Source organism: Amycolatopsis sp. NBC_00438 (assembly GCF_036026695.1).
In the GTDB taxonomy this organism is placed as follows: Bacteria; Actinomycetota; Actinomycetes; order Mycobacteriales; family Pseudonocardiaceae; genus Amycolatopsis.
Window position 1 is genome coordinate 1,414,442 of the sequence record NZ_CP107923.1, and the last position, 56,427, is coordinate 1,470,868.

Consider the following 56,427-nt stretch of genomic DNA (forward strand, 5'->3'; position numbering starts at 1 on the left):
GATGAGGAACTCGACCCGGTCGGTGGACGCCAGCGTGACGTTGATCAGGCTCTCGGCCATGGTGACGTAAGCGGGCCGGACCAGGAGGTGGTTCCCCGTCTCGATCTCGAACCCCATTCTCGTGTTCTTCTCCACCAAGCGGCCGCGCTGGTAGTGCGCACTGATCTCCGGGCCCAGGTCGTCCAGAAACGTCCGAACGGTGGCGAGGTCGTGCGCGGGCAGTTCATAGTCGCCGGACTGAAGCCATTTTCCGACTCTGGCGGCTTTCTCGCGCAGGGACGGTGCGATCAGCGGTATGTCCTTCTGAAATTTCGTTGCGTCGGCGTGCATCGCCCGGGCTCGCCTCAGTACGTCGTCGCGGACGGTGCCGTGAACGCTGTTGACACCTTCCGCGAGCTCGACGAGGTCAGCGCGGATAAAACGGCTGGGTATCATATTCGCCCGCGTGGGATCAAGGACATATCGCAGCGAGTTCCAGTGCCAGGACAAAGAGGCTGCCTCGGCCTCCTCCGGAAACGCGACGATGGTGTCCGTGACTACTTCTCTGAACGTCAGGCCGTTCCGGGTGTCGACCACGCTGTCGAGGTAGCTACGCAGCTGATGGAGATCGGCGTCGGGCGCCAGGACCGCCGCGGGAAGGGCGGCTGCGTCGATCTGTCGCTGAACCAGCAGTCCCTCCCCGCCGGCCGGCGCGTCGACGTGGCCGGCGAGCGGTGCGCCGTCGCCGGACAGCGCCTTTCGTGCCCCCGCCTCGGCCGCTCGTTCGGACCCGCCGGCGGGGTCGCCGATCCGCAGTCCGCGGGTGGTGCCGGCGGCCGGGAGCAGCCGCTGCTGCACGACGTGGACCAGCTCGTGCGCGAGCGTGTGCCGGTCGAGCGTCCCCGCACCCGCGACGATGTGGTCGCCGGCGGTGTAGGCCCGGGCCCCGAGCGCGGTGGCGGACCGGCGTGCGGCGGCGTCGGTGTGCAGCCGGACCGCGGAGAAGTCCGCTCCGAACCGGTCCGACATCTCGTCGCGCACCTCCGGCGCGAGCGGCACCCCCGCGCCGCGCACCACGTCCCGCACGAGTTCGCCGGGCTGGACACTCGCGGGCTGCGCGGGAAGGACACCGACCGGCCCGCGCCGCGGCGTCCCACCCCCGGCGGAGAGGGGAAGCCCGCCGATGGAGTACCGGGTCAGGGAACCGACCGGCGCACTGGCCTCCGCGAAGGCCTCCGGTTCCCGGTGATCGTGACCGGAGGCCCCGCCGGGGACGGACTTCTCCCGGACGTGACCACCCGGCTCGCCTTCGACATCCGGCATGAGCGCCCTTCCCACCCGTACGACAACCGGCCATCACCGACACCCGCGACGGTAAAGCAGCCTCGTCACTGCGAAGTCACCGCGCACCCCACCAGCCGACGCTCGTCGTGACTGCGTCGACGCCGCCGTTCGCGGATTTCGAGTTGAGTCTCCGTCCGGGGGAGGCTGCAGGCTGTGACTGTGGACGACTCCGACAAGGGGATCGTGCCGGCGACCTGTCACAGCCCGGCCGGCAGTGGCGAACTTCAGCGCGGGGTTATGGATCAGCTCAGGCGCGGACAACGTATTACCCCACGGATCGGTGTTCCGGCCAGTCGGGCAGCCACGTTGGTCGGCGACGTCCCGTGCGTGCGGGATCGCCGAACAACCGGGGCGGCCGAAGGGATTCCCGCGTACGCACCGCGGCGATCCGATACTCGCCGCAGGTCGTCATGACCGGAGTCGATGCCGGCCGTGCGGGTTCTTGCTGGGCGCGAGCGTGCAACGTTCGTCAGGATGACCACCGCGCATGGGCTGCGCGGTGAATCCCCACCGGGATTCTCTTGCCGATGACCACGATGAGGTGCAGTTCGCTGCGACCACTACCGAAAAATGGTCCTGCGGAAAGTCTCGGGCAGGTTTGCCTGAGTGCACGGGGTACGCCGATGCGCGGTTGTGGTGGACTTGAATCATGGCTAATTCTTTCGGATGGGTGACTCGGGTCACCGATCGTCCCAGCTCGGTGAACGAGGGTGAAAAGGCCTGGCCTACTCCGGGATCGTGCCCGCCCTGTACCTGCAGTCATGGGTTACGCCGGAGGAGACCGGTCATCCGATCGCGCCGCCGTCGAAGACGGTGCTGCTGCGGTTGGCGGCGGCGCTGAGAGCGGACTTCACCGCGGTCCAGCAGGCGTTCGCGGCCGCCTGGCGCACTCTCGAGGGTGGGTACTGGAACCATTTCACCCCGGGCGACCGGGTGCTGGTGTTCGGCGAGCCCGACCCGGTGAACGGCCGCCGCCGGGTGCGGCGTGGAACGGTGCTCGATCTGTCTTCGCCCGACGCCATCCGGATCGATTTCGGCGGCGAGGCCCGCGAGGAGTTTTCCCCGGCCGACCCGGTCCGGGTCAACCACGCCGCCGGTGCCTGCCAGTGCGTGGTGGCGATCTCGTAGCGTTGGCAGCTCAGGAGCGCAACGGCGTCGCCGGCTCCTTCGAGCCGGCGCTTGGGCGCTCGTCGATTCGTCCGGGACCGGCTCGGCGGATGCGCTGCCGGACCTTTTCCCGAAATCCGTGATCCCCGCATCCGCGACGCCGCCGGCCGACGTAGCACTGTTGGGCGGCGTCCGTCCGCCTCAGGACTGCCGGAAGCGCCGGGGGAGACGACGATGCTGATGACCGAGGGTGTCGGCTCGCCGTCGCCTGCGGCTAGGGTGTCGGCCGTGTCCGATGATGGCGCGACGAGCGACACCGCCGACGATCTCGCCGGGCTGTTCGCCGCCGGCGAGCCGCAGGTGTTGCGTGCGGTGTTCGATCGGTACGGGCCTGCGGTACAGCGGCTGGCCCGAGCCAGCCTGCGCGACTCGGCCGACGTCGACGACGTCGTACAGGCCACCTTCGTGTCCGCGTGGAACGGTCGGCACACCTACGATCCGGAGAAGGCCGGGTTGCTCGCCTGGCTGCTGGGAATCACCCGGCGGCGCGTGGTCGACCTGCTGCGCGCGCGAGGTCGCCACCAGCGCGACAACGACGCGGCGGCCGCTGCCGCACCCGCGGAAGAGGCCGCAGTCGAATCACCGGACCGCGTGCTGGACCGGCTGGTCGTCGCCGACGGGCTGACGCGGCTGCCGGAAACGCAGAGCGAGGTCCTGCGCCTGGCCTTCTATGATGATCTGACCCACACGCAGATAGCCGAGCGAACCGGGTTGCCGCTGGGCACGGTGAAGAGTCATCTCCGCCGGGGGATGCAGAACCTGCGTTCCCAGCTGGACCGCGTGCCGGAGGAGGTGAACGATGTCGCATCCGGATCCTGATCGCCTCGTGCTGCTCGCCCTTGACGACGCAACGCCCGGTCCGGCGGACACCGCCCACCTCAGCACCTGCGCCGACTGCCGTGAACAACTCGAATCGTTGCGCACGATCGCCGGTCTCGGCCGCGAGACGAACGCGGAAACCGTACTGCCGCCGGTCCCGGAACGCGTGTGGGACCGGATCGCGGCTGAAACGGGCCAAGCGACTCGCACGTCGCCGGCCGGCGATGGCGGTCAGGTGCTCTCCCTGCAGCGCCGGAGCGGTGAGCAGACGGGCAGGCGGCGGCTTTCCCGCGGGGTCCGGTACACGATCATCGCGACCGCCGCCGCGGCGGCCGGAGTGGCCGGCACCCTGGTGGCGGTCAACGCCGGTGGCGAGCATGGCCGGGTCGTCGCGGAAGCCCAGTTGAACCGTCAGGCGTCCGCACCCGCCGGTGCGGCCGGGACCGCCCGGATCGTCGACACGGGCGCGGGCTCACGGCGGCTCAAGGTCCAGCTGACGGGCATGCCCGACCCCGCGGGCCTGTACGAGATCTGGCTCTACGACGGTGGCAAGACCATGATCCCGCTGGGCGTGACCGCCGGCACCGCGGCCGATGTGCTCATCCCTCCCACCATCGCCGTCGACAGCTATCCCGTCGTCGACGTCTCGGCGCAGCACCTCGGGCAGCAAGAGCACGGCGTGAGCATGCTTCAGGGCACCTTCGGCAGCTGACCGTCAGGGTCTGCCGTGGACGGCGTCCGTCCGGCCGGTCCGGAACTGCCGCCGGTTCTCTTGCGTGTGCTGCATCCGTTCGATCTCCTGCCTGCGTATTCCCCGTGTCCAGGAAGCAACGAGAACGGAGTCATCTCATGCGCCTTCGCATGCTCGGGGTGTCCATCGCCGCCGCTGCGGCCCTGGCCGGGGCCACCGCCGCACCGGCCCAGGCGGCCCAGCCCGTGAGCGCCGCGGCCCACACCGTCTCGCACCACCACTGGTATCACTTCGGCAAAGGTCGCACCGACCTGACGCTCGATGCCGCGGCCGCCGGTGCGCTCACGTCGCTGGGTGTGAAGGTGGTGCCGGTGCTGGCCAAGGTCGGCCACCCCGCGGGCAAGACCGTGTTCGGGTTCACGATCGTCGGCAACCCGAACGACGGGACGATCGAACACGTCGGCGGCCTGCTGCTCCGCGCCGGCGGCAAATGCCTGTACCTGACCAGCTACACGATCGACCTCGAGCGCGGTGTCCTCAGTGGCCGGATCAACTTCGGGGCCCGGGCTGATCTGTTCACCATCGGCGCGGCCACACCCGATGGCGTCACCCTGGCGCTCACCGCGCCGGCGGCGGCCCTGCTGAACAAGACCTTCGGGGTCACGGCGTTCACCCAGGGATTGGTGATCGGCTACGGGAACCCGATGATCCGCAAGTAGCCGGTCAGTCGTTCGCCGGGGTGGCCGGCGCGCCACCGGCCACCCCGGCGAGCCTGCGGCGCGAACGCGCGCGGCGGGCAGCGCAAGCGTTCCGCCGACTACTTGCCTATCCGGAAAGAAGTGAGTACTTTCCAAGTAGGCAAGTAGTCGACGGAGGAGTAGTCATGGACGAGCAGCGAGCAGCGGAAGCCCTGGGCACGGTTCGGGCGCACCAGGACCGGACCCGACGGGCGGCACGCCTGCCGTGGTGGGTCTACGCCGCGGTCTTCGTGCTGGCCGCCGGGGGGATGGCGCTCAACGACGTCATCAGTCTCAGCGGCGCGAAACTCGTCGCCGCTCTGGTGCTGGTGGTGCTGGCCGTGGTGTTCGTGACCAGTCGCGTGAACGGTCCGGCACCGCTGGGTAGGGTGCGCGGTGTGCAGCGCCGTCAGTCGTTCGTCCCGTGGGTCTTCGGCGTCGTGGCGTTCCTCGCGGGTCTCGGCGCGTGGCTGATCTCCCGCTACGGCAGTGAGGTCACCCACGATCTCGCCAACGCCGTGGGACTGCCCGGGTACCCCAACACTGTCGGCGGGGTGCTCTACGGCGCCGCGTTCACCGGGCTGTTCGCTCTGTCGCAGCTGCTGCTCGCGGTGGCCCAGCGGCGGCAGAACGTATGACGGCTCCACCACCGTCCGGGCTGGACCGGCTGCTGTCGGACCCGACGCGGCTGGCGATCATGTCGGTGCTGTGCGCGGCACAGTGGTGCGATTTCGCGTTTCTGCGGGACGCGGTGTCCCTGTCGGACTCCGCGCTGTCCAAACAGCTGGCCACGCTGAAGAAGGACGGATACGTCGAGCAGCAGCGGGTGTACGCCGGGCGGGTGCCGAAGACTTCGGTGCAGGCCACGGGGGAGGGGCGGCAGCGATTCCTCGGGCATGTCGAGGCGCTGCGGATGATCGTGGAGCGGACCCGCAGCCCGCAGTCCGGATAGCTGTTGGCGGTTCGCGGGCCACCGTGGAGGTGGTCAGGCGCTGCTGCCGAAGGTGCCGACGCGGCTGGCCGGCTTCAGTCTTCAGCGGAAGCCCCGCTGAGGTCAGTGCGCTTCGAAGTCGACCTCGGCGCTGACGGGACTCTGTCGCCGCATCGGTTCCAAACCGAGTGACCCCACCGGCCGATCAGGGCCGACGGGGTCCACCGGTTGCGGTTGTGCGCCGACGCGTGGTCAGCCGGTGCAGTTGGGGACCGCCGGGACGCTGCCCACGCAGTTGTTCGGGGTGTTGGCGGTGATGGGCGAGGTGGTGGTGGTCATGGTGCCGCCTCGGCGGTAGACGCCGCCGGCGGAACCCAGGAGCAGCAGGGCGTGGTTGTTCGTCACCGCGGTCTGGGTGAGGGTGGTCGCGGTGGAGCCGACCGCGGAGATGCCGCCGCCCCGGCCCGCGCTGTTGCCGGTGATGAACAGGGGACTGCCGGAAACGCCGGTGACCGTCAGCGTCCCGCGCAAGCCGTTGTAGATGGCCCCGCCGTCGCCGAGCAGGGTTCCGTTGCCCGAGAGCGGGCTGTTGGTGAACGTCGCGGCGGGCGCGGTGCCGGACGGCGTGTCGGCGTTGGCGAGGCCACCGCCGTTGCCCGAGGCGGTGTTGCCGGTCAGCGTGCTTCCGGTGAGGGTGACCGCGCCGCGGTTGAGGATGCCGCCCCCGTCGCCGAGTACGTTGCCCCGGGTGAAGGCGACCCCGGTGGTGAGGGTCAGGTTGCCGGTCGGGCCGACCTCGGCGATCCGGAAGATCCCCAAGCCCAGCAGCGAGGAGTTGGTGACCGTCGCGGGGCCGATCATCTCGATCGGGGTGGTGATCACCGGAAGCGCGTTCGCCGCGCCGCCGTGTGCGGTGGTCATGCCGTAGGTGCAGCCACCCGCCAGGACGAGGGTGTCCGCGGTGGGGGTCGAGTTGGCCAGGTTGACTGCCGCGACCAAGGCGTTTTCGCTGCAGGCCACCGGAATGGTGATGGCCTGCGCGGCCGGCGCGAGTGCGATCAGGCCGCCGGTCGCGACGGTGACCCCGAACAGGACCCGGACAATGGTACGGATGCGTCGCATCACGATTTCTTTTCCTGGAACAGCTAGGGAAATGGTCCGCCGGCGCGGTGCGACGGCGATGAGGAAACGTGCAGACGACGATGCGTGATTACCGCGGAGATAGTGGGAGCACATTCCCCACAAGAAGACCCCGGGCAGGCGGTCCGTAGCTGCGATCGCGGACTTGCCATGGCACCGAGGTCCAGGGTTGCAACCGTCAACGTACCCTCTCGCTCTGGTGACCGATACCCCAAGCCCTCGGATGGGGGTATTCGGCTGCGGCGAATACTTTCCGAACGCGGCAGCATTGCGGACATCTCGCGCTCGACATCCGACATGGACGCGAAATCGTCGAACGGGAGTGAAACCGACCGGTTGATCGCGAGGGCTTCCAGTCGTGACCCCGTTTCGGGCACGGGCTCCAGGGCCGGTGATGGCACGACGGCCGACGACCACTCCTCGCGGGATGTCCGTCGAGTCAGGCGACGAGACGGACGCGACCGAGCCGTACATGCCGCAGCGGCGTCACCCAGAAGACCATGCCTGAACGTGAGCGCAAACCACGACGGGATGCCGGTCGACCGGATCGAACAAGTCCTGCCGTTCACCTCCCGGATCCTGCCGCGTGGTGAGGCTGGCTCCGGTAAGACGACCGTGCTGCCGTGGCCGGCCGTGCAATGCGCGAGCCGGCAGCTGACCAATGCCGCCGGCTGGGCTGACCTTGGGCTGTTCCTGCTGCGGTTGCGTCGGGTCGCCTTTTTCTTGCTGGTCAAGGGCGCCGAGTTGCCGTGCGTGGGTGGTGAGGCTCGTAGCGAGGTCGGGCAGGTAGGTGTCGGGTGCTGTTAGGCCAGTTGGCGGTGGGTCGAGCGCGGCCGGCAGCGCAGGAGGTCGATCACCGCCGAGCAGTGCTGTAACAGCGGACATGGTCATCACGACGCCCGGGCAGACGTACCACCAACAAAGTTCATCCGAGCCGCACACACGAGCAGCCGAGCCGCCTCGCGTCGGGGGAAGCCGTTGCTTCCAAGCAGATTCGTAGGTCGTGGAGCATGATGGAGATCGTCAACACGCTGTACCAGATCGGGCTGCCCACATTCGCCGGTATCTTCATCTTCCTGGCCTACCTCAGGCCTACGATCCGGCTGCTCAACCGCACGATCCACCGCAGGTTCAAGATCACCCGGATTGTTCGGGCGACCTGGATGGTGTTGACATTCCTCAGCTATGGCCAATCGCGTAAGGAGCTCTACCGAGCGGCTTGCATGCGAGTCGAGGCCGAGTTGCTGCACCCTCGCCCGGAACGACCCGACCGCTGGGAGTACCGGCACCGCTCCGATTTCCGCTCCGACCTGCGAGAATATCGGAAATCGCTACGGCATTGGCATGAAAACATCGGCTTGATGACCGACAACCTCATGAAGAAGTCTGACAAGAACAAGATGGTAGTGGCTACCTGCTTCGCAATCTCGGAGGTGCAGGAGGAAATTCTGAGGTACTTTCGGGTCAGGCTCGCGGAAAACGCGAAGGTCGACGCGAACCCGGAAGTCTTCATGTCGGAGGTCCACGTGCAGGAGGCCTTCGTGGCCCCCTTGCAGTTGCTATCCGGACTGCTGGGTAAATATGACGAAGATTGGCCCCAGCTCATCGAGGGTCACCGCGCCACGGTCGAGGAGCTGGACGACAGTCTCGGAGACATCCGCAGCTTCCAGGCGTTCTTGTTCACGTGCTGGCTGACTTGGGGTCCGAGCATCCCGTTCGGCACGTGCAAGCGTTGGGGAGGGCACAATGTCATGCAACTCGGTTACGGAGATGAGAGCAATTCGATCGCGCTCGCCGTTCGAAGCGCCGACGAACCTCCGCCGCCTCGGACGGCCCGCGGGGGACACGTGGTCCTCGCCGAAGGCTTGCAGGTGACCGGCGTGATCAAGACGGCGGCCGCGGTCGATCATCTGCACCTGTGCAGCGCGCAGACCGAGGTGCTGCGTGCCGGGCAGAACCAGCTCGTGTTGGAGACGAGCGCGCCGATCACCGCGCCGAGCGAGGCGGAGAGCATCTACTACTCCGCCTACATCTGGGTGATCGTTGTTCTCTGCGGCACCAATGGACGACCGAAGCACGGCGAACCGTGGAAGAACATGTTGACGTTCTTCGAGCACGGCAACGTGGCCGACGACTCCACGTACCTGATGCTCAAGCGGCAGCTGGCTGCCAAAGTGCGCACCTCCCTGGAGTCGATCTTGCACGAGCACCCCGATCTGATCCTGAGTTTTGCCTGCGCGATCGACGAATGCGGCTGTGGCCAGCCGATCAGGTACCCGGCCCCGCCGGGTGAGTCCATGCGCGAGCTGTTGTTCGCCGAGTCCTGGCTGGCCCGGCTGGACGCCAAGGGCTGGCGGGACCGGATGCGCACGGCCCTCCCCGGTAAGGCCCGCGTCGCGCATGCGGCCTGCAAGCTGCCGAACACCGTGTCCGCCTACCAGAGGGACCAGCTGCGCAGGACGAAGTCCACCCCGATCGACCGGCAACTCCCGGAGGTGCTGGTCGGTTGATCCACTTCCGCGACCTCGCCACCACCGACGCCGACATCGCGGCGCTGACCGCCTTCTACGAGGACCACTACGCCGACGAGTTCCCCGACCCCGACGAGCGGGAATCGCTGGCCAACATGATCGGGTACCTGCGGCTGCGCGAGCAGGGCTGGTACGGGTGCAACAACTACCACATCATTCTCGCGTCGATGAACGGTGCCACGGTGGGCTGCTCGGTCATCGATTACTTCGCCGGAACCAATGCGGGAATGATCGAGTTCCTGATGGTCGTCCCCGCGGTCCGCAACACCGGCGTGGGACGGGCCATTCTCGCCGAGACCGAACGTGTCCTCAATTCGGATGCCACGGCCGAAACGGGCACACCGCTTGCTCACCTGTTCGCCGAGATCAACGACCCTTTCGTCCCGACCGGGACGCCGGATAACCTCGACCCCGCCGATCGCGCGGTGATCTGGGACCGGTGGGGCTTCCGCGGCCTGGACGTGCCCTACGCCCAGCCGGCCTTGTCCGAAACCCAGAAACCGGTCACCAACCTGCTGCTCATCTGTAAGACGTTCGGCAGGCCGTGCACGCCGCGGACCGTGCGCTCGGCCGTAGCCGACTACCTCCGCTGGGCCATGCGCGTGGAGGACCCGCAGCGCTGCCCCGAGTTCCGGACGCTCGCAGCTCACCTGGCCACACTCGCGTCCGTCGGAACGTTCTCCCTGTCACGCTACGTAGGACATCCGATCCCGCACGCGCGGCCACTGACCGCGCCGACGGATCCCGACTGGGCCGCCACAATGGAGCTCTACCGCACCACCTTCGGTATTACCGAGTACGGCATCCCCGAGTCGGAGTTCATCCGGGAGTACCCGGTACCCCTGCATTTCTGGACACTGCGCCGCACACCCGCTTCCGCAGTCGCCGGCCTGGTCACCTTCTTCACCCTGTCCACCGCCGGATTCGGCGGCTACGGCCTGTTCACCGGCGACCTGCGCGGCGTCGGCGCCCTGCGGCCGATGATCGCCCAGGTCGAGCTTCAGATGCTCGCCGACCGCCCCAGCACCCGAGGCTGGTACATCGAAGTGACACCGAAGACCGACCAGGCCCCGCTCCGGGCCGTCGGCTTCATCGAGCTTCCCGTCCGATACAGCGTCCCGTCCCCAAACGGGGACGAACTGCCCGCCACCCTCATGTACAAGTCGATCGGCCGACACTATTCACCGACGCTCCCCGCCGAATCCGAAGTGGGCGCCGCTGTTCGAGAGGTCAGGGAAGTCGTCTACGGAGTTCACTCCGGCAAACGCTTCTTCGAAGCTGTTGAGGAGGGCGTCCCTGACCGCTGACGCTTGAGCCATACCGGCACGGATCCGACCGGCACGGGCTCCGTGGTTGTCGGCAACGATCAAGGACACGTCGGCTCGGCATCGCGGCGTCGTGCAGGGCGATGCCGATCGGGTGCCGATCGCGCCGGCGAGCAGGCCGATGCCGGCCACCGAAGTGATGACCATGATGATGGTCTGCTTCGGTGACATGCCCAGGGCCTTGAAGATGCCGAGGCCGTGGACGCGTTCCCGGGCGTCGAGCACGACGGTGTCAGGCCGCCGGCCGGCGCTCCGCGACGCGGTTCAGCGTCGCCGTCCCGGTCGAGGGCGACGATCACGCGCCCTCGGTCACATGGCGGTGAAGGTCGATTTGCTGCACGTGGGGGACAACCTGGCCTCCTGCTGCGTAGCGGAGGAAGTGCGGCGACGACCGGCACTACCTGCTCCTGCCGCACCGCCGGCCTTCCGGCCCAGCGGACCCGGGCAGGTGCGCATGATCACGGAGGGAAGGTCAGGCCCGGGATCCTCCGAGGAACCGCAGTACGGCCAGGACGCGGCGGTGGTCCGCGTCGACCACGGGCAGGTCAAGCTTCGCGAAGATGCTGTTGATGTGCTTCGCCACGGCGCTCTCGCTGACCACCAGCGCCTGCGCGATGCCGGCATTGGAGCGTCCTTCGGCCATCAGGCCGAGCACCTCCCGTTCGCGGGGGGTCAGCCGCGCGAGCGGGTCGCTGTCGCGCCGCAGCAGCAACTGGGCGACGACCTGCGGGTCCAAGGCCGTGCCCCCGTCCGCCACTCGCCGGAGGGCCGCCACGAAGTCGGCGACATCGGCAACCCGCTGCTTGAGCAGGTAGCCCACACCGCTGGTGTTCGCAGACAGCAGGTCAGCCGCGTACCGCTCCTCCACGTACTGCGAAAGCAGCACCACCGGCGTCCCCGGCCAGCGCCGACGGATCTCCATCGCCGCCCGCACCCCCTCGTCGGTGAAGCCGGGCGGCATCCGGACGTCGATCAAGGCGAGTTCGGGCCGGTGCTCCGCAACTGCCGCCAACAGCCCCTCCGCGTCGCCGGCTTCCGCGGCGACCTGGAACCCGCCCATCTCCAGCACCTTGATCAGGCCGACCCGCAACAACACCGAATCCTCGGCGATCACCGCGCGCACGGCAGCTCCGCGGTGATGGTGGTGGGCCCGCCAACGGGGCTGCTGACGTGGAAGGCCCCGTCGAGGGAGCCGACCCGCTTGGCCAGTCCGGTCAGCCCCGTGCCGGCGGCGTCGGCACCGCCCAGCCCGTCGTCGGTAACGCGCACGCGCAGCACCTCGCCGACCTGACGGACCAGCACCTCCGCACGCATCGCGTTGGCGTGCTTCGTCGCATTGGTCAACGCCTCGGAGATCACGAAGTACGCGACTGACTCCACATTGGGTGCCACCCGCTCCTCCAGATCGACCCGCAACCGCACCGGCACGGGCGTGCGGGCAGCCAGCCCGGACAACGCCGCGTCCAGACCTCGGTCTTCGAGCACGGCCGGGTGCAGCCCCCGCACCAGGTCATTGAGTTCGGCGATCGCCTCCTTCGCCTCCAGGTGCGCCCTAGCGATCACCTCGCGGGCATCACTCGGCAGGTCCGGGCGGGTGGCCATGGCCAGACCCAGGTTGACCGCGAGGGACACCAACCGCTGCTGGGTGCCGTCGTGCAGGTCGCGCTCGATCCGGCGGCGCTCCGCGTCGACGGCCTCGATCAAGTCGGTCCGGCTCACGGCCAGCTGATCGACCCGCTCCTGGAGCCGCTGCGTCCGGCTGGGCCCGAGCAGGCCCGACGCCAGCCGCGCCTCGGCCCGGGCTACGGCCCGCACGGTCCAGGGCAGGGCACACAGGAGGAGGAGCCCAGCCGCTGTGTAAGCCGGCAGCTGGGTCGCGTAGCCGAACCCGTCGTGGCGGACTCCGGTCGGCAGCGCCCATGACCAGGCGTAGGCGGTGACGCCCGCCAGGCACGTCACTGCTACCGCGAGCACCAGCAGCTCCAGCAGCGCGAGCAGCGGGCCCAGCGGGAGGTGGTAGCAGATCTTGCGCCAAGGCCGTGTCGCCGCGAGCCACCGGGCGGTCGAGGCCCACGTCCATTGTTCCGGCGCGGTGGGGGTGAGCCGGGGGATGTCCATACCGATGAACGCCCGGTAGCGAGCCCGCTGAACGGCCGTCAGCACCGGGGTGCCGAGCAGGACCAGGACGGCCGACACGGAAACCGCAAGGAGCCAGTTCCCCGTCTTGGCGGTGATCGTCGCCGCCCAGGACCACACGGGCACCAGCGCCAGGTGCGGCAGCACACCAGCGGCAAGAAAGCCGGTGTCCCGCCGCGCCCGCAGGACCGTGCGTCTCAGTCCGGCTGGAATCGTCATGGCACGACGCTAGGGCACCGCAGGAGGACGGTGCCATGAAACCTGTACCCGATCTCATGGTGAACCTAGGTTCACCTGAACCGCGGTCAGCGCCGGGACAGCGGTGAAGATCACCCCGCCTGAGGCGATGTCACCTGGGTGATCAGCTCCGCGCTCTGGTTCGGCCTGCACCAGACCGACGTGGAGTTCGCCAGGGATCCGACGGTGATCGAGCCGGGACCGGCACCACCATCCTGCAGCCACCCGGACCGGTGCGGTAGCGGGTACCACCACGAAGTCGGAACCCAGGGCTACTGATCTCGGCCGGTTCCGGCGGCAAAGTTCTGCCGCAAGGCCGGCCCGCAACGGCGTCGGCAGCAGCAGCACGACATTCAGCGGAGGAATTTCATGGCCGTTCAGACGATGTCCTGGCTGCCACGCACGGCGACGTCGCCGGGTGCCCGGCCCAGGTGGGTGCCTGGTGTGCTGGGCGTGGTGGCGGCGGGCATGGTGCCGTGGATGTTCGTGCTGGGCCGGACCCTGCCCGAGACCACCCAGGTGCGGCACTGGCCGGCCGTGTGGATCGGACTCGACCTGGCCATGGCGCTCGGCTGCGCGACCACCGCGCGGTGGTATCACCGGGGCGATGCCCGCGCCCGCCTGTCGGCCTCGGCGGTCGCGGCACTCATGGGGATGGACGCCTGGTTCGACGTCCTCACCGCCCTGCCCGGCACCGAATTCACCCAGGCTCTCGTCTGCGCGGTCCCGGAACTGGCCCTGGCCGGACTGTGCACCTGGCTCGCCCTGCGCGATACAGAAAGGCTGTCATGAAACGAGAACATCCGCGACCGCGGCGGGCGATCCCGAACCCGGAAGACGCGGTCGAGAACAAGCTCCACAGAGTTGTCTGCTCCGGCCTGATCCCGCCGGCCACCGCGCGGAAGGCGATAGCCGGCAACTGGACGACCGCCTTCGACGACGGGTGCGCCACAGCCCTCCGCGATGAGGCATTCCCCGGCGGCTTCGACGATGGTCTCCCCGTGAGAGGCCAGGTCGTTCAAGCTGCGCAGCCGCGTGCCGGGCTCGCCGGCGAGCTGCCCGTCCGGCAACAGCTCGGCCATGCGCTGCAAGGCGTTCCAGGCGGCCTGGACCAGAGGTGCTCGTCCACGTGGGCTCCGGCTCGGACTCCGCGACCGGATCCAGGCCGTGATCTTCGCCTGCGAAAGCCGCCTCATCCACCCGGCTTGACGTCCGTGGGTGTGCCGGCCGGTACTTGCCTGAGGCCGGAGGGGCGGCGATAGTGGTGCGACGCCGTTCTCGAGGAGGCCCGTGTCCGCCGATCGCCTTCCCGCTGTCCTTCCCGCGGATCGCGAACTGCGCAGGTTGCTTCGCCACGGCACCTTCGCCCAGGTGCTCGACCACTGCCTGAACACCCACGGGCTGAGCCTGAAACGCCTGCAGCACCAGCTCGCGGCCCGGGGCGCGCACATCAGCAGGGCGGCGTTGAGCTACTGGCGCAACGGGCGCAGCCGGCCGGAACGTGACGAGTCACTGCGAGCGGTGCGAGCGCTGGAGGACGTGTTCGGGCTCCCGGAGTCCACGCTGGTGTCCCTGCTCGGCCCACCGCGTCCGCGGGGCCGGGCCGCGGAACCGGGATCGATCGCCCGCGAACGGATGTGGCCCACCCACGATCCGCTGTTGACCTCTTTGACCGCACCGGTCGACGACCAGTTGCGTTACCTCACCGTCCACGAGCACGTCCTGGTGCACGCCGATCGACGTCTTGCCGAGGTGCGGACCCGGATGGTGGTGGAAGCACGGCGTGATCACGTGGACCGCTGCCTCATCTACCAATGGGTCGAGGAGTCGGAACTACCACAGCTGGTGGATCCGCGGTTCTGCCGCCTCGGCCGGATTCGCCGTGACCGGACCGCCGGGGCCACCGTGTGCGAACTGGTGCTGGATCAGCGGCTGGCCGCGTACGAACGCACGGTCCTGGACTTCACCTGGCGGTTTCCCCCGGGCCCGGAACTCACCCATTACCACCGCAGGTTCACCCGCCCGGCCAGGGAACTGGTGCTCCAGGTCGAGTTCGCCGGATCGGCGCCCGCGCACTGCGTGCCCTACCGGCAGCGCACTCCGGCCGCGGCGCCTCGGCTGGGCCGTCCACTGTGGATCGGCACGTCCAACACCGCGCACCTCGTGCTCGAGGACGTGCGGCCGGGAATCGTCGGCCTGAGCTGGGAATGGGACTGACCGGTGACCCCCGGAGGGAGCCACCGGCCCGTCCCTCTCCCCAGGATCAGTAGACGTACCAGGAGAACTGGTCACGCCCGCCGGTTCCCGCGGTGTCGGTCGCGGTCACCGTCACCGGGAATATCCGGTTGACGTTGCCCGCCGTACCACTGATCGTCCCGGTGCCGGCGTCGATGGACAGGCCGGGCGGCAGCCCGGTCGCCGACCACCGGTAGCTGCCGGTGCCGCCGCTCGCCGAGAGCCGCAGGTCGACCCGCTGCCCGTGCTGCGTGAACTGGAACCCCGGGTCCTTCACGGTCACCGGTCCGCTGCTGCCCTTGGTCACGGTCAGCGTGAACGTGGTGTCGTGACTGGCGGTCGCGCTCTTGCCGGTGATGGTCACCGCGTAGGTACCCGCCGGGGTCGACGCGCCGGTCGTGATGGTCAGCTTCGACGAACCGCCCGCGTTGACCGAGGCCGGGTCGAACGTCGCCGTCGCCCCGGACGGCAGCCCGGCGGCCGACAGGGCGATGTCGCCGCCCGGCGGCGGGGTGCCGCCGATCTGCGCGTTGGCCCAGTCACCCATCGAGCCCCACAGCTTGCCATGCGCGTTGTACGACGCGCAGTCGGTCCGCAGCCAGGAGAACACGCCGTAGATCTTGCCGTTGAAGTAGTACGGGCCGCCCGAGTCGCCCTGGCACAGCCCCTTGCTGCCGTCGCCGTACCCGTCGCAGAACATGTAGTCCGGGTTGAAGATCGACGAGTCGATGGTCTTGCAGTTCTGGCCGTCGACGGTGGGCAGCACCACCTCGCGCAGCTTCGTGTTCTTGTTCGCGTCGTTCGCATCGGTCTTGCCGTACCCGATCGCGGTGCCCTGGGTGCCCAGCGGCAGCGTGTCGGCGGACGACGCGATCGCCGGGTAGGTCATGCCGGCGGGAACCGGGATGTCGGTCTTGGTGAAGATGACCGCCACGTCGTTGCCGTTGCGGAAACCCTCGTCGCTCTGCGGGGTGTAGTCCGGGTGGATCCGGTACTCCGCGATCTCGATCCGGGTGCCCTTGCTCGTGTCGGCCAGGTCGTCGCGCCCGTAGATCAGGTACTTCGGGTCACCCTGGGCGAACTTGCAGTGCGCCGCGATCAGCACGGCCCGCTTGGCGACGACGCTGCCGGTGCAGGACTGCTCCTGCGGGCGCACCCCGCCGGTGCGGTGCTGGGAGATGATGAACGGGTACTTGGCCACCGTCGTCGGCTGCCCGTTGATCACGCTCGGGCTCGCGCCCGGACCGGTCACCGCCGCGGCCGTCGAAACGGTGGCCGACGTCGACTGCCCGGCCACCACGGACCCGGAACCCGGGGTGACGCCGAGGGAGAAGTCACCCGGTCCGGAGCCGTTGACCGTCAACGACACCGTCGCGGTGTGGGTGGCGTCGGAGCCTTTGCCGGTCACCGTGACGGTGCTCTGTCCCGGTGCTGCCGACGACGACGCGGTCAGGGTGAGCGTCGAGGGCCGGCCCGCGGTCACCGAGGCCGGGTCGAACGTCGCGGTCACGCCGGCGGGCAGGCCACCGGCCGACAGCGCCACGGTCTGGGCGCTGCCCTTGGTGACCGTGGTGGAGACCGTCGTGGTCGCGGACTTGCCCGGGTCGAGGGTGACCGACGCCGGGTTCGCCGCCATCGAGAAGTCGTTGGCGGCCGGCGGGGTCGTGCCGCCGATCAGCGAGTCGGCCAGGGTGTCGCCCTGCATGGAACCCCAGCCGGTGCACAGGTCGTAGCCGGTGCCCGCCGAGTAGGTGCCGTTGCTGCCGGAGGTGACGTCGTGGAAGTTCGACGAGTAGGAGCCGCCCTTGGCGATCGAGTACAGCGCCGGGTTGATGCCGCCGAGGTTGGCCTTGCCGCCCGCCTTGGCCTTCTGGTTGACCATGGCGATGTAGCCGGCCCACAGGGGGGAGGACAGGCTGGTGCCGCCCACGTCCTGCCAGCCGCCGTTCATGTAGACCGACAGGGCGCCGGCGCCGTAGTCGGCGTCCATCGCGACGTCGGGCACCGAGCGGTGGGCGTTGCTCCCGGTCTGCCACTCCGGGCGGTCGTAGATCGCCGAGTAGGCGCCACCGGACCGCGTGTTGCCGGTGCTGCCCTGGTTCCAGCAGGACTCGGAGGTGTAGGTGCCCGCGCTGTCGGCGGTACGCAGCTGGGTGCCGCCGACCCCGGTGAACAGCGGGTCCGACGGTGGGTAGTCGGCCTGGACGGTCGAGTTGTCGCCGTTGTAACCACAGCCGGTGGCGCCCCAGTCGCCGGAGGCGGACAGCATCGTCACACCCTGCGCGGCGAGCTGCGTGTAAGAGTCGTGCGAGGCGGCGATCGGGTCGGACTCGCACTTCTCCCCGAGCAGCCACGAACCCGACAGCACGGTGATCGCGTTGTCGGAGGCGATCTTGGCCATCTCGTCGACCCACGCGTTGTCGGTGTTGGGTGCCTCGTAGACCACCTGTGCGGCGCCCGGAGCGGTCGCCGCGACGGCCTCGATGTCCAGGGTCACCTCGAGCTGGTTGCTGCCGGGGCCGGACACCCCACCGTCGACCGGGACCACGCGCGGGGTGACCGAGGGCTGGCTGAAGTAGCTGGTCCAGGCGTTGATGTCCGACTGCTTGAACGCGTCGAACTCGATGAGCCCGACGGTCTGCCCGGCCCCGGTGTAGGACGCGGACAGGTTCTTCATCGTGTAGGCGGTGCGGAACTGGGCGGGCGTGTAGCCGCCGGCGGGCCCGCTGGGGCCGCCGGGCGCCGACGCGCGGTGGGCGACCTCCCGGTCGGTGAGACCGGCCACCCCGCGCACGGTGGCGGCGATCTCGGCGGGCACCTCCGGTGCGCTGTCGTTGGCGTAGAAGCGCTTCCCGTCGGTGCCGGTGTAGGTGCTCAGCCGGGTGTTGAACGCCTGGCGCACGACATCCGCCGGGCCGGACGCGTCGACGACCTGCCGGTTGCCGGACACGCCGTCCACGTGGAGACCCTTGCCGCGCAGGTAGTCCGTCACACCGTCCACATCGGACTGGCGCGGTGCGAACAGCTCGTTGTACTCCGCCGGGTTCAGGAAGTGCCGGTAGGTGGCGGACCGCGGGTCGTTGACCGCCGTCACGAACCGGTCGAGACCGGCTTGGTCGTGTGGCCGCAGCGCCACCGCGACGTGCAGGGCCTGGGCGTCCGGCAGCGCGCCGTCGCGGTGTGCACCGGCCGGCAGGGAAGCGCCGTGCGGGGCGAGGGGGACCAGCGATGAGGGTGGCGTGCCGCTCGCGGTTCCGGCCGCCACCGAAACGGCGACCGTGGCCAGACATGCCGCGAGAGCGACGGCTCGGAAGGTGGGCAGGGTTTTTGACACCGTTCCTCCACTTCGTGGGCGAAGAGATGGCCGGACGCGGATCCTGCGATCGCCGGTAACCGAGGACGCTAACCGCGTGGTGGCCACTTTCCACGCGCGAAGTGAACGTTCGAACTTGTTCAGCCTGCCCCGCGCTCGACGTGGAGAAACCCCAGGTCAGCGACGTTTCGCGCGCCAATGGTTCACATCGGGCCGGTGAGCGTCACGGAACTCGCGGCGTCACCTGGTGACCTCCTCGAGGGCCCAACCGATCACCAGGGCGATGCCCCGGACGGCGTTGTCCTCGATAGCGAACGGATAGCGAGGCTGAGCCACGATCTCCCGGTCGAATCCCGCTAGTGAGAGGAGTGATCATGGCTCGCATGATCAACACCCTGGGTGACCGGTTGCTGGGGCTGTTCCTGCGCGAGGTCAAGGCCGGCGCCTGCGTCGCCGAGCACGGCCAGGTCTGCAAGACGTTCCACTACGACTGCTACGGCACCTGCAAGTAACTGCGGCGCTCGTGCCTTTCCCGCCACGGCCCCCGTGGCGGGAAAGGCGTTGCCCGGCAAAGGAGGCCACCGATGATCGGCGCCCAGTTCGTGCTCGCCGCCCGGGTCCTGGTCGGACTCGTGTTCGCGGTCGCGGCCGTCGGCAAGCTCGCCGGGCGGGTGCGGCTGGCGCAGTTCGCCGCGTCGCTGGCGCCGCTCGGCCGGTCGCCCGTGGGCTGGCTGCCGGTCGCCGCCGCGACCGCCGTCACCGAGCTGGCCGTGGCCGGGCTCGTCGCTTTTCCCGCCACCTCCCGGCTCGGACTCGGGCTGGCGACGGCGGTGCTGCTCGTGTTCTGCGCCGCGATCGCCCGTTCGCTGCGGCTGGACCGCCGCGTCACCTGCCGCTGCTTCGGCCGCGCCGGGGCCGTGCTCGGGCGGGCCCACCTCGTCCGCAACGCGCTGCTCGCCGCGTGGGCCGCCGCGGCGTTCGCCGTCCCGCCGGGACCGGCGCTCGGCCTCGACACCGGGGCGGCCGCCGCGCTCGTCGGCACGTGCGCCGCGGTCGTCGCGATCAGCTGGGACAGCCTGGCCGGCCTGGTCCGCGCGACGGACACCGCAGGCCGCTGAGCGAAACACAGAAAGAGGTTCGTCATGTCGTTCCTGGTTGCCGTGGTCGCGGTTCTCGCCGTGCTGACGGTGCTCAACCTCCTGCTGTCGTCGGCGATCATCAGGCTGCTGAACGAGCAGCGGCGGCCGGCGGCGCCCGCGCTGCCGGCGGTGGGCACCGAGATCGGGTCGTTCGAGGTCACCGACGCCGCCGGCGAGACGGTCACCGACCGCGAGCTGGACGACGCGCTCGTCGCGTTCCTGTCGCCGACCTGCGGGCCCTGTCAGCGCATCGCCGGCCAGCTCACCGAGCCGACCGTCGCGTTCGTGCTCGACGGCGGTGACCGCGACAAGGCCGTCGAGTACGCGGCCGGTCTGGGACCCTCCGTGCGCGTCGCCTTCGTCGGCGACCGCAGCCCGGTGTCGGCCGCGTTCGACGCGGGCGACGTCACCCCGACCCTGATCCGCGTGCGGGACCGGCGGATCGCCGCCGCCGGCCACGACCTCGACGCCGTGCGTCCGCAGCACGCCCGGTGAGCCTGTTCCGGGCGGCGGGCCCCGCGTTCGGGGTCGCCTGGCGTGCGTCGCGGGTGGCCACCGGCGCCACGATCGTGCTGGCGGTGCTCGCCTCGGCCCTGCCGGCGGTGTCGGCGTGGCTCGGGAAGCTGATGTTCGACGAGCTGACCGGCGGCCGGGACAGTGGGCTGATCGTGCTGCTGGCCATCGGCTCGGCGGCCGGCCTCGCCGTCGCGACCGCGATCACCGCGGTCGCCTCGTACTGCACTTCGATCGTGCGGGCCAAGTCGGCGATCGAGGCGGAGGATCGCCTGGTCGGCGCGGTCGGTGCGCTGCCGGGGCTGCGCCGGCTCGAGGACCCGGCGTTCCTGGACCGGGTGCGGCTGGCCGAGCAGGGCGCGCAGGAGGCGGCGCCCGCGGTGCTGGCCCTGATCGTCGAGTCGGTGCGCACCGTGGTCGCCGTGCTCGCGTTCGGCGGCGCGGTCCTGCTCGTGTGGCCGCCGATGGCCGGGCTGCTCGCGGTGTCCCTGGCGGCCGCGGGGGTCTCCCAGCTGACCCTGTCCCGTCTGCGCGCGCGGGAGGTCGAGGCGATGATGGCCACCCACCGCGAGCGGTTCCTGTTCCGCTCGCTGTGCTCGGACATCCGGGCGGCCAAGGAGATCCGGCTCTTCGGCCTCTCGGACCTGTTCCGGTCCCGCATGGTGGCCGCGGTCCGCGCGGCCACGGCGAGCGAGTGCGCGATGCAGCGCCGGATCGCGGTCGCCGGGATCTCCGCCGCGATCGTGTCGGCGGTGGTGGCCGGCGTCGCCCTCGTGGTCGCCGCGACCGGCGCCGCCCGGGGCGCGTTGTCCATCGGCGACGTAACGCTCTTCACCGCCGCGGTGGCCGGCATCCAGTCACCGGTGGGCTCGCTGCTGGGCCAGCTCGGCCGGGCCGGCGGCTCGCTCGGGTTGTTCAAGCACTACCTCGACGTGGTGACGACCGCACCCGACCTGACCTCCGGGACGGACGCCGTGCCCGAGCTGAAGGCCGGCATCGAACTGCGTGACGTGTGGTTCCGCTACGACCCGACCGGCCCGTGGGTGCTGCGCGGGGTCAACCTGGTGATCCCCAGCGGCGCGGCGGTCGGGCTGGTCGGGGTGAACGGCGCGGGCAAGTCGACGCTCGTGAAACTGTTGTGCCGCTTCTACGATCCGGACCGCGGCCGGATCCTGTGGGACGGCGTCGACATCCGCTCCTGCGACCCGGCCGGGTTGCGGGCCCGCATCGGGGCCACGTTCCAGGACTTCACCAGCTACGACCTGACCGCGGCCGACAACATCGGCATCGGCGACGTCACCCGCCTCGGCGATCTCGACCGCGTCCGCGCGGCGGCCCGCCTGGCCGAGATCGATCCGGCGCTCTCGGCGTTGCCGCGAGGCTACGAAACCCTGCTGTCGAGGGCTTTCCTGGACGTCGACGACAAGGCCGGGGCGGCACTGTCCGGCGGCCAGTGGCAGCGGGTGGCGCTGGCCCGGTCACTCATGCGCGCCGAAGCCGACCTGCTCATCCTCGACGAACCCAGCTCCGGCATGGACGCCGACGCCGAGACCAGGACCCACGAGGCACTGCGCGCCCACCGGGCCGGCCGGACGAGCGTGCTGATCTCCCACCGCCTGTCCGCCCTGCGCGGCGCGGACCGGATCGTCGTGCTGGGCGGCGGCCGGGTGATCGAAGAGGGCACCCACGACGAGCTGCTCACCGCGGGCGGCGAGTACGCCCGGCTGTTCTCGTTGCAGGCCAAGGGATACGCGATGGTGGAGGCGTGATGGCCGGGCTCGTTGTGGTCGTGGCTGTGGTCGTGGTGGTGCTGGTCGTGCTGCTGCGCCGCCGTTACGTGGTGGCGCGCGTCCGGGGCCACAGCATGTCCCCGACCTTCCACGACGGCGAGCGGGTGGTCGCGACCCGGCGGCGGCACTACCGCGTCGGCGACGTGATCGTCTTCCGCCCGCGGCACGCGGCCGGCGACGTCGCGTGGCGCATCAAGCGGATCGCCGCGGTCGCCGGCGACCCGGTCCCCGACTGGCTGGAGACGGACCATCCGGTCGTCCCGGCCGGCCGGGTGGTCGTGGTCGGCGACAACACCGGCCACAGCCAGGATTCCCGCCAGCTCGGCTACATCGAGATTTCCGGCGTCGCGGGCGCGGTGCCCGACCGCCCCGCGCCGGAGGGCAGCTGACCATCGATCTCCGCCAGCACCTTCTCCACCCCGGCGCGTTCGACCGGGCTGTCGAACCGGTCCTGCAGGCGCAGGGCCGCGTGGGCGACGCGGCGGGCAGCGGCGCGGCCACCGGCGGCCAGCTCGATCGAGGCCAGGGCGAGCAGCGCGGCGGACTCGGCGTCCGGGCGGCGGGTGCGGCGGGCCAGGCCCAGCGCGCGGTCCGCGGATCGCCGGGCGGCGTACAGGTCGCCGCGCGCGCGATGAACATCGGCTTCGGCGGTGAGGCACCAGGTCTGGCCGATCGGGTCGCCGTGCTGCTCCGACAGGCAGCGGGCCTGTTCGGCGAGCTCGGCCGCGACCGCCGCGTCGCCGCGGGCCAAGGCGGTGCGCAAGACCACGAGCCGCACCTGGGCGCGGGTCTTCCAGTCGCCGGCGGCGTCGGCCAGGCGCAGGGCCTTCGTGCCGTGTGCCGTCGCCGCACAGAGGTCGCCGAGGTGGTCCCGGTACAGGGCGGCCAGTGTGCCGTGGCAGCCCGACATCCCCGCCAGGTTGCCGGACTTACGGAAGCACACCACGGCCTCGCGCATGGCGGTGATCGCGTGGTGCCAGTCCCGGCAGCGCTCGTACGCGTCGCCGAGCTTGGTCAGCACCTCCGCCCGCAGCGGGAGGTCGACGTCGGCCAGCGGCACCTCGTTCAGGATGGCGACCACGTCGGCGTACCGGCTGCGGTGCATCCGCGCCGTCGCCGTGACCAGCGCCGCGGTCACCCGCACCACCGGGTCCGGGCCGGCGACGTTCATCAGCCGCGTGGCCGCCCGGGCGCCGTGGTCGGACAGGTCGAGCCGCACGAGCGGCGCACGCAGCACCAGCAGCAGCGCCGCCGCGTGGCGAAGCAGGCCGCCGCGCACGGCCAGAGCGAACACGGCGAGCAGGACGTCGACGTCCGCGCCCACCCACGGCAGCGGTTCCTGCACCACGTGCCCCACCACGTCCTGGCCGAGGGGTGCGGCGGTCTCGGCGAGCACCGTGTAACCGACCCGCATGCCCAGCATGCCCTCGCAGGCGTGCCGGGTCAGCGCGACCGCCCACCCGGCCAGCCGGGCCAGGGCGCACGGGCCGAGCGACGGGCCGACCGTGCGGCAGTAGGCCCGGACGAGGTCGTGCATCCGGTAGCGGGGCACCCCGTCGCGCCCCGGCCCGGCCTGGTCGAGCAGGTTCATCGCGCACAGGTGGGCCAGCACCTCGTCGGTGCGGGGGAGTGGCACGTCGAGCACGGGGGCGAGCGGCCAGCCGGTGAACGTCGGCGACCCGATCGCCGCCAGCGCCAGCATCGCGGCCCGCGCTTCCCGGTCCAGCAACCGGAAGCTGGCGTCGAGGCTGTCCCGCACGCTGCGCTGCCCGACCGTCAGCTCCCGCATCCGCCTCGACTCGTCGGACAGCCGTGCGGCCAGCTCCGCCACGCCGAGTTTCGGGTACGCGGCGAGCTGCGCCCCGGCGATCCGCAACGCGAGCGGCACACCCCCGCACGCCTCGATCACCGTGGCGACCGTGCCCTCGTCCTCGCCCAGCCGCGCCGCGCCCGCCGCGTTCGCGAGCACCGCCCCGGCCACCTGGTCGGACAGCGGCGCGAGCGGCACCCGGACCCCCGGCTCGACCTCGGGAAGAACGGACCTGCTGGTCACGATCGTGGCGCAGCACGGATCGGCGGCCAGGAGCGGCTCGATCTGCGCGGCGGTGGCGGCGTTGTCCAGCACCACGAGCACCCGCTTGCCCGCCGTGCGGCTGCGGAACTCGGCCGTGCGCTCCTCGACGGTGGCCGGCATCGACCGCACCGGCACCCCGAGTGCACGGAGAAAGCCGGCGAGGATCTCGTGTGGTGCGGCCGGTCGCGTGTCGGCGCCCCGCAGATCGGCGTAGAGCTGCCCGTCGGGGTAGGCGTGCGCCGACGCCGCGCCGGCGTGCAGGGCCAGCGCCGTCTTGCCGATCCCGGGCATCCCGGTGATCAGCACCAGCGGCGGCGCGTCGGTCTGGCGTGCCACCGCGGCCCTGATCGCGGACGACTCGGCGTCGCGCCCGGCGAACCCGGTCGTCCGCGGCGGCAGCTGGGCGGGCACCACGGTCACCGCCGGCGGCGTCTCGACGGAGAGGATCTCCGCCTCCAGCGCGAGCAGCTCCCGGGAGGGGTCCATGCCCAGCTCGTCGCGCAGCACGCGCCGGGCCTCCTGGAACGCCGCCAGGGCGTCGGCCCGCCGCCCGGTGCGGTGCAGCGCCAGCATCCGCCGGTGGTGCAGGCCCTCGCGCAGGGGGTGGGCCTGCACCAGCGCGGTCAGCTCGGGCAGCAGCCGCGCGGCCCGCCCGCACGCGATCTCCGCGTCGATCCACTCCTCGGCCAGGCCGATCCGCAGCTCGTCCAGCCGGGGCAGCTCCGCGCCGGCCAGGTGCGCGGTCACCCCGCCCAGCGGCGTCCCGGTCCAGCGGTCGAGCGCGGACCGCAGCAGGCCGGCCGTGCCCGCCGGGTCCCCGCCCGCCCGCGCCGTGCTCAGCAGCTGCCGCACCTCGTCGACGTCGACGAGGCAGTCCAGCAGGTACCCGCTCGACACGGTGACCACGGCCCCGGCCGCGCCGGCCCGGTCGAGCGACGCGCGGAGCTTGGACACCTGGATGTGCACCTGGGTCCGCGCGGTGGCCGGCGGCAGCTCGCCCCACAGGGCGTCGATCAGCCGTTCCACCGACACCGGCTGCCGGCAGGCGAGCGCCAGCGCGGCGAGCACCGTGCGCCCCAACCGCCCCTTGACCGGCACCGGTGTCCCGTGGACCCGCGCGCCGACCGGGCCGAGGACCGTGGCTTCCAGCACTCCGTGCCCGCACCCTTCAAGATCGTGTGGCGACCCCGCAGCCGTCGCCGGGACCGCGCGCAGGCGCTCGACGCCACGGCGCAGCACTCGGCCGTCGGCCGGACATCGATGAGGTACCCGGGTACGCGACAGCTCGCGGCCCGCAGCTGCCCTCGTCATGCGGGCGGCCGCCTTCCCCCGGTAAAGATCAGCCCCAGTGACGAAACTGGCGGGCTCGCAACCGCCGCCTTCCCCGGCCGGGTGAAGCCACTCTCGCCCGTGCCGACGCTGCCAGCGGCGCGCGAGCACCGTCAACCGGCCCGAAAACGTTTCGCGCTGGCCCGAAACATGAGGCAGCTCCCCGGATCGGGCAACCTCTTGTCCGCTTTGGAGGCTCTTCACCGTCGAGAGTGTTCGGTGCGGCTTGAAGCCGCCGGCCTCGAGCAAGCTCCTGGCGACCGCGCGCCGAGCGAGGTTCGACCGGCTCGTCTGCGCGACAAGGACTTTCGCGACCACACCGGGGTCGGCGGCCGGGGACACGTTCGTGGAGTCGGTGCGGAACGGCTGGCGGTACGTTTCGACGACTTCGACAAGCGGGGTGGACGTCCGTTTCAGGTGGTTCCGAACTTCCGTCGCTTGACCGGGCTCCGGCGCGCGTCAAGCCTGGTGCCGTTGGCGCGTCCGTCAGCTCCGCGGGAAGGGATCTTCCGATGTCCTTGGGTGTTTCCGCCACCAAACGAAGAATTTTCGCCACGCTCACCACGCTCGTCGTGCCTCTCGCCGTCGTCTTGGCGCCGGCCGCCCACGCCGCGATCGCGACCGCGCCGCTGCCGGCAGATCCGCAGTCGAGCCGGCACAAGGTCGCCGCCGCGGCGGCCGAGCCGCGCCACGACGTTCCCAATCCGCTGCTCAAGGAGCGGTTCGCCGAGGAGGAAGAGGAGGACGGCGACGATCCCGCGTTGTCGGCGCTCTGCCAGACCTACATCGGCAAGCCGAACCCGTACCGCCCGGTCGCGCCCAACACCGACGTCATCCGCGGCGACACGATCGTGCCGACCGGCAGCCAGACCGGCTGCAGCACCGCGCAGAACGAGACCACCATCGCCGTCAACCCGGAGAACCCGCGCAACATCGTGGCGGGGTCGAACGACTACCGGCTCTACAACACCCGCGAGGCCCGCAACGACTCCGGCGGCTTCGCCTACACGTCCTTCGACGGGGGCCGGACCTGGGCGAACGTCCAGCTGCCGCACCTCGACTTCCCGACCGGGGCGACGGGCCCGCTGGCGTACATGGACGCCGCGGGCGACCCGGCCGTCGCGTTCGGCCCGCACAACACCGTCTACTACGCGACGCTCGTGTTCAGCCGGGCCGCGGTGCCCGACGACCAGCAGTCCGCCAGCGGCATCGCCGTCTCGGTGTCGCACGACGGCGGTCGTACCTTCGGCGACCCGGCGGTGCTCGAACTCGACGGCGTGACGCCGGCGGGCACGCCGACGCCGACGTCCATCTTCAACGACAAGGAGTGGATCGCCGCCGATCCCCGCACCGGAGACGTCTACGTCTCGTGGACGCAGTTCACCTACGACGCCAGTGGCACCTACACCGAGTCGCCGATCGTGCTGTCGAAGTCGGCCGACTTCGGCCGGACCTGGTCGCCCAAGCGCCGGGTTTCCCCGTCGCTGAACGGTTTCCACGGCGGGATCACGCCGTTCGGCAGCGGGTCCAACCCGGTCGTCACCCGAGACGGGACGCTCCAGATCGCCTACGAGACCTCGGTCTGCGCCACCGCGGCGTGCGATCAGCCCGCCGACCACGACGCGGTCGTCGTGGCGACCTCACGTGACGGCGGCCGAACCTTCCGGCACGCCGAGGTGGCTCCCGACTTCGACTTCCCGGTCGACGAGGACGTCGCCAACAACGCGCTGACCGGTGAGAACTTCCGGATCAACAGCTTCCCGCAGCTGGCCTACGACCGCGTCACCGACCGGCTCTGGGTCACATGGGCCGACGACCGCAACGGCACCTACCGCGACGGCGAGTCGGTGAAGACGAACGGCGGCGCGTTCTTGAGCGGCTCCGACGGGCGGCACGGCTGGTCCGAGCCGGTGAAGATCGGGACGGGCGCCGACGAGGTGTTTCCCGCCGTTGCGGCGCTGGCCGGACGCGTCGCGGTCACTTTCTACACTCGTGCCTACGACCCGAACGGCATCGGGCTCGACTACGCCTACGCCACCGGCTGGGGTGACCGCGTGGGCTCGGCGCCGATCCGGCGGATCACGACGCAGACGGCGAATCCCCAGGTCCAGTTCGTCTCGACCGGCGCGGTGACGGGCAAGGAACTGCAGGGAGTGTTCATCGGCGACTACACCGCGGCGGCCGTCGGTGCCGACTTCCGGCTGCACCCGTGCTGGACCGACTTTCGCGGGAATCCGGGCACAACCACACCGAACCAGGATGTCGGGACGCAGACTCTGGCGATGTTCCCGTAGCGACGGCGCCGTGTCGGCTGTTGCTTCAGGGCAACAGCCGGCACGGGCCGCCGATCCGGCGGTCACGCCGGTCGTGCGCCCCTGAACGACGGATCCGCGGCGATTTCCCGACGAGTTCTGCATGACCAGAGGTGCTGGATCGATGAGAGCCGGCGACATCGACTTCGGTCACCGGCCACGACAGTCCGCTCACGCCGCGACAGCGGTGAGGTTTGACGAAGTCGCGCCTGAACCGCCGCAATCGGTTCAAGTGCTGCTCGGTTCACCCCGGTAACACTTGGTGCTCTTCAGCCCGCTCAGGTGCGCGATTCCTCGAGCAGGTCGTCGCAGAAGGCGGCGACGTCGGCACCGATGAGTTCCAGGGCTCCCTTGCCGGCCGCCGCGCCCTCCTCGAAGAAGTCGGCTATGCCGGAGAGCGGGGGCTCGCCGAGCGATTCGAGCACCCCGACCTTGAAGACGTACTTCTGGATCTCCTTGTAGACGATCCGGTAGTCCGGCGGGAGCGCCTTGACCCGCGCCATCTGCGCCCGCCACTGCTTCTTGCCCTCGATGGCCTCTTGAATGCCCATGTCAGCCTCCCAGCTGTGCCAATTTCCTCGCCACGTTCCGGTTCAGCTGTTCGCGCCACCGGTCGCGATGGCTCCGGGCTCCTTCTCCACCGGCCAGTGCCGTGCAGAAACCCTTGGTGTCGCCGCCCAGTACCTCGTGGATGCTCTGCCCGTCGGAGGCCGTCTCTTCGAGCAGTTCCAGGGCGCTGTCGAGGATCGGCATCAGGTTCCGGCCGGAGAAGTCCCCGTAGGGAAAGAGGTGTCCCTTGATTTCTTCCCACGCCGCCCGGTAATCGGCCGGCAAAACCTCGGCCCGGGTCTCGAACGCCTGGTACTCCTTGGTGAGGTCGCTGCCGGTGATGGTCTCCCAGAGTTTCATCGCCCGCTCTCCTTGAGCTTGTCGATCCGTGACGTGACGTAGTCCCATTTCGCCCAGAACGTCGCGAGTACCTCGCGCCCCGCGTCGTTGAGTGCGTAGAACTTGCGTGGCGGTCCCAGCCCGGACGGTCGTTTCGTCACGTGGACGAGCCCGTTCTTCTCCAGCCTCAGCAGGATGGTGTAAACGGTTCCCTCGACGACGTCGGCGAAGCCGAGGTCGTTCAGCCGGCGCGTGATGGCGTACCCGTAGGTCTCCTCCCCGTCGATGATCTCGAGCACGCAGCCCTCGAGCGTGCCCTTCAGCATTTCCGTCAGGTCGTCCATCGCGGTCCTTTTCGATCCTCGTGGTACTCGGTGGTACCGAGTACCACTACACGGTACCACTGAGTACCGGATACCGCTGCGGCCGTGGCCTCTTGCGCGATCGCTATTCAGCGATACTATGTACTGGTAGTCAGCGACACTGAGTAGCACGCAGGAGGTGGTCCGTGGGCAAGCAGGCGACGGAGATGCTCAAGGGAACGCTGGAAGGCATCGTCCTCGCGATCCTGGCCGGCCGGTCCGCGTACGGCTACGAGATCACGGCGTGGTTGCGGGAGCAGGGTTTCTCCGACATCGCCGAGGGCACGATCTACGCGCTGCTCCTCAGGATCGAGAAAAGGGAGCTCGTCGACGTCGAGAAGATCCCGTCCGAGAAGGGACCGCCGCGCAAGGTGTATTCGCTCAACGCCGAGGGGCGGGCATACCTCGACGAGTTCTGGAGGACGTGGAGCTTCCTTTCGGAACGGCTGGAACAGCTTCGCCAGGGAGGGAACCAACCATGAAGATTTCGGACATCGCCACCAAGGTGATCGGCGACAAGCGCAGGTGGCGGGCGTACAAGGCGCGCACCCGGCAGCTTCCCGCGAACTACCGCGCGGCGGTCGAGGCACTGGAACGGTACTTGATGTTCTTCGGGGCGGCGGACGGCGACACCGCGGCATCGATGTACGAGGACCTGATCGATCTGTTCGAGCGGGCCGCGGCGGACGGAACGCCCATCCGCGAGATCGTCGGAGCGGACCCCGTGGATTTCGTCGACACCTTCATCCAGAACTACTCGAAGGGTGGCTGGATCACCCGTGAACGCGAACGGCTGACCAACGGAATCGAACGCGCTGAAGGACTTGACGAGGGGAAACGCTCATGACGGCGCCATCGGCGACCGGGCCCGAGATCCGCGTGCGGGGCCTGGAGAAGTCGTACAAGGACCTAGTGGTACTGCGCGGCGTGGACTTCGATGTGGCGCGGGGCAGCATCTTCGCCCTGCTCGGCTCGAACGGGGCCGGCAAGACCACGGTCGTGAAAATCCTGTCCACGCTGCTGAAAGCCGACGGGGGAGCGGCGAGTGTCCACGGCTTCGACGTCGCCACGCAAGCGGACGACGTGCGCGAGTCCTTCAGCCTCACCGGGCAGTTCGCGGCGGTCGACGAGATCCTCAGCGGGCGGGAGAACCTCGTGCTGGTCGCCCGGCTGCGGCACCTCAAGGGGGCGGCCGGGATCGCCGACGACCTGCTCCGGCGCTTCTCACTGACCGACGCGGCCGAGCGCAAGGTGTCGACGTACTCGGGTGGCATGCGCCGCCGGCTCGACATCGCGATGAGCCTCATCGGGAACCCGCCGGTCGTCTTCCTCGACGAGCCGACGACCGGGCTCGACCCCCAGGCCCGCCTCGAAGTCTGGCGCGCGGTCAGGGAACTCGCCGAGAACGGCACGACGGTGCTGCTCACCACGCAGTACCTGGACGAAGCCGAGCAGCTCGCGGACCGGATCGCGATCCTGCACGAGGGCCGGATCATCGTGAACGGCACCCTCGCCGAGCTCCGGCGGCTCCTGCCGCCGGCGAAGGTCGAATACGTCGAGAAGCAGCCGACCCTCGAGGACGTCTTCCTCACGCTCGTCGGCGACGGCGGCAAGGACCGCGACGCGGCAAGCACGAGTGGGGAACGGTCATGACCAAGCACTTCTTCGGTGACACCGCCGTCCTGCTGGGACGGTCACTGCGGCACATCACGCGCAGCATGGACACCATCATCACGACCGCGATCATGCCGATCGCCATGCTGCTGTTGTTCGTCTACGTGTTCGGCGGCGCGATCAAGACCGGGTCGGACTCGTACGTGAACTACCTCCTGCCCGGCATCCTGCTCATCACCGTCGCGTCGGGTATCTCCTACACCGCGTTCCGGCTGTTCCTGGACATGAAGAACGGTATCTTCGAGCGGTTCCAGTCGATGCCGATCGCCCGGTCGGCCGTGCTGTGGGCGCACGTGCTCACCTCACTGATCGCCAACCTGATCTCCCTCGTCGTGGTCGTGGGTGTCGCCCTGCTCATGGGCTTCCGGTCGGGGGCAGGTGTATCGGCGTGGCTCGCGGTGCTCGGCGTGCTGGTCCTCTTCACGTTGGCGTTGACGTGGCTGGCCGTCATCCCGGGTCTGACCGCGAAGTCGGTGGACGGCGCGAGTGCGTTCTCCTATCCGCTGATCTTCCTGCCGTTTCTCAGCTCGGCGTTCGTGCCCACCGGCACCATGCCCGGCCCGGTGCGCGCCTTCGCCGAAAACCAGCCGGTGACGTCCATCGTCAACGCCCTCCGCAGCCTGTTCACCGAGCAGCCGGTCGGCGACGACATCTGGATCGCGCTCGCCTGGTGCGCCGGGATCCTCGCCGTCGCGTACTTCTTCGCCACGCTCACCTACCGCCGCAAGATCTCGTGAGCTTCCCGAGGGCAGCCGCGGCGGTCTCGGCCGTCGCTCTGCTGATCGGCGTGACCGCACCGGCGGCCGCCGCGGAGCCGGGACGCCCGGAGCTGCAGCAGACGATCCAGGCGATCGTCGGCTCCGGTTTCACCGGGGTGCAGCTGCGCGTGCACGACCAGCGGGGTGACTGGGCGGGCAGCGCGGGGGTGCGCGAGCTGGGCGAGGCCGGGAAGCCGCCGACGGACGGGCGATTCCGGATCGGCAGCACCACCAAGACGTTCACCGCGACCGCGGTACTGCAGCTGGTCGCCGAAGGCAGGATCGGGCTGGACACCCCGGTGGCCGCCTACCTGCCGGAGTTCGGCTTCGACGGGCGGATCACGGTGCGGATGCTGCTGCAGCACACCAGTGGGCTGTTCAACTACACCGGCGAGTACTACGACGACGGTACGGTCGTCCCGGGGATCCCGTGGTCGGGCAAGGAATGGGTGGACAACCGCTTCCACACCTACCGGGCGGCGGACCTGGTGCGGTACTCGCTGGCCAGGCCGGCGCGGTTCGCCCCGGGCACGGGCTGGAGCTACGCCAACACCAACTACGTGGTGGCCAGGCTGCTCATCGAGAAGGTCACCGGCCGCTCGTACGCCGATCAGGTGCGGCGCCGGATCCTGCGTCCGCTCGGAATGCGGGACACCGTGGCGCCGGGCACCTCGACGGAGCTTCCCGGACCGCACGCCCACGCGTACTACCGGTACCAGGACGCCGGGCAGTGGAAGACGATCGACGTCAGCCGGCAGAACCCGTCCTGGATTTCCGGCGCCGGGGAGCTGATTTCGACGACGAAGGACCTCGGAACGTTCTACTCCGCGCTGCTGGGCGGGAAGCTGCTCCCGCCCCCGCTGCTGTCCGAAATGCTGAAGCCGCACCCGACACCCGACCCGGCGAGCGACTACGGCCTCGGGCTGTTCGAGCTGCACGCGGACGCGAACTGCAGCGGCACCATGCTCCTCAACCACAACGGCAGCGTCCAGGGTTACGGGACGCTGGTGTACAGCACACCCGACGGCAGCAGGACCCTGGTGGCATCGATCACCTACGTGGACACGGGTGTCGCCCCCGCGGAGGCGTACCAGAAGGCGGTGCAGCGCCTCATCGAGCAGGTGTTCTGCGTCAGGTAGCGCGCGTCCGGCCCGTGTCAGGGCGGTGTCAGGAAAGAACGGGACAGTGGACTCATGACGAAGAACCGCACCTCCTCGACCGACACGAAATGGACCGGCATGGTGCCGGTCGACGACACGGCCCTGGCCGTCACCGACACCGGTGGTCCCGGCGTCCCGGTGGTCTACCTCAACGGCCAGTTCGCCACCCAGGGCTACTGGAAGCGGGTCCTCGCCGAACTCGGCGACGGCTTCCGGCACATCACCTACGACGAGCGGGCCCGCGGCAAGTCGAAGCGCTCGGGCGACTACTCCTTCGAGGTCGCCGTCCGCGACGTCGACGCCGTGCTCGCGGCGCGGGGCGTGGACCGCGCCCTGGTGGTCGGCTGGTCCTACGGCGCGTTCGTCGCGGCGCACTGGGCCGGCCGGAATCCCGAGCGTGCCCTCGGCGCGGTTTTCGTCGAGGGCGCCGAACCCTACGACTGGCTCGACGAGGCCATGGAGCAGCGGATCCGGAAGCTGTTCAAGCGGATGGGCTGGTTCCTGCCGGTGCTGCGCCCGACGGGTCTGGCGCCGCGGATGAGTGCCGCGCAGCAGGCCGAGAGCAACATCGAACTCGGTAGGATCTCGCGCGAGCGCGAGCTGGGTCCGGTGCTGGACGCGATCACCGTCCCGGCACGGTACGTGCTCGGCTCGGGGAGCTCGTTCGGGAGCAAGGGTGACGAGCAGGAGCGGATCCGGACCGCGGTCGGCGCGGTGACCGCCCGCAACCCGCACATCGAGCTCGCCGTGAAGGTCCCGAGCAACCACGGCGCCATCCTGCGCAAGGACTTCCGTGCCGTCGCCGACACGCTGCGCGAGGTCGCCGGCCTCGCCCGCTGAGCAGTGCTCAAAGCCAGTCCTTGCGTTTGAACAACGCGTACAGCCCGGCGGAGAAGGTGACGATGGCCGCGGTGGACACCCAGAACCCCCAGGGTCGGTCGACGCCCGGGTACGGGATGTTCTGGCCGTAGAAGCCCGTGATCGCGGTGGGCACCGCGATGATCGCCGCCCACCCGGTCACCTTCTTCATGATCGTGTTGAGGCGGTTCGCCTGCAGGTTCAGCTGTGTCTCGCGGACCGTCGTCACGAGTTCCCGGAGCGATTCGGTCCACTCCGAAGCCCGCAGCACGTGGTCGTAGACGTCCTGGTAGTACGGCATCAGCTCGCTGTCGCTGACTTGGTGGTCGCGACGCATCAGGGAATTGACGACCTCGCGCATCGGCAGCACGACCCGGCGGAGCCGGACGAGGCTCTTGCGCAGGTGCAGGGAGCGGCGGTGCATCTCGCGGTGGTCGACCTCGTCGTCGAAGACCAGGTCTTCGAGGGCTTCGATCTGTTCGTCGAGGGACTGCACGGCTTCGAAGTGGCTGTCGACGACGTAGTCGAGCAGCCCGTGCAGGAGGTAACCGACGCCGCTCTTGGCGAGCTCTGCGGTTTCGTCCCAGCGGGAGAGGACCTCGCTGATGTCGAAGTGGTCGTTCTCCCGGACGGTCACGAGCGCGCGTTCGGTGATGAACGCGTCCATCTCGACCGCTTCGAGCGTGCCGGCCGCGATGTCGAGCCGCACCGCGTAGGCGGTGAGGAACGAGTGGGTGTCGTAGCGGTCCACCTTCGGCCGCTGGTGGTCCTGTACGACGTCCTCGACGGCGAGCTTGTGCAGGCTCAGCTCCTCGCTGATCGTGGCGAGGTCCTCCTCGGTGGGGGCGCACAGGTCGAGCCAGACCGTGGCGCCCGGGTCGGCCAAGTGGTCGGAGACCTCGGCGGCCGGGAAGTCCTCGGCCACGAGGACCCCGTCGCGGTAGAGGCGGGTGCGGGCCATGACGGGGAGACTAGCGGCGCTGCGTGGTGACGCCGCGGCGGATGTCACCGGGCAGCGGGCGGACACGCTGCAGGTCGCGACGGCCGGTCGAGTGCAGCTGCCAGGGAACGCTGGTGACCATGACGCCGGGTTCGAACAGCAGCCGGCCCTTGAGGCGTAGCGAGCTCTGGTTGTGCAAGGCGTTTTCCCACCAGCGGCCGACGACGTACTCCGGGATGTAGACGCAGACGACGTCGCGGGGGCTGCCGCGGCGCAGGTTCTTGACGTAGGCCACGACCGGCCGGGTGATCTCGCGGTACGGCGATTCGACAACCTTGAGCGGGATCTTCATCCCGCGCCCGGCCCACAGGCGCTGGAGCTCACGGGTGTCGTCGTCGTCGACGTTGACGGTGATCGCCGTCAGGGTGTCCGGCCGGGTGGCCCGGGCGAACGCGATCGCGCGCTGGCTGGGTTTGTGCAATGTGGACACCAGGACGATCGCGTGGACGCGGCTGGGCAGCAGCTCGCTTTCGTCGTCCGGCTGGAGTTCCTCGCGGACGTGGGTGTAGTGCCGGTGGATCGCGCGCATGACCACGTAGAGCACGGGAATGGCGATGACGACGAGGTAGGCGCCATGGGTGAACTTCGTGATCAGCACGACCACGAGCACGATCGCGGTGAGCGCGGCACCGACCGCGTTGATCAGCCGTGACCGGTGCGCCGCCCGGCGCTCGCGGGTGTCGGCGGTGTCGGCGAGGACCCGGTTCCAGTGCCGGACCATGCCGGCCTGGCAGAGCGTGAAGGAGGTGAACACGCCGAGGATGTAGAGCTGGATGAGCCGGGTGGTGGATCCGTCGAAGGCGAAGATCAGGATCGCGGCGACGACCGCGAGGGCGATGATCCCGTTGGAGAACGCGAGGCGGTCGCCTCGCGTGTGCAGCTGCCGGGGCAGGTAGCGGTCCTGGGCGAGGATCGACGCCAGCAGCGGGAACCCGTTGAACGCGGTGTTCGCCGCCAGGATCAGGATGAGCGCGGTCGTGGCCTGGAGGAAGTAGAACAGGACCGCGTGATCGCCGCCGAAGACCGCGGCGCCGATCTGGCTGATCACCGTGCGCTGCGGGTCGGTGGTGCAGTCGCCTCGGAAACCCGCCAGGTCGCAGGTGTTCTCGGCGATGTGCACCCGCGCGATCAGCGACAGCGCCGTGATGCCGCCGAACATGACGACCGCGGTGACGCCCATCGCGGTCATGGTGCGCGCCGCGTTGAGCGACTTGGGCTTGCGGAACGCCGGGACGCCGTTGGAGATCGCCTCGACGCCGGTGAGCGCGGTGCAGCCGGAGGAGAACGACCGCAGCAGCAGGAACACCAGCGCCAGGCCGGTGAGGCCGGCCTGCTCGGGCCGGATGTCGTAGCCCGCGCTCTCCGCGACCGGGGGATGGCCGCCGAACACCCGCGCGAAACCGAGGACGATCATCAGCGTGACCGCGCCGATGAACAGGTAGGTGGGGGCCGCGAACGTGCGGCCGGACTCCCGGATGCCGCGCAGGTTCATCGCCGTGAGCACCACGATGAACCCGATGTCGAGCAGGATCCGCTGGTCGTTGAGCTGCGGGACGGCCGAGATGATGTTGTCCACGCCGGAGGCGACCGACACGGCCACCGTCATGATGTAGTCGACCATCAGCGCGCCGGCGACGACCAGGCCCGCATGGCTGCCGAGGTTGCGGGACGCGACTTCGTACGATCCGCCACCGCTGGGGTACGCCTTCACCACCTGCCGGTAGGAGACGACCACCACGGTGAGCAGGACCGCGACGGCCAGCCCGACCCAGGGCGCGAGCGCGAGGTAGGCGAGCCCGCCGAGGGACAGGATCAGCAGGATCTCCTGGGTCGCGTAGGCGACGGAGGACAGCGGGTCGCTCGCGAAGATCGGCAGGGCGAGCCACTTGGGCAGGAGCGTCTCGCCGAGGGTGTCGCTGCGGAACGGCCGGCCGACGACCAGCCGCTTCAGCCATGAGGTGGGTACCGGCACGTACGGCAGCGTGCCTCGCGCCGCGGCGCACCGGCGTACGGAAACCGTAAAGATCCCGGTGTTCGCGTAGGGATCACGTAAACGTATCCCGGCGCTTCGTCAGGGTCGCGTCAACGACCGTGGCCGGCGCGCCTCACCCGCCTACGGTGCCGGTGACTTCGTCCCGGGAGCTGCCATGGCCGAAACCGGTCTCACGCGCGTGATCTGCTGCCGTGGTGCGGCGGAACTGCTCGACGAACTCGCGTCCGGGCCCCGGGCCTTCGCCGGGCTCCGCCGAGCGTTTCCGCGTCGTGTGCTGGAACCCGCGTTGCGCGTGCTGGCCGCCGAAGGAGCGCTCCGGCGCTCACCGGCGGGAACCTGGGACGGCCGGCCGGACGGTGCGGTGGTGTTCTCCCTCACCGCCACCGGCCGCCGTCTTTTCGCGGATTTGTCCGATTTGGACGTCTGGGTCTCGGTGTACGAGGACTACCTCAACGGGTAGCCGGCCCTGGGTCGAACAGAGCCTGGGCCGACGCCGAGTTGTGACCAAGTCCGAAATGGACACGGCGGGTGTGCGTGATCGTCCGTGACGGCTCCACGAATCAGCTCGGCCGACATCGGCCGGTTCGTGCGTGGGAAGGGAGCAGCCGGATGGCCGAACTGGCCTGTGTGCTGCCGGCGATCGTCGTGTTCGCCGACGTTCGGGCAGATCGCCCTCCCGCCGCTCGGGTACCGGCCACTGGGCGACTGGAAGACCTACGCCTCGGGCGTGCCGGGCTTCTCCTTCGTCCCGGTGCTGTTCCGGTACCCGCGGCCGGACTCCGGCCGCGCGGTCGACCCCGGGATCGCCGGCGCGGGGTGGGTCTCGCACCAGCGTTCCGCGCCGCGCACCACGAGGGCCAGTACGAGGAAGCCGCCGATCAGCATCAGCGTGTAGACCAGGTCGCTCATCGGGATCCTCCTGCTCGGCGAACTCGGTGACCGGACGATGGCGCAGCGCGCACCGGCGGGCCCGGCGAGGTCGTGTTTCCTTCACGTCGGCGCGGCCGATGTTGACGGAACGTTGATCCGGGCCCGCTCCGGCGTCGAATTCGCGTCAAGGGTCATGGACAGCGTTGTCCCCCTTGGACAGTGTGGAGACATGCGCACTGCCACCTCTGACGAACTCGACCGGGCCGCCGCGGATCTCCGGCGGCTGGTCCGTTCCACCGCGGCGGCGATGGAGCGGGCGACCGTCGCGCTGGAGGAGGCCGATGTCGCACTGGCCGACGAGATCGTGGCCGATTCGGTCCGGCTCGACCGTGAACGCGAGGAGCTGGCGCGCACGGCTCCGGGGCTGCAGGCACCGGCGGTGACCGTGCTCGCCATGATCCACGCGTTGACCGAATTGGAGCGGCTGAGCTTGCTCGTGCTCGCCGTCGCGCGGGCGGTGCAGCGGTCCTACCCGCATCCGATCGTGCCGCACGAGCTGACCCCGGGGTTCGTCGAGATGGGGCGCATCGCGGTCTGGCTGCTGGAACTGACGGCCGGCACCGGCGAGGTCCGTTCGCTGATCAGCCTGGAGGACGATCTCGACGACCTGCGCCGGATCCTGGTCGACGTCCGGAATCGGTGTGACGGCTCGGCGGTGGCCGACGTCGTGCTGCTGAGCCGCCTTTACGAGCGGTTCGCCGACCACGCGGTCCTGCTGGGCCGCCTGATGAAGTCCGCGGTCCCTCGCAGCCGGGCGACGGGGACGGCGGCCTGAGCGGGTCCGCGGGCGAGGCCGTCTGGACCTGCCCGCACGACACCGGTCTCGCGGTGCCGATCGGTGCGCTCGAAGCCTGACGACCAGGGCGTCACGTTTCGGATGTCACCGAACGGGTGGTTCGCGTAGGCTGAGCCCGGCGCGCCGGGAAGTCTGGTCGGCATCCGGATCGGGATGTGGAGGACCGGCTGATGCGCGGTGTCGAAACCGTACTGTTCCTCGTGGTCGTGGCGACCGTCGTGGCCACCTTCGCGAAGCGGCTGCGCGTGCCGGCGCCGTCGCTGCTGGTCGTTGCCGGTGTGGTCGTGGGGCTGCTGCCCGGTGTCCCGGTGGTCCAGGTGACACCGGACGTGATCAGCCTCGTCGTGCTCCCGCCGCTGCTGTTCGCCGCGGGGGAGGAGCTGCCGTGGCGGGACCTGCGCGCGGTCGGGCGGCCGGTGGCCGTGCTGTCGGTGGGCCTGGTCCTGCTGTCGGCGGCGGCGGTGATCGGGACGGCGGTCGCGGTGACGTCGTTGCCGGTCGGGATGGCGTTCGTGCTGGGGGCGGTGCTGGCGAGCACGGACCCGGTCGCGGTGACGGCGCTGGCGCGGCGGCTCGCGCTGCCGCCTCGGGTGCAGGCCCTGATCCAGGCCGAAAGCCTGTTCAACGACGCCACCAGCCTGCTGCTGTTCCGGGTCGCGCTGTTCCTGGCCGTCGCGGGTGGGGCCGCGTCCTGGGGCCGGACGCTGGGCGAGTTCGCGGCGCTCGCCGGAGGTGGCGTGGCGGTCGGCGTGCTGACGGCCATCGGGGCGTTCGTGATCCGCCGGCGGACCGAGGATCCGGTGCTGGAGACGGTGATCTCGCTGGTGACACCGTACGCGGGGTACGTCGTCGCGGAGTCGGTCGGCGGGTCGGGCGTGACGGCGGTCGTCGTGGCGAGCGTGATCCTCGGGACGCAGGCCGAACGCCTGACGACAGCGCGGATCCGGCTGCAGGTCGGCGCCGTCTACCAGACCGTCGTGTTCCTCCTGGAAAGTGTCGTTTTCGGCCTGATCGGGCTGCAGCTGCCGGCGCTGGTGCGCCGGGTGGCCGGCGGGAGCGCGTGGTGGCTGCTGCAGGCGGTGGCGATCGCGGCGACGCTGGTCATGGCGCGGCTGCTGCTCGTGTTCGTCCTTTCCGCGTTGCGGCAACGGCGGGCAGACGGCCGGATCTCGTGGCAGGTGCCCGCCGTGGTGTCGTGGGCGGGTGCGCGGGGGGTGGTCCCGCTGGCGGCGGCGTTGTCGCTGCCGGTGGCCACGTTGGACGGTTCGGCGCTGCCCGCGCGCGAACTGGTGCTGTTGCTGACGAGCGCGGTGATCGTGCTGACGCTCGTGGTCCAGGGCTTCACGCTCGCACCGCTGGTGCGCCTGGCCGGCATCGCGCTCGACCCGGCCGACCTGCGGACCGAGTACGGCACCGCACGCCGGAAGCTCGCCGAAGCCGGGCTGAGCCACCTCGAGCACCTGGCCGAGACCGAGTCCGCGCCGGAGTTCGTCGTCGATCAGCTGAGGGCGAGCTGGCAGGCGCGGCTGGACCGCGTCCGGGGCGAGGACAAAACCGACGACAAGACCGGCGACAAACCCGGCGACCCGGTGCGCGGGATCGACTATCGGGCTCTGCGGCGGGAGCTGATCGACGTCGAGACGGCCGAGCTGACTCGGTTGTTCGAGGCGGGGGAGATCACCGACGGGACCCGGCGGCGGGTCCAGCGGCTGCTGGATCTCGAGCACGCCGCCCTCGAAGACTGACCGGTGTCACCGCAGGGCCGGCGCCTTCGGGTTTATCTTTGCTCGTGCGGGTAATCGCTCTCTGGTGTTCTCTGGCCGCGTCGGGCTGCCTGGCGGGAATAGTCGACTCCTTCGCCGAAGAGCCGCCACGTCTGCCTGAGGCTGTGTGGGCGGTCCCGCTGGTCGGGATCTTCCCCGTGGTGCTGATCGTGGTGGCGACGCTGGTGTTCCGGCACAGCGGCGAGTCGCGTACGCGGGCGCTGAGCTCCGTCATCACGTCGGTTCCGCCACGGGTGCGCTGGTGTGCCGGACTGCTGGTCCTCGCCGGGGTGGTTCTGGTGGCAGTCACCGCCGCGGGAATGCGCACGGGCACGCCCGAGGTGACCGCCACCGGTTACCGGCTCTACTCCCGCCTCGGCAGCACACCGATCACGCGCGCCGAGTACCTGCAGGAGATCGCCCGCGGTCAGCGGCTGTTCGCGACGATCGGGTTCGTGCTCGACGTCCTGTTCGGCGCGGTCGCCGTGGGAGCCTCGTGCGGCGGCCGGCCCAGGAGCAACCGCTGATCGTCCGGCCGTTTCGGTCAAGGGCGATCTCCTGGGCGATTTCCTGGGCGATTTCGCGGTGATCGTCGTCGAGCCGGGCGGCGAGCACACTGGGTGTCATCGGCGGGGCGGATGTGCCCGCGCTGACCGGATCGTGCATTGTTGCAGCCGGGAGTGCAGCACGCAGTCGATCGGGGAGTCGCAGCTTGAGCACCGCACCTGAATTCGTGGTTCCGCCCGTCGTGGACAGTCCGGTGCCGGCGAAGCCGCCGTCCGGCCGGGCCGTGCGGTGGCTGCTGGAGCACCGGGTGGCCCCAGCGGGCCCGGAGGCGGCCGAGGACCACGCCAAGCCGCAGGCTTGGTGGAAGGTCATGTGCCTGACCGGCGTCGACTACTTCTCCACCCTGTCCTACCTGCCGGGAATCGCCGCGCTCGCCGCAGGCGCCCTCTCGCCGCTGGCGACCCTGCTGATCGTCGCGCTGACCCTGCTGGGGATGCTGCCGATGTACCGGCGGGTCGCCCGGGAAAGCCCGCGCGGTCAGGGCTCGGTGGCGATGCTGGAGGACCTGCTGCCGTTCTGGCGGGGCAAGATCTTCGTGCTCGTCCTGCTGGGGTTCGTCGCGACGTCGTGGATCATCACGATCACGCTCTCCTCGGCGGACGCGTCGGTTCACCTGCTGGAGAACCCGTACCTGCCCGGGTTCCTGCACGGGCACGCGGTGCTGATCACGGTCGTCCTGCTGCTGATCCTCGGCGGCGTCTTCCTGCTGGGCTTCAGCGAGGCGGTGGGCGTGGCCATTCCGCTCGTGGCCGTCTTCCTGCTGCTGAACGCCATCGTCGTGGTCGTGGCCGGCGTCGACCTGTTCTCGGACGCGGCGGCGCTGTCGCGGTGGTCGGACGCGCTCACCTCGGGTGGTGGCGGGTTCGGCGGCATCGTGGGGCCGGCCGTGGTCGCGTTCCCGCTGCTCGTGCTCGGGATGTCGGGCTTCGAGACCGGGGTCAGCATGATGCCGCTGGTCGCGGCCGAGGGGAAGTCCGACGAGGAGCGGCTGGAGTCGCGGATCCGCAACACCCGCAAGCTGCTGACCGTCGCCGCGCTGATCATGTCGGTGTACCTGATCGCGACGAGCTTCATCACGACCGTGCTGATTCCCGCGGAGAAGTTCAAGGAAGGCGGGGAGGCGAACGGGCGCGCCATGGCCTACCTCGCCCACCAGGAACTGGGCGAGGTGTTCGGCACGGTCTACGACATCTCCAGCGTGCTGATCCTGTGGTTCGCCGGGGCGTCGGCGATGGCCGGGCTGATCAACATCGTGCCGCGGTACCTGCCTTCCTACGGCATGGCGCCGGAATGGGGCCGCGCGGTCCGGCCCGTCGTGCTCGTCTACACGGTGATCAGCGTGCTGATCACCGTCGCGTTCGGGGCCGACGTCAACGCCCAGGCCGGCGCCTACGCCACCGGGATCCTCGCCATGATGGTCTCCGGCGCGGTCGCCGTGACGATCTCGTCGATCCGCCGCAAGCAGCTCGCCGGCATCATCGGGTTCGCCGTGCTGACGCTGGTGCTGCTCTACGCGCTGGTCGAGAACGTCATCGAGAAGCCGGACGGCCTGGCCATCTCCGCGCTGTTCATCCTCGGCATCATCGTGGTGTCCCTGGTTTCGCGCGTGTCCCGCACGACCGAACTGCGCGCCGAGCGGATCGAATTCGACGAGCCGGCCCGCCGGTTCGTCACCGACTCGCTGGCCGACGACGGGGCGCTGCACATCATCGCCAACCAGCGCCAGGGCGGTGATCTCGCCGAGTACTCCGCCAAGGAAGCCGAGCAGCGGAGCATGAACCCGGTGCCCGGCACCGCGGACACGCTCTTCCTCGAGATCGACGTCGTCGACCCCTCGGAGTTCAGCAACGTGCTGCAGGTGCGGGGCGTGGAGGTCGACGGGTACCGGATCCTGCGCGCGGACAGCCCGGCGGCGCCGAACGCGATCGCCGCCGTGCTGCTGGCACTGCGCGACGCGACGGGGGTCCTGCCCCAATGCCATTTCGAGTGGTCGGAGGGCAACCCGCTCGGCCACCTCTTCCGCTACCTCATCCTCGGCCGCGGTGACACGGCTCCGGTCGTCCGGGAGATCCTGCGGACCAGCGAGGACGACCCGGCCCGCCGGCCGGGCATCCACGTCGGCGGCTGACCGGCGCGATCATCGGTGCGGCATCACGACGGCGTAGACAGCCGACGTGGGCCGGCTGAGATAGCTGACCAAAACCGAGCCGGTGCCGCGCGACAACCGGGTGAGCGTCGAAGACCTGGGCCCACCTGGTCCAGCCGGCGATCGAGCACGACGTTCATGGACAGAGCTCCTGCCACCCTTATGCTCACGTCGATGCCCCGCAGGCCGGTGCGAACGCGCGCCGATTCGGCCTTGCCGGGAAGTCAAGCCTGCCAAGCGGATTTGTCGTCGGGGTGGGGGTATTCGTGGACGAGGCTGCGGATGTCCTCCACCGGCTCGTCGGTCGCCGCCCACTTGGCGCGGATGCGGTCGAGGTAGGAACGCACGGTGGGAATGGCGATGCCGAGGCGGCGCGCGGTGGCGGCGAGGGTGCTGCCGGTGCCGTAGAGGTAGAGGACCTGGAGCTCCTGCGGGGACAGTTCGGGCGGGTCGTCGTTGATCAGGGTCATGAGCTCGGCGGTGAGCGCCAGCTGTCCGGTGTGGACGGTGCGGATGGCCTCGGCCAGCTTGTCGGCGTCGTCGTTCTTGATGAGGTAACCGGAAGCGCCCGCACGGATGGTGGCGCGGACGTGGCGGCGGTCACCGTGCACGGAGATCACCAGGACGGCGGCGCCGGTGGCGTGCAGGACGGCGACGTTGGCGGCGGGGTCGCTGCCGTCCTCCAGTCTCAGGTCCAGCAGCACCACATCGGTGGTGGTGCCGGTCCGCGCGGCAAGGTAACCGCCGACCGTGGTGGCCGTGTGGACGATGACGATGTCGGCGGTGCCGGCGAGCAGGGCCCGCAGACCCGCGGGGACGAGCTTGTCGTTGTCGATGACGGAGATGCGGATCATGCGGGCCACCGCAGGTCGATCCGGGTGCCCTCGCCGACGTGACTGTCCACTGTGGCCTTCCCGTCGACTTCGGCCATGCGCTCGACGATCGAATGGCGGATGCCGTACCCGAACTCGGTGGCGTCCGGGTCGAATCCGTCACCCTGGTCGACGACGGCCACGGTCACCGCCTCTCCGACGGCCAGCGCGGTGAGGCGGGCGCGGGTGGTTCCCGCGTGGGCGGCGACGTTGCTGAGCGCCTCCGCGCTTGCCTGGGACAGTGCGTCGACCACGTCGTTGGGGAGCGAGTCGGGCAAGTTGGCGAAGTGGTATTCCACGCGCAACCCGAGTGCGGCACTGGCCCCGCCGGCCTCCAGTAGCGCCAGGGAGAGGTCGGTGAGGGTGCCCGCGGGGTCGTCGGGTGCCGCACCGCGCAGGACGTCGACGTTGACCGCGCACTGCCTGCGCACGACGGGGTCGGGATGGGCGGCGGGGCCGGGGCCCGCGATCGCGGTCAAGATCCGCAGCGGGCCGTCGTGCAGGGCGCGGTACCGGCGGATCTGCTCGCGGAAGTGCCGGGTGCGCTCCTCGGTGTGCGCGCGCTGGGCGGCGAGCCGTTCCCGCGCGGAGATCACCTGCTGGGTCGCGACGGTCAGGTGGTGGACCACCTGTCGCAACTGCCGGATGAACACCAGGCAGCAGACGGCGGCACCGACCTGCCAGCCGATCGTGTTGACCAGCGAGGCGAAGTCCGCGCCCCGCTCCAGCAGCGGCAGCTGTCCGACCACGTTCGCCGCGGCGAGCACCGCGCAGCCGGCCACCGTGGCCCGAGGGGAACCGCTGACCAGCGCGACAGCCACCGCGACGCTGACCGTGACCGGCTCCAGGTACGGGTTGGCCAGCGTGTCGAAAAGCTGGTTGGACACGGCCAGCGGCAGCACGACCACGCCGGTGGCGGTGACCGCGACGTCGACGGCCAGCACCCAGCCGGGAAGGGCGTCGCGGCGCAGCACCAGCGTGATCAGCACCGCGCTCCACCCGGCGAGGGCCGCGTACACGGACGCCGCCAGGGCAACCTTGGTGTAGGCGTGGATCTGCACGGCTCCGACGACGCTCAGGGCGACCATGCCCAGGGTGGCCAGCCGGAAGAACACCACCGATGCCGCCACGATCCCGCGCACCTGGCGATGCAGACCCATCACAGCGGCCACCTCGGTCTTTCCGTCCTGCGGGTGCACCCGGCCCCAAGCCTGGCACCGAACCCCGCTCGGGTCCACGCCGCACCTGTGCGGCATGGACGCACTGAACGGCCCGCGCCACGATCGATCCGAACCCGACGCCCCGCAACGGCTCGACGAGCCGGGCGGTCGCGACCGAGAACAAGCCTGGCACACAGGAGGAATAGCGATGTTCATCCCCGCACGCAAGGTGCGCGGTGCCGTCCCGGCGTGCACGCGGCTGCCGCGACTGCTTTCGGTCGCCACCACCGGGGCCGTGTTCCTCGGCGTCGGTCTCGGTGCGCCGCCCGCGTCCGCCGACGCCCAGCCCGCTCACGAGCAGTCCGTGACCGTGGACGTCGTCGGCGACTCGTACATGGCGGGCGACGGCCTCTCGGGGACCTACGCCGATCCCGCGGACCCGAGACACCGATCCGCGACCGCGCCGGCCCTCCAAGCACTGGCCCGCGTCCGGAGCGACGACCCGGGGCTGCGGGTGGACGCGAACCTCGTCGCCGCCGCCGGCGCGCGGACCGCGGACTTCTTCGGTGCCCAGACCGGGCCGGGCAACAGCGTCGTCAACCCGCCGCAGCGTGACCAGGTCCGCCCGGACGCCCAAGTGGTCATCGCCGGCTTCGGCGGTGACGACGCCCGGCTGGCCACGGTGCTCGGCGAAGCGAAGCGGTCCACCGGCGGGCCGAACACGGCCCTGGACAAAGAGATCAGGGCACTCGGCCCGCTGCTGGACTGGACCGCGTCGGACGAGGAGTACCTCGCCCAGGCCAAGTCGTCGCCTCCCGGCCAGGCACCCACGCTGGTCGCGCGGATGCTCCAGGTGCTGGCCGGAATCGCCACCCGCGCACCGCACGCCGAGATCGTGGTCACCACCTACCCGCTGGCCGCGGACCCGAAGAACGCGCACGCCGCCAGCCTGGTCGGCGAGGACGATCTGACCAGCGTGCGAAAGTTCGGCTACGACCTGAACAAGGCGATCGACCGCGCGGTGACGCTCTGCGGCTGCGGCTCCCTCGCCGACCTCGCCGAAGCGATCGCGGGCCACGAGATCTACACCCCCGACTCGGTCTTCGCCGAGCAGGCCGACCGGCAAGAGCCGTTCCGGCCCGACGAAAAGGGCGCCTCGCTGATCGCCAACCCGATCGCCGACAGCATCGCGAAGGTCCTCCGGATCCCCGCGCCCCGGCACAGCGACGGGCAGGTCACCACCGCGGAGAACATCCACGTCCGCTACGGCGTGTCGGACCGCGACGGCGACACGGTCGCCGACTTCCAGGACGTCGCGCCCGACGACCCCGCCCGCTCGACCGACGTCGCCCGCCGCGACCGCGACGCCGGGAACGACCGGCGGTCCTCGCGGTCGGGTGACACGCGCTCGCCGTCGAGCGGGTTCCGCCCGGTCATCCAGGTGGCCGACGGCCTGGCACCGGGCGTGAGCCTGATCGGCCCGCACGACCGGCCGCCCGCGGAACCGCCGGGGGAGCAGCACCAGGTGACGGTCGGGAGCCGGCCTCCCGGACGCGAGCAGGCCGTCCCGGTGGAACACGCGGCCCCGGCGTCCGAACCCGCCGCGGCGCCACCGGTGCCCGGCACGGACGCCCCGCCGTTGTCGCAGGCGCAGATCGCCGCGATGCGGGACGTGGTCTCCAAGGCGGAGCCCGCGGGCTACGTCAGCCGGTACTCGGCGCAGGCCTTGCGCGCCTCGACCGCGCCCGCGGACGTGCGCGGCTCGCTGGACATGCGGGCGGTCGACCGGCAGATGAGCGCTTCGTTGCTGAGCGCCCTGCCCGGCCCGGACGTCACGACCGGTTTCCGCGACCGGTTCGGCGAAGACATCGGCGCCATCCACAGCGCGACCACGGTCGCCGGACAGGACGCCGCGATCGCGCGGTTCAACGAGACGGCCACGCAGTACAACGCCGCCGAGCTGGCCGCACGGGACGCCCACGACGCCCACCCCGTCGACGCGCTGGGTGACTCCGTCCGGACGACTCCGAGGTCGCTGACGGAGATGACGTCGGAGACCGCGGCCTACGGCCAGGTCGACGTGGGCACCCTGACGACCTTCGGCGACCAGCAGACCGTTCAGTCGACGCAGGTGCAGGCCGGCACCACGGACTACGGCTCGAACCTGCCCACGGTAGCCACCGGCGTCAAGGTGGGGCCCGCGGCCGAGGTGGGTGTGGAAGGGGGGACCGAGGCCGGCGGTGTCGCGGTCTCCGGTGAGGCCGGTGCCAAGGCCCTGGGCGGGGAGGCCAACGCGAGCGCGGGCGCCTCGAAGGACGGCGTCAACGCGAAGATCGGCGCGAGCGGCTACCTCGGCGAGGCGACCGCCGAGGGCTCGGCGACGTACGGCCCCGCCGAGGTGGGGGTCAAGGGCAAGGCCAACCTCGGCGCCGAAGCCGGCGCGAATGCCGCCCTCGGGGCCGAAGGCGTCGACGTCGGTGCGAAGGGTTTCGTCGGTGCGAAGGCGGGCGTCGACGGACACGCCGACGTAGCGGGGCTGCGGGTGGGTGCCACGGCCGAGGGCTGGTACGGCCTCGGCGCGGAAGGACGGGCGCGGTTCGGCTGGGGCCCGGACGGCTCGTTCACCATCGGCGCCGACGCCGGCGTGGCCGTCGGTGTCGGCGGCAAGGTCGGGTTCAACCTCACGGTGAACCCGGGCAAGCCCCAGAAGGCGGTGCCGGACAACCTGGACGCCCCGAACCCGGGGGATCCCGCGGAGGACACCCAGCAGCCGACGAGCCCGACCAGCGAGCTGGAGTCCCCCCGACCGGACCCGGCGGTCCCGGCCGAGCAGCCGGCTTCGCCGGATCAGGCTCCGCCGTCGGAGTCCGACGCGGACTACTCCGGCCCCACCCCCGGAACGACGGGGGAGAACGACGACGCCGATCCTGGTCCTGCTCCGGCGGCCGGCGAGGTCGCCTCTCCCGCGGACAACGCCGCGGACAACGACGCGGACAATTCCGGGGCCACTCCGGGAACCACGGGCGAAAACGGCTCGGCCGGACCGGCGACCGGCGCCCCCGCGAGCTCGGACGGCGCGACCAGCAGCAACGCGGGCGAAACTCCTGGCGACGCCGGTGACGCTTCCGGCACCGACTCCGCGGGCGGTTTCGGCGACGGTGGCTCCGAGGGGGGAATCGGCAGCGGTGACACGGGCGGAACAGGCGAATCCGGGACGGGGGATTCCGGCGGTGTGGGCGACGGCTCCTCGGCTGGTGACTCCGGCGGTGGGGACTCCGCCGGCAGTGGGGACTCCTCGGGCGGGGACTCCTCTGGTGGGGACTCCGGCGGAGGAACGGGTGGTGGCGACTCCGGCGGCGGCATGGGCGGTGGGTCCGGCGGCGGCGGCGACGGTGGCGGCTCGTGAACGCGGCCGTTCCGGCGGTCGTGCCGGACCTCCGATGAGCACAGACGCGAACACCCGGCCCAGCACCAGGCGCCGCGCCGAGGTGGCCGGCGTGCTGATCCTCCTCAACCGAGAACTGCCGACAGGAGCACGGTTCGATGGTCACAGAGCTACCCGTACGCATCGAATTCGCGCTGCCGGACGGCTGGCAGGCGGCTCCACCGGACGAGGTCGGCGCACCCGAGGTCGCGTTCGTCGCGGTGCGTCCGGTCACGCCCCGCGGTGGAGCCGACGGATTCGTCACCAACCTGACGATCGCGGGAGAGATCCGCGACCCGGCGGTGCGGATGGCGACGATCGCCGACGAGTCGGTGCACCGCGTCGGGAACGTCGCCGAGTCGGTGCGCGTTCGCGACCGTGCGGACTTCGGCCGAGGCGACGCGCCGGGCCTGACCCAGTTGCTGGACATCGGACTCCACGAGGGCAAGTCCCTCGTGCAATGCCAGGTCTACCTGCCCATCGACGACGTCCACGACCAGCGCACGGTGCTCGAACTGGTGCTCACCTGCACACCCGACCAGTTCGATGACGTCGCGTCCGACTTCCGGCGGTTCGTGGAAACGGTGCGCCCCGCACAGGCGCGCTCGTAGCGAGCCGTGGGCACGCCGGGCCGCTTTCGGCGGCTGTCGTCGAGTGCGGTGAGGGCCCCTGGCGGCGTCGGTGATCCCGGCCGTCAGATCTACGCCGTGTCCGGCCCGGTCCCGGCCACCCACGCCACGATCCGGTCCACCGAATCCTCCGCCGATGAGGTGGTGGCGATGATCTGCTCGCCGGGCACGTCGAGACGCCCGCTCGCGGGGTACCAGCTGTGCATGTCCTCGGCGGTGAATTCGCCGGCCTGCGGGCGGGTGGCGTGGCGGCGCACAGTCTCGTCGAAGGGTACGTCGAGGTAGAAGAAAGTGGTGCGGCCGCGGTGGTCGGCGGCGAGCCGGCACAACATCGGTCCGTACCGGGCGGCGGTGAGGATGCCGTCGAGGATGACGTGGTAGCCGGCGTCGAGGCTGAATCGGCAGACCGTCGCGATGAGCGCGATGTTCAGCCCGCCGGGGACGTCGTGCTCGCGCAGGACGATCCGCCGCAGGACGTCCTGCTGGACCAGCGCGACGCCACGTCCGAGCCTGGCGCGCACGGCGGTGGCGACCGTGGTCTTGCCGGCGCCGGAGGGACCCCGGAGCACGACCAGCCGGGTGTGCGGTGAGCCAGTCGGCCCGCTCGGCGGTTCCTGCGGTACAGCCGCCGGCCACGTAACGTCTGCCGCACTTTCCCCAGCCGACCCGCTATCAGCGGTCTCGGCGTGAAGGTTGTCGCTGTCCGTGGCCACGACGACAACTTGTACTCGTCGGCGAAGCGCGGAGCGGCCCCCGGTCTGCTCCACCGGCTCGCCGCCCTCCTCTCGCACCACGCGGATCCCGGGGTAGCGCCTCGCGGCCCGGATCGGCGGAGACGCTGACAAAGCTTGAGGCATCAGGGCCACTGTGCTCCGGCGTCGCCTCCCCGGGACCGATTAGTCCTTTGTGGACAGACGTCGCACTTGCCGGCCGGGGCGGGCGTGGCTCACAGGGTGGGCAGCAGGGTGCTCTGGCTGGTGGTCGTCCATTCCAGCATCAGCAGGGTGGCGTCGTCCTGGAGCCGGCCGTCCTGGTGGTCCAGCACCGCCCGGACCACGCGACGCAGGGTCTCCGGGGCGGGCAGGCCGGCCGCTTCATGGCGTTCGGTGAGGTCGGCCAGCCGGTCCAGGCCGAACTGTTCACCTTGCGGGCTGCGGGCTTCGGTGACGCCGTCGGTGTAGAACAGCACCCGGTCGCCGGGTTCGAGCTGTTCGCGCTGCACGACGGGCTCGCGCTTCTGGAACTCTCCGAGGCCCAGCGGGGTGCGGCTCACGGTGTCCAGCAGCCGCACCACCCGGCCGCCGCGCAGCACGGCCGGCGGTGGGTGTCCGGCGTTGAGGTAGTGCAGTTCGCCGGTGTCGAGGTCGAGGTGGGCGAGGAACGCCGTCGCGTAGGACATCGAGTCGGCCGGGCGGTGGGCGGCGATGGTGTGGTCCGCCAGCTCGGTGGCCGTGATCAGGCCGGCGCCGCCGCGGCGGGCGTTGCGGGTGGCCGCCAAGGCCATCGAGGTGATCAGCCCGGCGTGCAGGTCGTGGCCGACCGAGTCGAAGATCGCCACCGAGGCGCGGTTGCCGTCCACGGCGTAGTCGAAACCGTCGCCACCGACCTCGTCGTAGGGCTCCATCGCGGCGGCGATCACGACCCGGTCGGTGGCGAACACCTTCGGGGGCAGCAGCTGCCACAGCAGTTCGGCGGCCACCGACAGCGGCCGGCCGCGGCGCACCCGGTGGAACAGGTCGCTGTAGAGCTGCTTGCTCAGCACCAGGTGCGAGATCTGCCCGGCCAGCGTCCAGCAGTTGCCGCGCAGGGTTTTGTCGTGCGGGTCGGCGTCTGCGGCGAGAGTGATCCGCAGCGCGCCGAGGCGTTCGGTGCCGTCGAGCACCGGCAGCCACACGACCGCCGGTCCGCTCTCGCCCGGCGCGACGACGATCTCGATCCTGGCGAACGCCCGCCCGGCCAGGGTGGCGTCCGCCGACAGGGCCGGGCCGCCTTGCGGCCGGACGGGGTGCAGCTCCCGCTGGCCGAGGTCGACCAGGTACAGCTCGGCCGACATCCCCACCAGGGAGGTCACGTCGTCGATGAGGGTGGGCAGGTCGTCGGCGGTCGCCAGGTGTGACCGGTCGACGACCGCCGCGAACACCCGGTGCCACGAGCGATCCTCATCCACCATTCACGAAGGGTAGATGACCGGTCTGCCGTGTGCCGGGTCGTCGACCAGCCGGACGCTCGGAGACAAGTCGGCTGCATATGGTGGCGAGATGTCGATCACCAGGGCTGTGCCGCAGTCGAATGCACGACACCGTCTCCGTTGCCGTGCCGTGTTTGCCTGATCCGAGGGCCGCCGGGTGACGGGGCGCGGTGGCGGTGTCCGCTTCCGGTCACGGTGATCGCGTAGGCGCGCGCCGTGCGGGCCCGCCACCTCCGGCAGGGCCCGCACTCCGACGGCGATCCGCACCCCTTCGGCGTCGAGTGGCTTACTCGACGCGGCCGGTGTCGGCGGGCGCGTCGTCGTCGCTGTCGGGCAGGTGCAGGTCGCTCACGCTGACGTTGACCTCGACCACCTCGAGGCCGGTCATGCGTTCGACGGCGGTGATGACGCTGCGGCGGATCGAGCGGGCCACGTCGGTGATGGCGGCGCCGTATTCGACCACGATCTGCAGGTCGACCGCGGCCTGCTTCTCGCCGACCTCGACCGACACACCTTGCCCGGCCGAGGCGGTCGCGCCGGGGATCCGCTCCCGCAGGGCGCCGAACGCCCGCGCCGCGCCGCCGCCGAGGTCGTGCACGCCGGGGATTTCGCGGGTCGCGAGCCCGGCGATCTTCTGCACCACGACCTCCGCGATCGTGGTCGAGCCCGGCGCACCGGCCCGCGCGCCGGTGTCGTTCTTCGCGACCTCCGTCGACGTGGTGCGGGACGTGGTCGACGTGTCGGTCATGGTCGTCATCGTGTCTCCCTCGGTCGTTTCCGGGCCCGGTTTCCCCCGGACCTTCCGGGTGTTCATCGAAACGACCCGGCGCAGAGGAAAGCCGCACGCCCCGAACGGGTGGTGATGATCACCTGCGTGGGTGCGTGACCGTTCCGGGCGCGGTCGTGTCGGGGACGGTGGACGCATTCCGCGTCCGCGGTTCGACCCGTGAAAAGGAGATCCTCATGTCGATGGGCGACAAGATCGGTGCGAAGGCCGACAACCTGGGCGGCAAGGCCAAGGAAGCCGCAGGCTCGGTGACCGGTGACGACTCTCTGCGCGAGGAGGGACGCGCCGATCAGGCCAAGGCCGGGATCAAGGACGCCGTCGCGAACGTCAAGGACGCCGTCGGCGACGCCGCCGACAAGGTGAAGAACGCGCTCAAGAAGGACTGACCGCGGCGCCGTCGATCGCGGGCGCGGTGCTCGGGTTTTCCGGGCCCGCGGTCGACCGCGCGGGAATCGTCGACACGCGCCGTTTCGTGAACCGGCCGCATGTCGACTTGTGGTCAAGGACATCGGGGAGGTCTGGCGATGGCGACGATTTCGGATGCGCAGCTGGTCGCGGTGTTGCGGCCGTTCGTGCGGGCCTGCGCGCCCACGCTCGACGCGCTGCGCGAGTCCGACCCGCTCCGGCTCAAGGCCCGCGATGGCCACGAGCCTGCCGGTCGAGGTTTCGGACGCTCGGTGGTGCGGGCGCTCGCGTCGGTCCGGGCACCGGGCACGGCCGCGTGGGAGGCGATGGACACTCCGCGGCGCGTGCGGTGGTGGACGGGCCGCTTCGGCAGGCTCACCGCTCTGCTCACCGCCGTACCCGGTCTCGGCGGGGTCCTGGCCGACCGGCTCCCTGTGCAGGACCTGCTCGGTGCCGGCTCGCAGGGGCTGGTGCTGTGCGCGATCGCGGGAGAATGCGGCGTCACCGACACGGGCGCCCGGGTCCGGCTGCTCGCCGCGGTGCTTTTCGACCGCGTTGTCGAGCCCGACCTCGCCTCGGGCCGCGGCGTCGGCCAAGACCAGGCCGGCGAGGACGCCGAGGTCGAGCGGCTCGCCGGACACCGGCATCGCGTCACCGGCGCGGTCTCGGTGCTCACGACGCTCGGTGGCGGGCTCTGGCGGCTTGCTCGCTCGTTGCGCGGAATCTCGGCCGAGCTCGGCAAGCGGCCGTCGGGCCGGTGGTACCACCGTGCACTCGGTGCTGTGCCGGGCATCGGCGCTGTCGGGGACTACTTCGGTGAACGTGCCGGCATGCGCGTCGTCAGGGCACGGGCGCTGCGCTGGCTCACCACGCATGCGGTTGCCGCCCCGCGATAGGGCGTCACGCCTTTTACGGCGGAAGCCGGCCGGCGCTCCGAAATCGTTGATGTGGCCGGGCGAATACGCGGCACGTCGACCTCGTCATGATCATGTACGTCTCTCCTCGTCAGGTTGCCACCGGGGGAGTCGGACCCCCGGTCCACTACTTAACTAGTGAAAGGTGTTACCTTGGCCGTGGTCGACGACGGAGAGGAGACGGCCATGAACCTGCAAAGGCAGCCTGACCAGGTACTTCCGGTCCTTGCTCGCGGTTTGGGCAAGAAGTACCGCAGGGGGTGGGCGCTGCGCGAGACGTCCCTGGTGATCCCGAAGAACCGGATCGTGGCCCTCGTCGGCCCGAATGGTGCGGGCAAGAGCACGCTGATGGGACTGATCACCGGGTTGCTGCGCCCGACGACCGGTGGGATCACCGTCTTCGGTGACCGTCCGACGGGCAAGGGGCTGCACCCCGGGGTGGCCTACCTGGCCCAGCAAAAGCCGCTGTACCAGCAGTTCACCGTGACCGAGATGCTGAAGTTCGGGGCGCAGACCAACCCGACCTGGGATCAGCGCTACGCCGAGTACCTGATCGGGCAGGCCGCGGTGCCGATGGGCGCGGCGGTGGGAACCTTGTCCGGCGGGCAGCGCACCCGTGTCGCCCTGGCCCTGGCACTGGGCAAGCGTCCGAGCCTGCTGCTGCTCGACGAGCCGTTGGCCGATCTGGACCCGCTGGCCCGCGAAACCGTGCTGCGCGCGCTGATCACCGAAGCGAAGACACAAGGCATCACCGTGGTGCTGTCCTCGCACGTGCTGGCCGAACTGGAAGGCGTGTGCGACCACCTGGTCCTGCTCCACCGAGGGTGCGTCCTGCTGGCCGGAGACGTCAACCGGCTCAGCGCCGACGGCACCCCGCTCGGCGAACTGGCCCTGAACCGCATGCGCGAAGCGGCGCAGCAGGAGGAAGCGGCATGATCTGGGTTTCCTGGCGACGGCAGCGCCCGCAACTGCTCACCCTGCTCGGCATGCTGGTGATCGGCGCGGGCGCCATCATCCTGCTGCGGTCGAACATGGTCGGCGCCATCGACTCGGCGCAGCTCGCCCCCTGCGTGACGCTGCCCCTCCAGGAGTGTCCGGCGGCCGGTGAGGTCGTGAAAGCCTTCGCGACGGCGTGGTCGGCTCCGCTCGACATGGGGCGAGCCGCGATCCTCGGCCTGCCCGCCCTGATCGGGGTCTTCATCGGAGCTCCTCTTTTCGCGCGGGAACTCGAACAGGGCACCCACGTCCTGGCTTTCACCCAGTCGGTGAGCCGTACCCGATGGATGTTCAGCAAGCTGGTCGTCGCGCTGGCACCCGCGTTGATCGTGCTGATCGCACTGCAATACCTGGTCTCGTGGTGGTTGTCGGCGGCCGGCACGCTGGGGCCGCGGATGAACGGTTCGTTCACCGCCCTGAACTTCGGAATCGAGCACCTCTCGCCTGTTGCCTACACGGTGTTCGCCTTCACCCTGGGCACCTTCCTCGGCGTGGTGTCCCGCCGCACCCTGGTGGCCATGACCGCGGGGCTCGGCGCGTTCGTCGTCGTACGCCTCACTCTGTCCGGCCTGGTCGACGGCCTGGTACCCGCACAGCACCTCGAGGTCACACCCGACACGACCCTGAACGTGCACGAGAACGGCAGCCTGGTGATCGACGAAGGCTGGCTCGACGCCGCCGGGCGACCCGTCGCCGGTGACCGGGTCAGCGCCCTGATCCAAGGCTGCAAGGCGCCGCAGGGTGGGACGCCGAACTCGCAGGAGGGGTACCTGGCGTGCTTGCCGCAGTCCGGTCTCAGCACGAGGTACGTGGACTTCATCCCGCAGAGCCAGGCCTGGCAGGTGCACCTGGCCGACGCGTCGATCTACGGTGGACTCGCGGTCCTGCTGCTGGTGGGGACGGCCTGGTTCCTGCGGCGTCAGAGCTGAGCGTGGTGGAATCCCCGAGCTGCCGGAGCATCTATGCTGTCCGATGTGATCGAGTTCCGGATCGACCGGCGCTCCGGGGTCTCCACCTACATGCAGATCATTCAGCAGGTCAAACAGGCCATGCGACTGGGACTGCTGAACCCCGGCGACCGGCTGCCCTCAGCGCGGGAGGTGGTCGAGGCCACGGCCGTCAACCCCAACACCGTGCTGAAGGCGTACCGCGAGCTGGAACGGGACGGGCTGGTGGAGGCCCGCCGGGGCCTGGGCACCTTCGTGACCACGTCGCTGTCGTCCGAGGCCACGGCCGGCGACGACGCACCGCTGCGGCAGGAGCTGGCCGGCTGGATGGGCCGTGCCCGGCAGGGCGGCCTCGTCGTCGAGGACGTCGACGCCCTGTACTCCGTGGTCCGCGACGAGCACTACCCCGCTGAGGAACGATCATGAAACCCTTGACCGCCACCGCCGTGGGCAAGCGGTACCGCACCCGCTGGGCGGTCCGCGACTGCAGTTTCGCCATTCCCGAGGGCAAGGTCGTGGCGTTGGTCGGCCCGAACGGCGCGGGCAAGAGCACCCTGCTGCGCATGGCCGCGGGCCTCGTCCGCCCGACGGCCGGTGAACTGCGGACCTTCGGCACTCCCGTCGACGGCCGCATTCACCCGGACGTCTCGTTCCTGGCGCAGAACCGTTCGCTCTACCGTGACCTCACGGTGCGCGAAATGACGCGCGCGGTCGCGGCCATGAACGACCGGTGGTCCACCGACCGGGTACACGAGGTGCTCGGGCTCTTGGCGGGCGTGGACTACGACGCGAAGGTCGGCACCTTGTCCGCGGGCGCCCGGACCCAGGTGGCCATCGCGGTCGCGCTGGGACGCCTTCCCCGGCTGCTGCTCCTGGACGAACCACTGTCCGACCTGGATCCGCTGGCCCGCGACGAGACGCTGCGGATCATCATGACCGAGGTCGCCGACCGCGGAACCACGGTGGTGATGTCCTCACACCTGCTCAGCGACCTGCGCGAAGTGTGCGACCACATCCTGCTGATCGACGAAGGCCGGGTTCAGGTCGACGGCGACATCGAGGAAGTCCTTGCGGGGCACCGGATCCTGGTCGGCCCGGTCGCGGACGAGTCCGCTGTGGAGGGAGTGCTGGTCAACGCGACCCGCACCGAGCGCCAGTCCACCCTGCTGGTGCGGGAAGCCGAGCCGGCACCGGAAGGCTGGGCCGGCACCGAACCCGACCTGGAATCCCTGGTCATGGGATACCTGCGTGCGTCACGCGAGCGCCGGTCATCGGCCCGGCGTCGATAACCGGAACAAGGGCAATCGACACCGCCGCGTTCGGGTCTTTTCGGGCTGAGTCCACTGTGGAGTGTGCGGGGGGAGGCGCGGATGCGGGTGCGGCCGGAGGATCGCGACACCGATCGCGGCGAGGCAGCCGCGGGTCGTACGTGACAGTACCTGCGCCCCATGGCGGACGAGACCGCACA

Annotated in this window: 52 protein-coding genes and 1 pseudogene (1 of these 53 running past the window's edge); 36 read left to right on the forward strand and 17 right to left on the reverse strand. The window is 70.3% G+C overall.

All coding sequences use genetic code 11. The features are described 5' to 3' along the window. Positions 1 to 1,302, reverse strand: the 5' portion of a protein-coding gene (locus OG494_RS06765) for an eCIS core domain-containing protein (RefSeq protein ID WP_328453018.1). Its footprint begins 909 nt before the window's first position; the window shows 1,302 of its 2,211 coding nt (coding positions 1-1,302); its start codon is at positions 1,300 to 1,302; the stop codon falls past the left edge of the window. Positions 1,303 to 2,061: 759 nt separating this feature from the next. Between OG494_RS06765 and OG494_RS06770 the strand changes: the two genes are divergently transcribed. The 6 genes from OG494_RS06770 to OG494_RS06795 all read left to right on the forward strand — a co-directional run bounded on the left by OG494_RS06770 (position 2,062) and on the right by OG494_RS06795 (position 5,689). Further along, positions 2,062 to 2,451, forward strand: coding sequence for a hypothetical protein (locus OG494_RS06770; RefSeq protein WP_328453019.1), 390 nt, complete (start codon positions 2,062 to 2,064; stop codon positions 2,449 to 2,451). 213 nt (positions 2,452 to 2,664) lie between these two features. Next, positions 2,665 to 3,309, forward strand: coding sequence for an RNA polymerase sigma factor (locus tag OG494_RS06775; RefSeq protein WP_328453021.1), 645 nt, complete (start codon positions 2,665 to 2,667; stop codon positions 3,307 to 3,309). After that, positions 3,290 to 4,021, forward strand: a complete 732-nt coding sequence (locus OG494_RS06780) for an anti-sigma factor (protein WP_328453023.1) — start codon at positions 3,290 to 3,292, stop codon at positions 4,019 to 4,021. Before OG494_RS06775 ends, OG494_RS06780 begins: the two co-directional genes overlap by 20 nt. 137 nt (positions 4,022 to 4,158) lie before the next feature. Further along, positions 4,159 to 4,719, forward strand: a complete 561-nt coding sequence (locus OG494_RS06785; protein ID WP_328453025.1) for a hypothetical protein — start codon at positions 4,159 to 4,161, stop codon at positions 4,717 to 4,719. A 164-nt stretch (positions 4,720 to 4,883) separates the two neighbouring features. Continuing rightward, a complete protein-coding gene (locus OG494_RS06790; protein ID WP_328453027.1) occupies positions 4,884 to 5,375 on the forward strand; it encodes a hypothetical protein in 492 nt (163 codons plus the stop codon). After that, positions 5,372 to 5,689 (forward strand): winged helix-turn-helix domain-containing protein, encoded by a 318-nt coding sequence (locus OG494_RS06795; RefSeq protein ID WP_328453029.1) that lies wholly within the window; start codon positions 5,372 to 5,374, stop codon positions 5,687 to 5,689. Before OG494_RS06790 ends, OG494_RS06795 begins: the two co-directional genes overlap by 4 nt. 231 nt (positions 5,690 to 5,920) lie before the next feature. Here the strand turns inward: OG494_RS06795 and OG494_RS06800 are convergent, their stop codons facing one another. Next, positions 5,921 to 6,790 (reverse strand): hypothetical protein, encoded by an 870-nt coding sequence (locus OG494_RS06800; RefSeq protein ID WP_328453031.1) that lies wholly within the window; start codon positions 6,788 to 6,790, stop codon positions 5,921 to 5,923. Between the two features lie 528 nt (positions 6,791 to 7,318). On the opposite strand from OG494_RS06800, the gene OG494_RS06805 reads away from it, so the two are divergent. From OG494_RS06805 to OG494_RS06815, 3 genes are all read left to right on the forward strand, one after another. Then, positions 7,319 to 7,615 (forward strand): hypothetical protein, encoded by a 297-nt coding sequence (locus OG494_RS06805; RefSeq protein ID WP_328453033.1) that lies wholly within the window; start codon positions 7,319 to 7,321, stop codon positions 7,613 to 7,615. 203 nt (positions 7,616 to 7,818) lie between these two features. Then, entirely contained in the window at positions 7,819 to 9,318 is a 1,500-nt protein-coding gene (locus OG494_RS06810) for a hypothetical protein (RefSeq protein WP_328453035.1), read from the forward strand. Continuing rightward, positions 9,315 to 10,646: a GNAT family N-acetyltransferase gene (locus tag OG494_RS06815; protein WP_328453037.1), complete on the forward strand. Its 1,332-nt coding sequence runs from the start codon at positions 9,315 to 9,317 to the stop codon at positions 10,644 to 10,646. Before OG494_RS06810 ends, OG494_RS06815 begins: the two co-directional genes overlap by 4 nt. Positions 10,647 to 11,136: 490 nt before the next feature. On the opposite strand, the gene OG494_RS06820 is transcribed toward OG494_RS06815, so the two are convergent. Beyond that, a complete protein-coding gene (locus OG494_RS06820) occupies positions 11,137 to 11,787 on the reverse strand; it encodes a response regulator transcription factor (protein WP_328453039.1) in 651 nt (216 codons plus the stop codon). Beyond that, positions 11,775 to 13,019: a sensor histidine kinase gene (locus tag OG494_RS06825; RefSeq protein WP_328453041.1), complete on the reverse strand. Its 1,245-nt coding sequence runs from the start codon at positions 13,017 to 13,019 to the stop codon at positions 11,775 to 11,777. The genes OG494_RS06820 and OG494_RS06825 overlap by 13 nt, the downstream gene beginning before the upstream one ends. A 387-nt stretch (positions 13,020 to 13,406) precedes the next feature. Here OG494_RS06825 and OG494_RS06830 point away from each other — a divergent pair, with 387 nt between their 5' ends. Both OG494_RS06830 and OG494_RS06835 read left to right on the forward strand, forming a co-directional pair. Continuing rightward, complete coding sequence (locus OG494_RS06830; protein WP_328453043.1) at positions 13,407 to 13,829, forward strand: hypothetical protein; 423 nt, start codon at positions 13,407 to 13,409, stop codon at positions 13,827 to 13,829. Between the two features lie 498 nt (positions 13,830 to 14,327). Then, positions 14,328 to 15,254 carry a helix-turn-helix domain-containing protein gene (locus tag OG494_RS06835; RefSeq protein ID WP_328453045.1) on the forward strand — a complete coding sequence of 309 codons (927 nt, stop codon included), beginning with the start codon at positions 14,328 to 14,330 and terminating at the stop codon, positions 15,252 to 15,254. 46 nt (positions 15,255 to 15,300) lie between these two features. Here the strand turns inward: OG494_RS06835 and OG494_RS06840 are convergent, their stop codons facing one another. Continuing rightward, positions 15,301 to 18,606, reverse strand: coding sequence for a protease pro-enzyme activation domain-containing protein (locus tag OG494_RS06840; protein ID WP_328453047.1), 3,306 nt, complete (start codon positions 18,604 to 18,606; stop codon positions 15,301 to 15,303). Positions 18,607 to 18,959: 353 nt separating this feature from the next. Here OG494_RS06840 and OG494_RS06845 point away from each other — a divergent pair, with 353 nt between their 5' ends. The 5 genes from OG494_RS06845 to OG494_RS06865 all read left to right on the forward strand — a co-directional run bounded on the left by OG494_RS06845 (position 18,960) and on the right by OG494_RS06865 (position 22,416). Beyond that, a complete protein-coding gene (locus OG494_RS06845) occupies positions 18,960 to 19,097 on the forward strand; it encodes a hypothetical protein (RefSeq protein ID WP_328453049.1) in 138 nt (45 codons plus the stop codon). A 72-nt stretch (positions 19,098 to 19,169) separates the two neighbouring features. Beyond that, the gene (locus OG494_RS06850; protein ID WP_328453051.1) at positions 19,170 to 19,703 is read left to right on the forward strand and encodes a MauE/DoxX family redox-associated membrane protein; all 534 of its coding nucleotides are present in this window, start codon (positions 19,170 to 19,172) and stop codon (positions 19,701 to 19,703) included. A gap of 24 nt (positions 19,704 to 19,727) precedes the next feature. Further along, positions 19,728 to 20,219 (forward strand): TlpA family protein disulfide reductase, encoded by a 492-nt coding sequence (locus OG494_RS06855; protein WP_328453053.1) that lies wholly within the window; start codon positions 19,728 to 19,730, stop codon positions 20,217 to 20,219. Beyond that, positions 20,216 to 22,006, forward strand: a complete 1,791-nt coding sequence (locus OG494_RS06860; RefSeq protein WP_328453055.1) for an ABC transporter ATP-binding protein — start codon at positions 20,216 to 20,218, stop codon at positions 22,004 to 22,006. Before OG494_RS06855 ends, OG494_RS06860 begins: the two co-directional genes overlap by 4 nt. Beyond that, positions 22,006 to 22,416 (forward strand): S26 family signal peptidase, encoded by a 411-nt coding sequence (locus OG494_RS06865; protein ID WP_328453057.1) that lies wholly within the window; start codon positions 22,006 to 22,008, stop codon positions 22,414 to 22,416. Before OG494_RS06860 ends, OG494_RS06865 begins: the two co-directional genes overlap by 1 nt. Here OG494_RS06865 and OG494_RS06870 read toward each other — a convergent pair. Beyond that, the gene (locus OG494_RS06870) at positions 22,353 to 25,253 is read right to left on the reverse strand and encodes an AfsR/SARP family transcriptional regulator (protein WP_328453059.1); all 2,901 of its coding nucleotides are present in this window, start codon (positions 25,251 to 25,253) and stop codon (positions 22,353 to 22,355) included. The two genes, OG494_RS06865 and OG494_RS06870, sit on opposite strands and share 64 nt — an antisense overlap. Before the next feature lie 689 nt (positions 25,254 to 25,942). Between OG494_RS06870 and OG494_RS06875 the strand changes: the two genes are divergently transcribed. Next, a complete protein-coding gene (locus OG494_RS06875; protein WP_328453061.1) occupies positions 25,943 to 27,724 on the forward strand; it encodes a sialidase family protein in 1,782 nt (593 codons plus the stop codon). Positions 27,725 to 28,020: 296 nt separating this feature from the next. Here the strand turns inward: OG494_RS06875 and OG494_RS06880 are convergent, their stop codons facing one another. From OG494_RS06880 to OG494_RS06890, 3 genes are read right to left on the reverse strand one after another with little or no spacing between them, the layout of a single operon-like run. After that, positions 28,021 to 28,293 (reverse strand): DUF1048 domain-containing protein, encoded by a 273-nt coding sequence (locus OG494_RS06880; RefSeq protein ID WP_328453063.1) that lies wholly within the window; start codon positions 28,291 to 28,293, stop codon positions 28,021 to 28,023. Between the two features lies 1 nt (position 28,294). Then, positions 28,295 to 28,651 (reverse strand): DUF1048 domain-containing protein, encoded by a 357-nt coding sequence (locus tag OG494_RS06885; protein WP_328453065.1) that lies wholly within the window; start codon positions 28,649 to 28,651, stop codon positions 28,295 to 28,297. Next, positions 28,648 to 28,974, reverse strand: coding sequence for a PadR family transcriptional regulator (locus tag OG494_RS06890; RefSeq protein WP_328453066.1), 327 nt, complete (start codon positions 28,972 to 28,974; stop codon positions 28,648 to 28,650). Before OG494_RS06890 ends, OG494_RS06885 begins: the two co-directional genes overlap by 4 nt. Before the next feature lie 164 nt (positions 28,975 to 29,138). On the opposite strand from OG494_RS06890, the gene OG494_RS06895 reads away from it, so the two are divergent. From OG494_RS06895 to OG494_RS06920, 6 genes are read left to right on the forward strand one after another with little or no spacing between them, the layout of a single operon-like run. Then, on the forward strand, positions 29,139 to 29,474 hold the full coding sequence (locus tag OG494_RS06895; protein WP_328453068.1) for a PadR family transcriptional regulator: 336 nt from the start codon (positions 29,139 to 29,141) through the stop codon (positions 29,472 to 29,474). Between the two features lie 23 nt (positions 29,475 to 29,497). Continuing rightward, complete coding sequence (locus OG494_RS06900; protein WP_328453070.1) at positions 29,498 to 29,839, forward strand: DUF1048 domain-containing protein; 342 nt, start codon at positions 29,498 to 29,500, stop codon at positions 29,837 to 29,839. After that, positions 29,836 to 30,645 (forward strand): ABC transporter ATP-binding protein, encoded by an 810-nt coding sequence (locus tag OG494_RS06905; RefSeq protein WP_328453072.1) that lies wholly within the window; start codon positions 29,836 to 29,838, stop codon positions 30,643 to 30,645. Before OG494_RS06900 ends, OG494_RS06905 begins: the two co-directional genes overlap by 4 nt. Beyond that, on the forward strand, positions 30,642 to 31,403 hold the full coding sequence (locus OG494_RS06910; protein WP_328453074.1) for an ABC transporter permease: 762 nt from the start codon (positions 30,642 to 30,644) through the stop codon (positions 31,401 to 31,403). The genes OG494_RS06905 and OG494_RS06910 overlap by 4 nt, the downstream gene beginning before the upstream one ends. Before the next feature lie 50 nt (positions 31,404 to 31,453). After that, positions 31,454 to 32,563 (forward strand): serine hydrolase domain-containing protein, encoded by a 1,110-nt coding sequence (locus tag OG494_RS06915; protein WP_328453076.1) that lies wholly within the window; start codon positions 31,454 to 31,456, stop codon positions 32,561 to 32,563. Between the two features lie 54 nt (positions 32,564 to 32,617). Further along, positions 32,618 to 33,424, forward strand: a complete 807-nt coding sequence (locus OG494_RS06920; RefSeq protein WP_328453078.1) for an alpha/beta hydrolase — start codon at positions 32,618 to 32,620, stop codon at positions 33,422 to 33,424. 7 nt (positions 33,425 to 33,431) lie between these two features. Here OG494_RS06920 and OG494_RS06925 read toward each other — a convergent pair whose 3' ends face one another. Together OG494_RS06925 and OG494_RS06930 are read right to left on the reverse strand one after the other, a co-directional pair. Beyond that, a complete protein-coding gene (locus tag OG494_RS06925; protein WP_328453080.1) occupies positions 33,432 to 34,403 on the reverse strand; it encodes a magnesium transporter CorA family protein in 972 nt (323 codons plus the stop codon). A 10-nt stretch (positions 34,404 to 34,413) separates the two neighbouring features. Then, positions 34,414 to 36,414 carry an APC family permease gene (locus OG494_RS06930; protein WP_328453082.1) on the reverse strand — a complete coding sequence of 667 codons (2,001 nt, stop codon included), beginning with the start codon at positions 36,412 to 36,414 and terminating at the stop codon, positions 34,414 to 34,416. Positions 36,415 to 36,589: 175 nt separating this feature from the next. On the opposite strand from OG494_RS06930, the gene OG494_RS06935 reads away from it, so the two are divergent. Then, a complete protein-coding gene (locus OG494_RS06935) occupies positions 36,590 to 36,895 on the forward strand; it encodes a winged helix-turn-helix transcriptional regulator (RefSeq protein ID WP_328453084.1) in 306 nt (101 codons plus the stop codon). 254 nt (positions 36,896 to 37,149) lie between these two features. On the opposite strand, the gene OG494_RS06940 is transcribed toward OG494_RS06935, so the two are convergent. Further along, a complete protein-coding gene (locus OG494_RS06940) occupies positions 37,150 to 37,344 on the reverse strand; it encodes a hypothetical protein (RefSeq protein ID WP_328453086.1) in 195 nt (64 codons plus the stop codon). A 190-nt stretch (positions 37,345 to 37,534) separates the two neighbouring features. Between OG494_RS06940 and OG494_RS06945 the strand changes: the two genes are divergently transcribed. From OG494_RS06945 to OG494_RS06960, 4 genes are all read left to right on the forward strand, one after another. Then, positions 37,535 to 38,140, forward strand: a complete 606-nt coding sequence (locus OG494_RS06945; RefSeq protein ID WP_328453088.1) for a phosphate transport system regulatory protein PhoU — start codon at positions 37,535 to 37,537, stop codon at positions 38,138 to 38,140. Between the two features lie 191 nt (positions 38,141 to 38,331). Next, a complete protein-coding gene (locus tag OG494_RS06950; RefSeq protein WP_328453090.1) occupies positions 38,332 to 39,906 on the forward strand; it encodes a Na+/H+ antiporter in 1,575 nt (524 codons plus the stop codon). Between the two features lie 143 nt (positions 39,907 to 40,049). Beyond that, complete coding sequence (locus OG494_RS06955; protein WP_328453092.1) at positions 40,050 to 40,451, forward strand: hypothetical protein; 402 nt, start codon at positions 40,050 to 40,052, stop codon at positions 40,449 to 40,451. Between the two features lie 185 nt (positions 40,452 to 40,636). Further along, positions 40,637 to 42,619: an amino acid transporter gene (locus OG494_RS06960; RefSeq protein ID WP_328453094.1), complete on the forward strand. Its 1,983-nt coding sequence runs from the start codon at positions 40,637 to 40,639 to the stop codon at positions 42,617 to 42,619. Between the two features lie 242 nt (positions 42,620 to 42,861). Here the strand turns inward: OG494_RS06960 and OG494_RS06965 are convergent, their stop codons facing one another. Together OG494_RS06965 and OG494_RS06970 are read right to left on the reverse strand one after the other, a co-directional pair. Continuing rightward, positions 42,862 to 43,491: a response regulator transcription factor gene (locus OG494_RS06965; RefSeq protein ID WP_328453095.1), complete on the reverse strand. Its 630-nt coding sequence runs from the start codon at positions 43,489 to 43,491 to the stop codon at positions 42,862 to 42,864. Further along, on the reverse strand, positions 43,488 to 44,669 hold the full coding sequence (locus tag OG494_RS06970; RefSeq protein ID WP_328453097.1) for a sensor histidine kinase: 1,182 nt from the start codon (positions 44,667 to 44,669) through the stop codon (positions 43,488 to 43,490). The genes OG494_RS06965 and OG494_RS06970 overlap by 4 nt, the downstream gene beginning before the upstream one ends. Before the next feature lie 208 nt (positions 44,670 to 44,877). On the opposite strand from OG494_RS06970, the gene OG494_RS06975 reads away from it, so the two are divergent. Both OG494_RS06975 and OG494_RS06980 read left to right on the forward strand, forming a co-directional pair. Beyond that, the gene (locus tag OG494_RS06975) at positions 44,878 to 48,075 is read left to right on the forward strand and encodes a hypothetical protein (RefSeq protein WP_328453099.1); all 3,198 of its coding nucleotides are present in this window, start codon (positions 44,878 to 44,880) and stop codon (positions 48,073 to 48,075) included. Positions 48,076 to 48,212: 137 nt separating this feature from the next. After that, complete coding sequence (locus tag OG494_RS06980) at positions 48,213 to 48,704, forward strand: hypothetical protein (protein WP_328453101.1); 492 nt, start codon at positions 48,213 to 48,215, stop codon at positions 48,702 to 48,704. Between the two features lie 89 nt (positions 48,705 to 48,793). Here OG494_RS06980 and OG494_RS06985 read toward each other — a convergent pair whose 3' ends face one another. The 3 genes from OG494_RS06985 to OG494_RS06995 all read right to left on the reverse strand — a co-directional run bounded on the left by OG494_RS06985 (position 48,794) and on the right by OG494_RS06995 (position 51,658). Then, positions 48,794 to 49,291 (reverse strand): AAA family ATPase, encoded by a 498-nt coding sequence (locus OG494_RS06985; RefSeq protein ID WP_328453103.1) that lies wholly within the window; start codon positions 49,289 to 49,291, stop codon positions 48,794 to 48,796. A gap of 377 nt (positions 49,292 to 49,668) precedes the next feature. Continuing rightward, positions 49,669 to 50,892, reverse strand: coding sequence for a PP2C family protein-serine/threonine phosphatase (locus OG494_RS06990; RefSeq protein WP_328453105.1), 1,224 nt, complete (start codon positions 50,890 to 50,892; stop codon positions 49,669 to 49,671). A 304-nt stretch (positions 50,893 to 51,196) separates the two neighbouring features. Next, entirely contained in the window at positions 51,197 to 51,658 is a 462-nt protein-coding gene (locus OG494_RS06995) for an Asp23/Gls24 family envelope stress response protein (protein WP_328458888.1), read from the reverse strand. Between the two features lie 215 nt (positions 51,659 to 51,873). Here OG494_RS06995 and OG494_RS07000 point away from each other — a divergent pair, with 215 nt between their 5' ends. The 6 genes and pseudogenes from OG494_RS07000 to OG494_RS07025 all read left to right on the forward strand — a co-directional run bounded on the left by OG494_RS07000 (position 51,874) and on the right by OG494_RS07025 (position 56,248). Further along, on the forward strand, positions 51,874 to 52,083 hold the full coding sequence (locus tag OG494_RS07000) for a CsbD family protein (RefSeq protein ID WP_328453107.1): 210 nt from the start codon (positions 51,874 to 51,876) through the stop codon (positions 52,081 to 52,083). Between the two features lie 138 nt (positions 52,084 to 52,221). Next, complete coding sequence (locus OG494_RS07005) at positions 52,222 to 52,998, forward strand: hypothetical protein (RefSeq protein WP_328453109.1); 777 nt, start codon at positions 52,222 to 52,224, stop codon at positions 52,996 to 52,998. 204 nt (positions 52,999 to 53,202) lie between these two features. After that, positions 53,203 to 53,721, forward strand: a pseudogene (locus OG494_RS07010) (ATP-binding cassette domain-containing protein); the annotation flags it as partial. Between the two features lie 227 nt (positions 53,722 to 53,948). Beyond that, the gene (locus OG494_RS07015; RefSeq protein ID WP_328453111.1) at positions 53,949 to 54,941 is read left to right on the forward strand and encodes an ABC transporter permease; all 993 of its coding nucleotides are present in this window, start codon (positions 53,949 to 53,951) and stop codon (positions 54,939 to 54,941) included. 45 nt (positions 54,942 to 54,986) lie between these two features. Further along, positions 54,987 to 55,385 (forward strand): GntR family transcriptional regulator, encoded by a 399-nt coding sequence (locus OG494_RS07020; RefSeq protein WP_442874468.1) that lies wholly within the window; start codon positions 54,987 to 54,989, stop codon positions 55,383 to 55,385. Beyond that, positions 55,382 to 56,248: an ABC transporter ATP-binding protein gene (locus OG494_RS07025; protein WP_328453114.1), complete on the forward strand. Its 867-nt coding sequence runs from the start codon at positions 55,382 to 55,384 to the stop codon at positions 56,246 to 56,248. The genes OG494_RS07020 and OG494_RS07025 overlap by 4 nt, the downstream gene beginning before the upstream one ends. Positions 56,249 to 56,427 lie beyond the last annotated feature (179 nt).

Excerpts from the sequence above, each read along its gene's own strand:
- OG494_RS06975 (WP_328453099.1), top strand. The coding sequence starts at position 44,878 with ATGTTCATCCCCGCACGCAAGGTGCGCGGTGCCGTCCCGGCGTGCACG.
- OG494_RS07015 (WP_328453111.1), top strand. The coding sequence starts at position 53,949 with ATGATCTGGGTTTCCTGGCGACGGCAGCGCCCGCAACTGCTCACCCTG.
- OG494_RS06940 (WP_328453086.1), bottom strand. The coding sequence starts at position 37,344 with ATGAGCGACCTGGTCTACACGCTGATGCTGATCGGCGGCTTCCTCGTA.
- OG494_RS06855 (WP_328453053.1), top strand. The coding sequence starts at position 19,728 with ATGTCGTTCCTGGTTGCCGTGGTCGCGGTTCTCGCCGTGCTGACGGTG.
- OG494_RS06785 (WP_328453025.1), top strand. The coding sequence starts at position 4,159 with ATGCGCCTTCGCATGCTCGGGGTGTCCATCGCCGCCGCTGCGGCCCTG.
- OG494_RS06965 (WP_328453095.1), bottom strand. The coding sequence starts at position 43,491 with ATGATCCGCATCTCCGTCATCGACAACGACAAGCTCGTCCCCGCGGGT.
- OG494_RS06905 (WP_328453072.1), top strand. The coding sequence starts at position 29,836 with ATGACGGCGCCATCGGCGACCGGGCCCGAGATCCGCGTGCGGGGCCTG.
- OG494_RS06875 (WP_328453061.1), top strand. The coding sequence starts at position 25,943 with ATGTCCTTGGGTGTTTCCGCCACCAAACGAAGAATTTTCGCCACGCTC.
- OG494_RS06920 (WP_328453078.1), top strand. The coding sequence starts at position 32,618 with ATGACGAAGAACCGCACCTCCTCGACCGACACGAAATGGACCGGCATG.
- OG494_RS06830 (WP_328453043.1), top strand. The coding sequence starts at position 13,407 with ATGGCCGTTCAGACGATGTCCTGGCTGCCACGCACGGCGACGTCGCCG.
- OG494_RS07000 (WP_328453107.1), top strand. The coding sequence starts at position 51,874 with ATGTCGATGGGCGACAAGATCGGTGCGAAGGCCGACAACCTGGGCGGC.
- OG494_RS06790 (WP_328453027.1), top strand. The coding sequence starts at position 4,884 with ATGGACGAGCAGCGAGCAGCGGAAGCCCTGGGCACGGTTCGGGCGCAC.
- OG494_RS06990 (WP_328453105.1), bottom strand. The coding sequence starts at position 50,892 with ATGGTGGATGAGGATCGCTCGTGGCACCGGGTGTTCGCGGCGGTCGTC.
- OG494_RS06845 (WP_328453049.1), top strand. The coding sequence starts at position 18,960 with ATGGCTCGCATGATCAACACCCTGGGTGACCGGTTGCTGGGGCTGTTC.
- OG494_RS07025 (WP_328453114.1), top strand. The coding sequence starts at position 55,382 with ATGAAACCCTTGACCGCCACCGCCGTGGGCAAGCGGTACCGCACCCGC.
- OG494_RS06995 (WP_328458888.1), bottom strand. The coding sequence starts at position 51,658 with ATGACCGACACGTCGACCACGTCCCGCACCACGTCGACGGAGGTCGCG.
- OG494_RS06980 (WP_328453101.1), top strand. The coding sequence starts at position 48,213 with ATGGTCACAGAGCTACCCGTACGCATCGAATTCGCGCTGCCGGACGGC.
- OG494_RS06935 (WP_328453084.1), top strand. The coding sequence starts at position 36,590 with ATGGCCGAAACCGGTCTCACGCGCGTGATCTGCTGCCGTGGTGCGGCG.
- OG494_RS06795 (WP_328453029.1), top strand. The coding sequence starts at position 5,372 with ATGACGGCTCCACCACCGTCCGGGCTGGACCGGCTGCTGTCGGACCCG.
- OG494_RS06890 (WP_328453066.1), bottom strand. The coding sequence starts at position 28,974 with ATGGACGACCTGACGGAAATGCTGAAGGGCACGCTCGAGGGCTGCGTG.
- OG494_RS06910 (WP_328453074.1), top strand. The coding sequence starts at position 30,642 with ATGACCAAGCACTTCTTCGGTGACACCGCCGTCCTGCTGGGACGGTCA.
- OG494_RS06850 (WP_328453051.1), top strand. The coding sequence starts at position 19,170 with ATGATCGGCGCCCAGTTCGTGCTCGCCGCCCGGGTCCTGGTCGGACTC.
- OG494_RS06775 (WP_328453021.1), top strand. The coding sequence starts at position 2,665 with ATGCTGATGACCGAGGGTGTCGGCTCGCCGTCGCCTGCGGCTAGGGTG.
- OG494_RS06825 (WP_328453041.1), bottom strand. The coding sequence starts at position 13,019 with ATGACGATTCCAGCCGGACTGAGACGCACGGTCCTGCGGGCGCGGCGG.
- OG494_RS06880 (WP_328453063.1), bottom strand. The coding sequence starts at position 28,293 with ATGGGCATTCAAGAGGCCATCGAGGGCAAGAAGCAGTGGCGGGCGCAG.
- OG494_RS06800 (WP_328453031.1), bottom strand. The coding sequence starts at position 6,790 with ATGCGACGCATCCGTACCATTGTCCGGGTCCTGTTCGGGGTCACCGTC.
- OG494_RS07005 (WP_328453109.1), top strand. The coding sequence starts at position 52,222 with ATGGCGACGATTTCGGATGCGCAGCTGGTCGCGGTGTTGCGGCCGTTC.
- OG494_RS06950 (WP_328453090.1), top strand. The coding sequence starts at position 38,332 with ATGCGCGGTGTCGAAACCGTACTGTTCCTCGTGGTCGTGGCGACCGTC.
- OG494_RS06810 (WP_328453035.1), top strand. The coding sequence starts at position 7,819 with ATGATGGAGATCGTCAACACGCTGTACCAGATCGGGCTGCCCACATTC.
- OG494_RS06780 (WP_328453023.1), top strand. The coding sequence starts at position 3,290 with ATGTCGCATCCGGATCCTGATCGCCTCGTGCTGCTCGCCCTTGACGAC.
- OG494_RS06925 (WP_328453080.1), bottom strand. The coding sequence starts at position 34,403 with ATGGCCCGCACCCGCCTCTACCGCGACGGGGTCCTCGTGGCCGAGGAC.
- OG494_RS06885 (WP_328453065.1), bottom strand. The coding sequence starts at position 28,651 with ATGAAACTCTGGGAGACCATCACCGGCAGCGACCTCACCAAGGAGTAC.
- OG494_RS06865 (WP_328453057.1), top strand. The coding sequence starts at position 22,006 with ATGGCCGGGCTCGTTGTGGTCGTGGCTGTGGTCGTGGTGGTGCTGGTC.
- OG494_RS06945 (WP_328453088.1), top strand. The coding sequence starts at position 37,535 with ATGCGCACTGCCACCTCTGACGAACTCGACCGGGCCGCCGCGGATCTC.
- OG494_RS06970 (WP_328453097.1), bottom strand. The coding sequence starts at position 44,669 with ATGGGTCTGCATCGCCAGGTGCGCGGGATCGTGGCGGCATCGGTGGTG.